The organism is Ralstonia mannitolilytica, assembly GCF_000954135.1.
In the GTDB taxonomy this organism is placed as follows: Bacteria; Pseudomonadota; Gammaproteobacteria; order Burkholderiales; family Burkholderiaceae; genus Ralstonia; species Ralstonia mannitolilytica.
This window is the reverse complement of the sequence record NZ_CP010799.1, coordinates 1,923,142-1,978,539: the sequence shown is the minus strand read 5'-3', so window position 1 is coordinate 1,978,539 and position 55,398 is coordinate 1,923,142. Positions and strand designations below refer to the sequence as shown.

The 55,398-nt window shown below is 66.0% G+C and carries 56 protein-coding genes (1 of these 56 only partly in view); 27 read left to right on the top strand and 29 right to left on the bottom strand.

Translation table 11 applies throughout. The annotated features are described in order from the left end of the window. Nucleotides 1–40: 40 nt before the first annotated feature. The 4 genes from moaA (at nt 41) to TK49_RS09405 (ending at nt 3,561) form a co-directional block, all read left to right on the top strand. On the top strand, nt 41–1,171 hold the full coding sequence (gene moaA, locus TK49_RS09420) for a GTP 3',8-cyclase MoaA (protein WP_045786449.1): 1,131 nt from the start codon (nt 41–43) through the stop codon (nt 1,169–1,171). 19 nt (nt 1,172–1,190) lie between these two features. Beyond that, complete coding sequence (mobA, locus tag TK49_RS09415) at nt 1,191–1,805, top strand: molybdenum cofactor guanylyltransferase MobA (RefSeq protein WP_045786448.1); 615 nt, start codon at nt 1,191–1,193, stop codon at nt 1,803–1,805. Nucleotides 1,806–1,847: 42 nt separating this feature from the next. Further along, nucleotides 1,848–3,128: a molybdopterin molybdotransferase MoeA gene (moeA, locus tag TK49_RS09410; RefSeq protein ID WP_045786447.1), complete on the top strand. Its 1,281-nt coding sequence runs from the start codon at nt 1,848–1,850 to the stop codon at nt 3,126–3,128. Nucleotides 3,129–3,282: 154 nt separating this feature from the next. Further along, complete coding sequence (locus TK49_RS09405; RefSeq protein ID WP_045786446.1) at nt 3,283–3,561, top strand: hypothetical protein; 279 nt, start codon at nt 3,283–3,285, stop codon at nt 3,559–3,561. 65 nt (nt 3,562–3,626) lie between these two features. Here TK49_RS09405 and TK49_RS09400 read toward each other — a convergent pair whose 3' ends face one another. From TK49_RS09400 to pncB, 5 genes are all read right to left on the bottom strand, one after another. After that, entirely contained in the window at nt 3,627–5,099 is a 1,473-nt protein-coding gene (locus tag TK49_RS09400) for a DNA recombination protein RmuC (RefSeq protein WP_045786445.1), read from the bottom strand. A 12-nt stretch (nt 5,100–5,111) separates the two neighbouring features. Beyond that, complete coding sequence (locus tag TK49_RS09395; protein WP_045786444.1) at nt 5,112–6,116, bottom strand: 2-hydroxyacid dehydrogenase; 1,005 nt, start codon at nt 6,114–6,116, stop codon at nt 5,112–5,114. A 19-nt stretch (nt 6,117–6,135) separates the two neighbouring features. Next, nucleotides 6,136–7,545: a sodium:proton antiporter gene (locus TK49_RS09390; protein ID WP_045786443.1), complete on the bottom strand. Its 1,410-nt coding sequence runs from the start codon at nt 7,543–7,545 to the stop codon at nt 6,136–6,138. A gap of 159 nt (nt 7,546–7,704) precedes the next feature. Beyond that, complete coding sequence (locus TK49_RS09385) at nt 7,705–8,424, bottom strand: LutC/YkgG family protein (RefSeq protein WP_045786442.1); 720 nt, start codon at nt 8,422–8,424, stop codon at nt 7,705–7,707. 89 nt (nt 8,425–8,513) lie between these two features. Beyond that, nucleotides 8,514–9,683, bottom strand: a complete 1,170-nt coding sequence (pncB, locus tag TK49_RS09380; RefSeq protein ID WP_045786441.1) for a nicotinate phosphoribosyltransferase — start codon at nt 9,681–9,683, stop codon at nt 8,514–8,516. A gap of 167 nt (nt 9,684–9,850) precedes the next feature. Between pncB and prfB the strand changes: the two genes are divergently transcribed. The 4 genes from prfB to TK49_RS09360 all read left to right on the top strand — a co-directional run bounded on the left by prfB (nt 9,851) and on the right by TK49_RS09360 (nt 14,272). Beyond that, nucleotides 9,851–10,955, top strand: a protein-coding gene (prfB, locus tag TK49_RS09375) for a peptide chain release factor 2 (RefSeq protein ID WP_096745095.1) whose coding sequence is annotated in 2 segments (ribosomal slippage) — nt 9,851–9,931 and nt 9,933–10,955 — 1,104 coding nt in all. Because the reading frame shifts where the segments join, the coding sequence is not laid out codon by codon here. Between the two features lie 17 nt (nt 10,956–10,972). Then, nucleotides 10,973–11,713: an SDR family oxidoreductase gene (locus tag TK49_RS09370; protein ID WP_045786440.1), complete on the top strand. Its 741-nt coding sequence runs from the start codon at nt 10,973–10,975 to the stop codon at nt 11,711–11,713. A 37-nt stretch (nt 11,714–11,750) separates the two neighbouring features. After that, nucleotides 11,751–13,289: a lysine--tRNA ligase gene (lysS, locus tag TK49_RS09365; protein ID WP_045786439.1), complete on the top strand. Its 1,539-nt coding sequence runs from the start codon at nt 11,751–11,753 to the stop codon at nt 13,287–13,289. Between the two features lie 236 nt (nt 13,290–13,525). After that, on the top strand, nt 13,526–14,272 hold the full coding sequence (locus tag TK49_RS09360; RefSeq protein WP_045786438.1) for an outer membrane lipoprotein: 747 nt from the start codon (nt 13,526–13,528) through the stop codon (nt 14,270–14,272). A gap of 78 nt (nt 14,273–14,350) precedes the next feature. On the opposite strand, the gene iscX is transcribed toward TK49_RS09360, so the two are convergent. The 9 genes from iscX to iscR all read right to left on the bottom strand — a co-directional run bounded on the left by iscX (nt 14,351) and on the right by iscR (nt 20,380). Then, a complete protein-coding gene (gene iscX, locus TK49_RS09355; protein WP_045786437.1) occupies nt 14,351–14,548 on the bottom strand; it encodes a Fe-S cluster assembly protein IscX in 198 nt (65 codons plus the stop codon). A 31-nt stretch (nt 14,549–14,579) separates the two neighbouring features. Then, nucleotides 14,580–14,918 (bottom strand): ISC system 2Fe-2S type ferredoxin, encoded by a 339-nt coding sequence (gene fdx, locus TK49_RS09350; protein WP_045786436.1) that lies wholly within the window; start codon nt 14,916–14,918, stop codon nt 14,580–14,582. 46 nt (nt 14,919–14,964) lie between these two features. Then, nucleotides 14,965–16,830: a Fe-S protein assembly chaperone HscA gene (hscA, locus tag TK49_RS09345; protein ID WP_045786435.1), complete on the bottom strand. Its 1,866-nt coding sequence runs from the start codon at nt 16,828–16,830 to the stop codon at nt 14,965–14,967. A 68-nt stretch (nt 16,831–16,898) separates the two neighbouring features. Continuing rightward, a complete protein-coding gene (gene hscB, locus TK49_RS09340) occupies nt 16,899–17,426 on the bottom strand; it encodes a Fe-S protein assembly co-chaperone HscB (protein ID WP_045786434.1) in 528 nt (175 codons plus the stop codon). A gap of 31 nt (nt 17,427–17,457) precedes the next feature. Further along, on the bottom strand, nt 17,458–17,670 hold the full coding sequence (locus TK49_RS09335) for a DUF3565 domain-containing protein (protein WP_045786433.1): 213 nt from the start codon (nt 17,668–17,670) through the stop codon (nt 17,458–17,460). A 4-nt stretch (nt 17,671–17,674) separates the two neighbouring features. Continuing rightward, nucleotides 17,675–17,995: an iron-sulfur cluster assembly protein IscA gene (iscA, locus tag TK49_RS09330; RefSeq protein WP_045786432.1), complete on the bottom strand. Its 321-nt coding sequence runs from the start codon at nt 17,993–17,995 to the stop codon at nt 17,675–17,677. Nucleotides 17,996–18,020: 25 nt separating this feature from the next. Next, nucleotides 18,021–18,425: a Fe-S cluster assembly scaffold IscU gene (gene iscU, locus TK49_RS09325; protein ID WP_045786431.1), complete on the bottom strand. Its 405-nt coding sequence runs from the start codon at nt 18,423–18,425 to the stop codon at nt 18,021–18,023. 67 nt (nt 18,426–18,492) lie between these two features. Then, a complete protein-coding gene (locus TK49_RS09320; protein WP_045786430.1) occupies nt 18,493–19,710 on the bottom strand; it encodes an IscS subfamily cysteine desulfurase in 1,218 nt (405 codons plus the stop codon). 82 nt (nt 19,711–19,792) lie between these two features. Continuing rightward, nucleotides 19,793–20,380, bottom strand: coding sequence for a Fe-S cluster assembly transcriptional regulator IscR (gene iscR, locus TK49_RS09315; protein ID WP_045786429.1), 588 nt, complete (start codon nt 20,378–20,380; stop codon nt 19,793–19,795). 423 nt (nt 20,381–20,803) lie between these two features. Here iscR and TK49_RS09310 point away from each other — a divergent pair, with 423 nt between their 5' ends. From TK49_RS09310 to rbsK, 5 genes are read left to right on the top strand one after another with little or no spacing between them, the layout of a single operon-like run. Then, nucleotides 20,804–21,763 carry a sugar ABC transporter substrate-binding protein gene (locus TK49_RS09310; RefSeq protein WP_045786428.1) on the top strand — a complete coding sequence of 320 codons (960 nt, stop codon included), beginning with the start codon at nt 20,804–20,806 and terminating at the stop codon, nt 21,761–21,763. A 24-nt stretch (nt 21,764–21,787) separates the two neighbouring features. Then, nucleotides 21,788–23,356 carry a sugar ABC transporter ATP-binding protein gene (locus tag TK49_RS09305; RefSeq protein ID WP_045786427.1) on the top strand — a complete coding sequence of 523 codons (1,569 nt, stop codon included), beginning with the start codon at nt 21,788–21,790 and terminating at the stop codon, nt 23,354–23,356. Beyond that, complete coding sequence (locus TK49_RS09300) at nt 23,346–24,350, top strand: ABC transporter permease (protein WP_045786426.1); 1,005 nt, start codon at nt 23,346–23,348, stop codon at nt 24,348–24,350. Before TK49_RS09305 ends, TK49_RS09300 begins: the two co-directional genes overlap by 11 nt. Before the next feature lie 18 nt (nt 24,351–24,368). Beyond that, nucleotides 24,369–25,409 (top strand): LacI family DNA-binding transcriptional regulator, encoded by a 1,041-nt coding sequence (locus tag TK49_RS09295; RefSeq protein WP_045786425.1) that lies wholly within the window; start codon nt 24,369–24,371, stop codon nt 25,407–25,409. 37 nt (nt 25,410–25,446) lie between these two features. After that, nucleotides 25,447–26,409: a ribokinase gene (rbsK, locus tag TK49_RS09290; protein WP_045786424.1), complete on the top strand. Its 963-nt coding sequence runs from the start codon at nt 25,447–25,449 to the stop codon at nt 26,407–26,409. A gap of 207 nt (nt 26,410–26,616) precedes the next feature. Here the strand turns inward: rbsK and TK49_RS09285 are convergent, their stop codons facing one another. Both TK49_RS09285 and uvrB read right to left on the bottom strand, forming a co-directional pair. Continuing rightward, nucleotides 26,617–28,701, bottom strand: coding sequence for a site-specific recombinase (locus tag TK49_RS09285; RefSeq protein ID WP_045786423.1), 2,085 nt, complete (start codon nt 28,699–28,701; stop codon nt 26,617–26,619). A gap of 167 nt (nt 28,702–28,868) precedes the next feature. Beyond that, nucleotides 28,869–30,959 (bottom strand): excinuclease ABC subunit UvrB, encoded by a 2,091-nt coding sequence (gene uvrB, locus TK49_RS09280; protein ID WP_045786422.1) that lies wholly within the window; start codon nt 30,957–30,959, stop codon nt 28,869–28,871. Nucleotides 30,960–31,294: 335 nt separating this feature from the next. Between uvrB and TK49_RS09275 the strand changes: the two genes are divergently transcribed. Continuing rightward, complete coding sequence (locus TK49_RS09275) at nt 31,295–32,491, top strand: amino acid aminotransferase (protein ID WP_045786421.1); 1,197 nt, start codon at nt 31,295–31,297, stop codon at nt 32,489–32,491. Nucleotides 32,492–32,697: 206 nt separating this feature from the next. Continuing rightward, the gene (locus TK49_RS09270; RefSeq protein ID WP_045786420.1) at nt 32,698–33,969 is read left to right on the top strand and encodes a polyhydroxyalkanoate depolymerase; all 1,272 of its coding nucleotides are present in this window, start codon (nt 32,698–32,700) and stop codon (nt 33,967–33,969) included. 57 nt (nt 33,970–34,026) lie between these two features. Here the strand turns inward: TK49_RS09270 and TK49_RS09265 are convergent, their stop codons facing one another. Further along, entirely contained in the window at nt 34,027–34,722 is a 696-nt protein-coding gene (locus TK49_RS09265; RefSeq protein ID WP_045786419.1) for a TetR/AcrR family transcriptional regulator, read from the bottom strand. Nucleotides 34,723–34,846: 124 nt separating this feature from the next. On the opposite strand from TK49_RS09265, the gene rsxB reads away from it, so the two are divergent. Together rsxB and nth are read left to right on the top strand one after the other, a co-directional pair. Further along, on the top strand, nt 34,847–35,680 hold the full coding sequence (gene rsxB, locus TK49_RS09260) for an electron transport complex subunit RsxB (RefSeq protein ID WP_254171184.1): 834 nt from the start codon (nt 34,847–34,849) through the stop codon (nt 35,678–35,680). A gap of 11 nt (nt 35,681–35,691) precedes the next feature. After that, nucleotides 35,692–36,336, top strand: a complete 645-nt coding sequence (nth, locus tag TK49_RS09255) for an endonuclease III (protein WP_045786418.1) — start codon at nt 35,692–35,694, stop codon at nt 36,334–36,336. Nucleotides 36,337–36,386: 50 nt separating this feature from the next. Here nth and TK49_RS09250 read toward each other — a convergent pair whose 3' ends face one another. Further along, nucleotides 36,387–36,974, bottom strand: a complete 588-nt coding sequence (locus tag TK49_RS09250; RefSeq protein ID WP_045786417.1) for a malonic semialdehyde reductase — start codon at nt 36,972–36,974, stop codon at nt 36,387–36,389. A 79-nt stretch (nt 36,975–37,053) separates the two neighbouring features. Further along, nucleotides 37,054–37,989: a DMT family transporter gene (locus TK49_RS09245; protein ID WP_045787826.1), complete on the bottom strand. Its 936-nt coding sequence runs from the start codon at nt 37,987–37,989 to the stop codon at nt 37,054–37,056. 106 nt (nt 37,990–38,095) lie between these two features. Here TK49_RS09245 and TK49_RS09240 point away from each other — a divergent pair, with 106 nt between their 5' ends. Beyond that, nucleotides 38,096–38,530, top strand: a complete 435-nt coding sequence (locus TK49_RS09240; RefSeq protein ID WP_045786416.1) for a DUF1841 family protein — start codon at nt 38,096–38,098, stop codon at nt 38,528–38,530. A 76-nt stretch (nt 38,531–38,606) separates the two neighbouring features. Here the strand turns inward: TK49_RS09240 and TK49_RS09235 are convergent, their stop codons facing one another. Then, nucleotides 38,607–39,005 carry a c-type cytochrome gene (locus TK49_RS09235; protein WP_045786415.1) on the bottom strand — a complete coding sequence of 133 codons (399 nt, stop codon included), beginning with the start codon at nt 39,003–39,005 and terminating at the stop codon, nt 38,607–38,609. An 11-nt stretch (nt 39,006–39,016) separates the two neighbouring features. Further along, the gene (locus TK49_RS09230; protein ID WP_045786414.1) at nt 39,017–39,364 is read right to left on the bottom strand and encodes a c-type cytochrome; all 348 of its coding nucleotides are present in this window, start codon (nt 39,362–39,364) and stop codon (nt 39,017–39,019) included. A gap of 288 nt (nt 39,365–39,652) precedes the next feature. Between TK49_RS09230 and TK49_RS09225 the strand changes: the two genes are divergently transcribed. From TK49_RS09225 to TK49_RS09205, 5 genes are all read left to right on the top strand, one after another. After that, nucleotides 39,653–40,534, top strand: a complete 882-nt coding sequence (locus tag TK49_RS09225; protein WP_045786413.1) for an AAA family ATPase — start codon at nt 39,653–39,655, stop codon at nt 40,532–40,534. Between the two features lie 13 nt (nt 40,535–40,547). Then, complete coding sequence (locus TK49_RS09220) at nt 40,548–41,153, top strand: GNAT family N-acetyltransferase (RefSeq protein WP_045786412.1); 606 nt, start codon at nt 40,548–40,550, stop codon at nt 41,151–41,153. Next, nucleotides 41,150–41,476 (top strand): DMT family transporter, encoded by a 327-nt coding sequence (locus TK49_RS09215; RefSeq protein WP_045786411.1) that lies wholly within the window; start codon nt 41,150–41,152, stop codon nt 41,474–41,476. Before TK49_RS09220 ends, TK49_RS09215 begins: the two co-directional genes overlap by 4 nt. Before the next feature lie 30 nt (nt 41,477–41,506). Further along, nucleotides 41,507–42,682 (top strand): vWA domain-containing protein, encoded by a 1,176-nt coding sequence (locus TK49_RS09210; RefSeq protein WP_045786410.1) that lies wholly within the window; start codon nt 41,507–41,509, stop codon nt 42,680–42,682. 150 nt (nt 42,683–42,832) lie between these two features. After that, entirely contained in the window at nt 42,833–43,231 is a 399-nt protein-coding gene (locus TK49_RS09205; protein ID WP_045786409.1) for a nuclear transport factor 2 family protein, read from the top strand. 71 nt (nt 43,232–43,302) lie between these two features. Here TK49_RS09205 and TK49_RS09200 read toward each other — a convergent pair whose 3' ends face one another. From TK49_RS09200 to TK49_RS09185, 4 genes are all read right to left on the bottom strand, one after another. Next, entirely contained in the window at nt 43,303–44,178 is an 876-nt protein-coding gene (locus tag TK49_RS09200) for a spermine/spermidine synthase domain-containing protein (protein ID WP_045786408.1), read from the bottom strand. An 8-nt stretch (nt 44,179–44,186) separates the two neighbouring features. Then, on the bottom strand, nt 44,187–44,945 hold the full coding sequence (locus tag TK49_RS09195) for a tetratricopeptide repeat protein (protein ID WP_045786407.1): 759 nt from the start codon (nt 44,943–44,945) through the stop codon (nt 44,187–44,189). A 129-nt stretch (nt 44,946–45,074) separates the two neighbouring features. Further along, nucleotides 45,075–45,584 carry a DUF1993 domain-containing protein gene (locus TK49_RS09190; RefSeq protein ID WP_045786406.1) on the bottom strand — a complete coding sequence of 170 codons (510 nt, stop codon included), beginning with the start codon at nt 45,582–45,584 and terminating at the stop codon, nt 45,075–45,077. A gap of 46 nt (nt 45,585–45,630) precedes the next feature. Beyond that, nucleotides 45,631–46,101, bottom strand: coding sequence for an Lrp/AsnC family transcriptional regulator (locus tag TK49_RS09185; protein ID WP_045786405.1), 471 nt, complete (start codon nt 46,099–46,101; stop codon nt 45,631–45,633). A 141-nt stretch (nt 46,102–46,242) separates the two neighbouring features. On the opposite strand from TK49_RS09185, the gene TK49_RS09180 reads away from it, so the two are divergent. Then, nucleotides 46,243–47,724, top strand: coding sequence for an aminotransferase class V-fold PLP-dependent enzyme (locus tag TK49_RS09180; RefSeq protein WP_045786404.1), 1,482 nt, complete (start codon nt 46,243–46,245; stop codon nt 47,722–47,724). 44 nt (nt 47,725–47,768) lie between these two features. On the opposite strand, the gene TK49_RS09175 is transcribed toward TK49_RS09180, so the two are convergent. The 4 genes from TK49_RS09175 to TK49_RS09160 all read right to left on the bottom strand — a co-directional run bounded on the left by TK49_RS09175 (nt 47,769) and on the right by TK49_RS09160 (nt 53,211). Continuing rightward, nucleotides 47,769–48,212, bottom strand: coding sequence for a thioesterase family protein (locus TK49_RS09175; RefSeq protein ID WP_045786403.1), 444 nt, complete (start codon nt 48,210–48,212; stop codon nt 47,769–47,771). Between the two features lie 871 nt (nt 48,213–49,083). Next, entirely contained in the window at nt 49,084–49,587 is a 504-nt protein-coding gene (locus tag TK49_RS09170) for a DNA-deoxyinosine glycosylase (protein WP_045786402.1), read from the bottom strand. A gap of 16 nt (nt 49,588–49,603) precedes the next feature. Further along, entirely contained in the window at nt 49,604–51,526 is a 1,923-nt protein-coding gene (gene htpG, locus TK49_RS09165) for a molecular chaperone HtpG (RefSeq protein WP_045786401.1), read from the bottom strand. Nucleotides 51,527–51,738: 212 nt separating this feature from the next. After that, nucleotides 51,739–53,211 (bottom strand): aminotransferase-like domain-containing protein, encoded by a 1,473-nt coding sequence (locus tag TK49_RS09160; protein WP_045786400.1) that lies wholly within the window; start codon nt 53,209–53,211, stop codon nt 51,739–51,741. A gap of 116 nt (nt 53,212–53,327) precedes the next feature. Here TK49_RS09160 and TK49_RS09155 point away from each other — a divergent pair, with 116 nt between their 5' ends. The 3 genes in view from TK49_RS09155 to TK49_RS09145 are tightly spaced (at most 46 nt apart) and all read left to right on the top strand, a layout consistent with a single transcriptional unit that may run on beyond the window. Then, a complete protein-coding gene (locus TK49_RS09155) occupies nt 53,328–54,047 on the top strand; it encodes an alanyl-tRNA editing protein (RefSeq protein ID WP_045786399.1) in 720 nt (239 codons plus the stop codon). 10 nt (nt 54,048–54,057) lie between these two features. Beyond that, on the top strand, nt 54,058–54,999 hold the full coding sequence (locus tag TK49_RS09150; RefSeq protein WP_045786398.1) for a DMT family transporter: 942 nt from the start codon (nt 54,058–54,060) through the stop codon (nt 54,997–54,999). Between the two features lie 46 nt (nt 55,000–55,045). Continuing rightward, a protein-coding gene (locus TK49_RS09145; RefSeq protein WP_045786397.1) for a RidA family protein crosses the window boundary here: on the top strand, nt 55,046–55,398 show its 5' portion. It continues 118 nt past the right edge of the window; only the first 353 of its 471 coding nucleotides appear in the window; its start codon is at nt 55,046–55,048; the stop codon falls past the right edge of the window.

The following is a 55,398-nucleotide window of genomic DNA, read 5'->3' as shown; positions in this document are numbered from 1 at the left end:
GCGCAATCCGCTTCGGTGGATTGACGCACTGCACCGCACCATGACCGAAACCGTCATTCCCCTCTACGATCTGCGCGATATCCGTGATGGCCAGCACCACCGGGCCACGGTGCCTTCGGTGCCGGACGTGCTCGTCCCGGCGCAGGGCTGGCTGGCGGATACGCGCGGCCGCCGCTTGCACGACCTGCGCATTTCGGTGACAGACCGCTGCAATTTCCGCTGCGTGTACTGCATGCCGAAAGACGTGTTCGACAAGGACTACCGCTTCTTGCGGCATTCCGAGCTGCTGTCGTTCGAAGAGATCGAGCGCATGGCGCGGCTGTTCATCGAGCACGGCGTCGAAAAGATTCGCCTTACCGGCGGCGAGCCGCTGCTGCGCAAGAACATCGAGCGCCTGGTCGAGATGCTGGCCCGCCTGACCACCGCGGAAGGCAAGCCGCTCGACCTGACGCTCACCACCAACGGCGCCCTGCTCGCGCGCAAGGCGCAGTCCCTCAAAGACGCGGGCCTCACGCGCGTGACGGTCAGCCTCGACGGCATCGATGACGCGACGTTCCGCCGCATGAACGACGTGGACTTTGCCGTCGGCGAGGTGCTGCACGGCATCGAAGTCGCGCAGCGGGTCGGCCTGGCGCCGATCAAGGTCAACATGGTCGTCAAGAAAGGCGACAACGATGACCAGATCGTGCCGATGGCGCGCCACTTCCGCGCAAGCGGCGTCGTCCTGCGTTTTATCGAGTACATGGATGTGGGCACGACCAACCACTGGGACATGCGCTACGTCGTGCCGTCGGCCGAGGTGATCCAGCGCCTGTCAGCGGAGTTTGCCCTGGAACCGCTGTCGGCCAACTACAGCGGCGAGACAGCCGAGCGGTGGCGCTACGCCGATGGCGCGGGCGAGATCGGCGTGATCTCCAGCGTGACGCAGGCGTTCTGCCACGATTGCACACGCGCGCGCCTGTCCACCGAGGGCAAGCTGTACCTGTGCCTGTTCGCGACCGAAGGCTTCGACTTGCGTGCGCTGCTGCGGGGCGGGGCCAGCGACCTCGAACTCTCCAACGCCATTCGCGGCATCTGGCAAGGCCGCGCCGACCGCTATTCCGAACTGCGCGCGAGTGGCCAAGCCCAGCCGGCCGGGCGACGCATCGAAATGTCCTATATCGGCGGCTGAGCCCGCCCGCATCCAACACATGATTCCGACTTCCGACATCACCGGCCTGGTCCTCGCCGGCGGCCGGGGCAGCCGCATGGGCGGCGTCGACAAGGGGCTGCAGACGTTTCGTGGCGCCCCGATGGCGATGCACACGCTGCTGCGCCTGTCGCCGCAAGTGGACCACGTGCTCATCAATGCTAACCGCAACCTGGCTGCGTACGAGTCGTTCGGTGTCCCGGTGGTGGTGGATTCGGTGCCGGACTTTGCCGGCCCGCTGGCGGGCATCCTGGCCGGGCTGGAGCAGTGTCAGACGCGCTACCTGCTCACCGCGCCGTGCGATTCGCCGTTCGTGCCGACCGATCTGGCGGCGAGGCTGTCGGAGGCCATCGAAGCCAACGACGCGCGCATCGCCATGCCGGTCACGACGGAGCCCGACGCGCAAGGCGAGCCGCGCCGCCAGGTCCAGCCCGTCTTCTGCCTCATCGATACGCTGCTCGCCGACGACCTGATCGCCTATCTGCAAGGCGGCGGCCGCAAGATCGAAAGCTGGGCGGCGCGGCACGCGACGGTGGAAGTGCCGTTCGACGACGCGTCCGCCTTCGCCAACATCAATACGCTGGAAGAACTGCATCACCTGGCCGGGCGCCGGTAGCACGCCCCTACCGCCTGACGGCCATCGATCTTCACCGACGTCATGACCACTCTTGCCTCCGTCGTTTCCTGCCTCTCCGACTACGACCCGAACGCGCTGCCCGTGGCGCAGGCGCAAGCCATCATGCGCGACTTCGTGCAGCCCGTGGGCGGCGTGGCGCGCGTGCCGATCCGCAGCGCCCTCGATCGTGTGCTTGCCCAAGACGTGCTGTCGACCATCGACGTGCCCGCGCACGACAACTCCGCCATGGACGGTTTCGCCTTTGCCGGCGCCGAACTGGCGCGCGGCGACGGCGACGTTGCGTTGCGCGTGATCGGCACCGCGTACGCAGGCATTGCGTTCGACGGAACGCCCGGCGCCGGTGAAGCGGTGCGCGTCATGACCGGCGCCGTCATGCCCAGCGGCTGCGACACGGTCATCCCGCAGGAATTCACGCAAGGCGATGCCGACACCGTCCGCTTTGCGCGCGACGCCGTGCGCGTGGGCGACAACCGCCGCCTGCGCGGCGAAGACCTCGCCAAGGGAAGCGCGGCATTGTCCGCGGGCCGGATCCTCCGCCCGGCCGACCTCGGCCTGCTCGCCTCGCTCGGCATTGCGGAGGTGCCAGTCCGCCGGAAGCTGCGCGTGGCGTTCTTCTCGACCGGCGACGAGCTGCGTTCCATTGGTGAACCGCTCGATGCTGGCTGCGTGTACGACTCGAACCGGTACACGCTGCACGGCATGCTCTCGCGCCTGGGCGTGGAGCTCCTTGACATGGGCGTCGTGCGCGACGACCCGGCCGCCCTGGAAGCCGCGTTTCGCACGGCCGCGGAAAACGCCGACGCGATCATCACCTCCGGCGGCGTCTCGGTCGGCGAGGCCGACTTCACCAAGCAGATGATGGCCAAGCTCGGCGACGTGACGTTCTGGAAGATCGCCATGCGCCCCGGCCGGCCGATGGCATTCGGCCGGATCACGTCAAATGGCCACAGCGCCTTTCTGTTCGGCCTGCCCGGCAATCCGGTGGCGGTGATGGTGACGTTCTATCACTTCGTGCGCGGCGCCCTGCTGCGCATGATGGGCGCCAACGAACCCGGCGCGCCGCTGGTACCGGCGATCAGCGCGGCGCCCATCCGCAAGCGCCCCGGCCGCACGGAATATCAGCGCGCGATCGCCGCCCTGAACGATCGAGGCCAGCTCGAAGTTCGCCTGACCGGGCAGCAAGGTTCTGGCGTGCTGCGCTCCATGAGCGAAGCCAACTGCTTTGTCGTGCTTGGTCATGATCAGGGCCAGGTCAACGCCGGCGACGCCGTGCAGGTGCTGCTCTTCGACGGCCTGGTCTGAGCGGCGTGGCCGCAACGACCCTTGCGCCGCAGGCAATGCGGCATGCTGTCGGTTTTTTGCGTCACCCACAGGGCGCGGGTATCGGCGCATCGGTCGATTCGCTACACTTTGCGCCAGTTTGATTGTTCGGATTTGCCTGAGCTTGAGTAATGCCATGATGACCAAGGAGATTGCCTACCTTCACCCGGCCCACACCGCGCGCGCGCTGGTGCTGGTGTATCTGTGTTTTTCGCTGCCGGTCGTGGGGCTGTTCTTCTTCGTCGGCTTCGTGCGCTACGGTGAACTGCCGACGGTCGTTGTGCTCAGCGGCCTGATCCTGAATGCGCTCGTCGGCTTCGGTGCCCTGTGGCTCGCCTGCCGCGCCTACAACTGGGTGGCGGCGCGTTTCGGCGGTATCGAAATCGTGCTGCGCGACGTGCCCGAAGAAGCCTGATCCCAGGTGTCTGGCCAGACAAGAAGGGGCGGAAATTTCCGCCCCTTTGCTTTTGCTGACGCGCGTTACTCCGCTTCGGTTTCGTCGTCGACCGGCGACGCGGTTCCCAGGCCCAGTACGTTCTGCGCCGAGTCGCTCGGCAACGCTTCCACTGCCTTGAGCTTGCGGTTCATCTGGCGCGTACGCACTTCGGCTTGCTCGATGTTGCTGACGGCGCGCTCGAGCGTTTTCTTGGTCGCGGCCAGCACGTCACCGAACTTGCCGAATTCGCTCTTGACCGCGCCGAGGACCTGCCACACCTCGCTGGAGCGCTTTTCCAGCGCCAGCGTACGGAACCCCATCTGCAGGCTGTTCAGGATGGCGGTCAGCGTGGTCGGCCCTGCCACCGTCACGCGGAATGTGCGCTGCAATGCGTCCGTCAGGCCCGGGCGGCGCAACACCTCGGCATACAGGCCCTCAGTCGGCAGGAAGAGGATCGCAAAGTCGGTGGTGGCGGGCGGCGCGATGTACTTCTCGTGGATGGTTTGCGCTTCCTTGCGGACCGCCACCTCGAGTTCGCGGCTGGCAGCCGCGGCGGCTTCCGCGTCGGCGCGTTCCTGTGCGTCGACCAGGCGCTCGTACTGCTCCTTCGGAAACTTGGCGTCGATGGGCAGCCAGACGGTGGCGTCGCGGTCGGCATCGGTCTTGCCAGGCAGGCGGATCGCAAATTCGACGCGGGCGCCGGTACCACGCACGGTCTCGACGTTCTTGTCGTACTGCTCGGGCGTGAGCATCTGCTCGAGCAGCATCTCGAGCTGGACTTCGCCCCACGTGCCGCGCGTCTTCACGTTGGTCAGCACCTTCTTCAGGTCGCCCACGCCCTGGGCCAGTGCCTGCATTTCGCCCAGGCCGCGGTGCACCTGTTCGAGCCGGTCCGACACCAGCTTGAACGATTCGCCCAGGCGCTGTTCGAGCGTGGCATGCAGCTTCTCGTCCACGGTGCGGCGCATCTCGTCGAGCTTGATCGCGTTGTTGGCCTCGATGTCCTTGAGCTTCTGCTCGAGCGTGGCCCGCACCTCCGACAGGCGGCGCTCGTTGCCTTCGGCCAGCTGGGCGAGCTGCTGCTGCATCGTGTCGCCAAACCGGCGCAGCGCGTTGCCCTGCTCTTCGCGGGCCTGCTGGGCCTGCTGCTGCAGGCTCTGGCGCACGGCTTCGAGCTGCTGAGTATTCGTCTCGGTCAGCTTCGTGAGCTGCTGGGCGAACGTGTCGATCTGGTTGTTCTGCAGCGTGGCGACGCTGGTCAGCTGCGTGGCCAGCACCTGCTGGAACTGCCCGAGCTGCTGGGTCACGTCGCTGCGTCCGATGCGCGCGGTTTCGCCGATCTCGCCGCGCAATTCGCGTTCAATGCGCTCGTTGCCACGCGCCAGCTCTTCGCGCAGCGCATTGAACATCGGCGACACATCATGCGTTGCCGGGCGTGACACGCCGCGCCAGATCAGCACACACAGCACGGCCACCACGGCCACGCCAAGCAAGGTCAGAAGAGCCATCCAATCCATACGGGCGTTCGATCAGGCAGAGGTGCGCCGCACGGCCAGCGCATCCGGGTTCAAAAGGTTGGGCGGCTGCCCGGCGTGCGGCCCAAAGCCGAGCGCCGCGATCAGGTTGTCCGCCGCGAGGTTCGCCATGCCCAGGCGCGTGCCATGCGTGGCACTGGCGATATGCGGCGTGAGCGCGACATGCTCGGCCTCCAGCAGCGCCGGATGCACCTTCGGCTCTCCCTCGTATACGTCGAGGCCCGCTGCGAAGATGCGCTTCTCGGCCAGTGCCTGCGCCAGCGCCGCATCATCGACGATGCCGCCACGCGCGAGGTTCACCAGCGTCGCGCTCGGCTTCATCTGCGCCAGCTCGGCCGCGCCGATCGCGTGGTGGCTTTCCGGCGAATACGGCAGCACGAGCACGAGATGGTCGGCCTGCCGGAGCAGCGCTTCCTTGCTGACGTAGGTCGCGCGCGTCTGCTGTTCGATCTCGGGCGCGAGGCGGCTGCGGTTGTGGTAGAGCACGCGCATCGAAAAGCCGCTCGCCCGACGCGCCAGCGCCTGGCCGATGCGGCCCATGCCCAGGATGCCCAGCGTGGTGCCATGCACTTCGGCGCCGAGGAACATGTCGTACGTCCAGCGCTTCCAGTGCCCCGCACGCAGCCAGCGCTCGGACTCCGACACACGGCGTGCAGCGGCCATCAGCAGAGCCCAGCCGAAATCGGCCGTCGTCTCGGTCAGGATGTCCGGCGTGTTCGTGGCAAGGATGCCCGCACGCGTCATCGCCGGCAGGTCCAGGTTGTTGTAGCCGACCGCCATGTTGGCGACGGCGCGCAGTGTCGGCACGCGGGTGATGAGATCGGCGTCGATGGTGTCGGCCGCGTTGGCGAGCAGCCCGACCCGGCCCTGCAGGCGCTCGGCCAGCGCTTCGGGCGGAAACACCGCATCGGCCTGGTTGTCGACCACGTCGAAAACTTCGCGCAGCCGCTCCAGCACTTCCGGAAACAGCGCACGCGTCACGAGGATTCCAGGTTTCATTGGTTGCAACCCCGTTCGGTTAGCGGAAGAAGAGGAAGGTCATCAAGACGAAGATCGGTACCAGGATGCCCACCGACCACAGCATGTAGCCAAAGAAGCTCGGCATCTGCAGCCCCCGGCTTTCGGCAATCGCCTTGACCATCAGGTTGGGGGCATTCCCGATGTAGGTGTTGGCCCCCATGAACACGGCGGCCGCTGAAATGGCCGCCAAGGTGGCCGCGCCCTCGCTCATCAGCATCTGCGCATCTCCGCCGGCAGTGTTGAAGAACACGAGATACGTCGGCGCATTGTCCAGGAACGACGACAGCAGGCCCGTGGCCCAGAAGTACATCGCATTGTTGGGCTGCCCCGCACCATCGTTGACCATGCGCACAATGCCCGCGAACGGGCCGTCCACACCTGCCTTGAGCATGGCAATGACGGGCCCGATGGTGATGAAGATGCCGGCGAACAGCTTGCCGACCTCCAGAATGGGCTCCCAGTTGAACTCGTTGCCGGCGCGTGCCCCGGCGGGCGTGAGTCCCAGCGACAGCAGCGCGACCACCACCAGGCCGATGTCGCGCACCGCGTTCTGCAGCAGCACCTCGGTGCCCATGACGTGGAAGGCGATGCCGGGCTTCCACAGGCCGCTCATCAGCACGAGTGCCAGGATGCCGGCCAACAGGACGAAATTGACCTTGCCCTCGAAGCGCAGGGGGCCCGCGTCGTCGGGTGTCGGGTCGGTGATGCCGGGCAGCTCCTCCTTGCCGGCACGGTAGAAGTAGCTGTCGAGCACAAAGAAGATGGCCAGCAACAGCAGCCACATCATCAAGGTCTGGCGCCAGAGATGCTGGGTCGTCCAGAAGAAGTCGACGCCCTGCAGGAAGCCGAGGAAAAGCGGCGGGTCGCCCAGCGGCGTCAGCGCCCCGCCGGCGTTGGCCACCAGGAAGATGAAGAACACGACGACATGGGTGCGATGGCGGCGCGCATCGTTTGCGCGCAGCAGCGGACGGATCAGCAGCATGGCTGCGCCCGTCGTTCCCATGATGCTGGCAAGCCCCGTGCCGAGCGCGAGCAGCCCCGTGTTGAGCTTGGGCGTACCGTGCAGGTTGCCCCGAATGCAGATGCCTCCTGCCACCACGTACAGCGCGGCAATCAACGCGATGAACGGGATGTACTCGGCCAGCGCGGCATGCACGACAGATGCGACAGCGGCTTCCCCGCCAAACGCCATCCCGAACGGCACAAGAAACAGCACGGCCCAGGCGGCTGCGATCTTGCCGTAGTGGTCGTGCCACAGCCTGGGCGCCAGCAGCGGGGCGATGGCGATCGACAGCAGAATGCCGGCGAACGGCATGGCCCATGCCAGGGACAGCTGCGCACCGTTGACATCGGCTGCACGCGCCAGGCCACATACAAACAGGAAGACAAGGGGCCAGAGGCGTTTCACGTAGGCGTTCTCCTAAGCACTGGCGCGCTGCGAGGCCACGCGCCGAACAAGCAAAGACGCCAGTGTAAACGCCTGGGGCCTGCCGCCCCGCAAACGTCCATCCAGGTTTGAGGAAACGGCAGGCCCCCGCGAACAAGGCCCAGCAGGCCGACGCGAATGTCAGGCGCCCGACACAACGATCACATGCACGCGATACGGGCCATGTGCGCCCAGCACGATCGTCTGCTCGATATCACCCGTGCGCGACGGCCCGCTGATGACGTTGGTGGCGCGCGGCAGCTCGCCCCGCTCTGCGCGCATCAGCGCATAGGCGTCTTCCAGCGTGGCGACGATGCGCGACTGCGGAACCACGGCGATATGCGTCTCGGGCAGCAGCGCCGTGGAGGCGACGTTCTCCGGCCCCGATAGCAGCATCAGCGAGCCCGTCTCGGCAATCGCGCAGAAGCAGCCCGTGATGCCGACAAGGTCGCCGTGCGCCTGATCGGCTTGCGGCTCGCGGATGGGCGGACGGAACTCGACCGCAATGCCTGCCGCGGCCCAGTCGAGCGACTGCAGCGTCGTCCAGGCCACGGCGCGCGGCGCCAGCCCCAGACCGGACAGATAGCGCGCCGCCGCAGCCGGCACATCGGCCAGCGTGGCAACTGTGTCCAGCGTGGAGGCCATCTTCGTCGCCTGCCCGGCAAAGTGGCCGGCAAGGTTGTCGGGCATCGGCGGGCGCGGACCGGCCGGATGGCGCGCCAGATAATCCGCCACGGCGTCGCGCTCGCCCTGCGTCGGCTGCTCGGGACGATGCTGCGCATTGCGGATGCGCGCGAAGATGGCGTCGCGGGCGCGACTCGTGTCGAGCGGGTCGGCTGGGGTGTCCGGTCGTGTATCCATGGCGGCTCCGAAAGATCGGTCGATTATACGAGCCGTGCGCGCGCCCACCCGGCCGCTCCATTGAAACTTATTCGGCGCCCGCGTGAGCCTTATTGCACGCCGAAGACCTGTTTCAGATAGGTCAGATAGGCCGGGTCGTCGCACATCGTCTTCTCGGGTGCGTCCGACAGCTTGGCCACGGGCTGGCCATTGCAGCGGACCATCTTGATGACGATCTGCAGCGGCGTGTACCCGAGGTCGTTGGTGAGGTTCGTCCCCACGCCGAACGCGAGCTTGCAGCGGCCCCGGAAGCGCTCGTACAGGCCGATGACCTTCGGCATGTCAAGGCTGTCGGAAAAGATCAGCGCCTTGGATTTCGGGTCGGTGCGCATGCCTTCGTAGTGCTGGAGCATGCGTTCGCCCCATTCGAACGGGTCGCCCGAGTCATGCCGCACGCCGTCGAAGAGCTTGCAGAAGAACATGTCGAAATCGCGCAGGAAGGCGTCAAAGCCGTAGGTGTCCGACAGGGCGATACCGAGATCGCCGCGGTATTCCTTGGCCCACGTTTCCAGAGCGAACGTCTGGGAATCGCGCAGCCGCGGGCCGAGCGCCTGGCAGGCCTGCAGGTATTCGTGCGCCATCGTGCCCAGCGGCGTCATGCCGTGCTTCATGGCGAAATAGACGTTGCTGGTGCCCGCATACTGGCCGCCGAGCTGCGCGCGCGTCTCGAGCAGCACGTGCTCGTGCCAGGTATGCGAGAAGCGGCGGCGCGTGCCGTAATCGGCAATGCGGCAGTCTTCCAGGCCGGGACGCTGGAGCGTGGCGAGCTTGTCGGTCAGGCGGCGCTTGCCCTCCTCCCACTGCGGATGCGTCTGCGTGCGGCTGAAATAGACCTCGTTGACGATCGCCAGCACCGGCACCTCGAACATGATCGTGTGCAGCCACGGCCCGGCGATGACGATCTCGATCTGCCCGTCGTTGCCGGGCGCAGGGCGCACGTCGATGTATTTTTCGTTGAGGTGGAAGAGGCCGAGAAAATCGACGAAATCGCTCTTGATGAAGCGCAAGCCGCGCAGGTAGTCGAGCTCCGCCTCGGTAAAGCGCAGCGTGCAGAGATGGCGGATTTCCGCACGAATCTCTTCGATGAAGGGCACCAGGTCCACGCCGGTATTGCGACACTTGAAACGGTATTCAACGTGCGCGCCGGGAAAGTGGTGCAGCACCACCTGCATCATCGTGAATTTGTACAGATCGGTGTCGAGCAGCGAGCGGATGATCATCGGATGGCTAAAAAACCCAGGGACTGGGCGTCATGCTAACCGAAGCCCGCCGCAGCGCCAGGTGGGGCGCACAAATCTCCTCCAAAACGCGACCTTTAGCCGGCGGCGCGGGCGGGGAACCCCTTGATTCCGCTATAATTTCCGGTTTCCGACCGGATTTTTGCACCATGGAAGCAGAACGCCTCAATGCCATCCAGAACACGTTGGCCGACCTGAAGTCGCGCGCCGACGAACTTCGGAGGTATCTTTGACTACGACGTCAAGTCTGAACGTCTAGCCGAAGTCGACAAAGAGCTCGAAGACCCCGAGGTCTGGAACGACCCGAAACGCGCCCAGGAACTGGGCCGCGAGAAGAAATCGCTTGAGAACGTCGTGCTGGCGCTGACCAAGCTGGACGCAGACCTCACCGGCGCCGCCGAGCTGTTCGAGCTGGCCCGCGAGGAAGGCGACGACGACACCATCGAAGCCATCGAGGCCGACACCGCCGGCATGCGCGCCATCGTCGAAGACATGGAATTCCGCCGCATGTTCTCTGGCCCGATGGACGCCGCCAATTGCTTCATCGACATCCAGGCCGGCGCCGGCGGCACCGAGGCGTGCGACTGGGCGTCGATGCTGCTGCGCCAGTACCTGAAGTACTGCGAACGCAAGGGCTTCAAGACCGAAGTGCTGGAAGAGTCCGAAGGCGACGTGGCCGGCATCAAGAGCGCATCGATCAAGGTCGAAGGCGAATACGCGTTCGGCTTCCTGCGCACCGAGACCGGCGTGCACCGCCTGGTGCGCAAGTCGCCGTTCGACTCCGCGGGGGGCCGGCACACGTCGTTCTCGTCGATCTTCGTGTATCCGGAAGTCGACGACTCGATCGAGATCGAGATCAACCCGGCGGACCTGCGCGTCGATACGTACCGCGCATCCGGCGCCGGCGGCCAGCACATCAACAAGACAGATTCTGCCGTGCGGATCACGCACATCCCGACCGGTATCGTCGTGCAGTGCCAGAACGACCGCTCGCAGCACCGCAACCGCGCCGAGGCGATGACGATGCTGAAGTCTCGCCTGTACGAGCACGAGCTGCGCAAGCGCCAGGCCGAGGCCGACAAGCTCGAAGCCTCCAAGACCGACGTGGGCTGGGGCCACCAGATCCGCTCCTACGTGCTGGACCAGAGCCGCATCAAGGACCTGCGCACGAACGTGGAAATCTCCAACACGCAGAAGGTGCTGGACGGCGATCTCGATGCCTTCATCGAGGCGAGCCTGAAGCAAGGCGTCTGACCTCCAAGGCGAGCACCATGGCTGACACGTCCCTGTTCATCGTGACCGGCGCCTCCCGCGGCCTCGGCGCCGCGCTGGTCCAGGCGCTGATGCAGCCCGGCAATCGCCTCGTCTGCGCGGCGCGCGGCGACAACGCCGAACTTCGCGCGCAGGCGTCGGCAGCCGGCGTGGCGCTCGACTGGCATCAGGTCGACCTCTCCGACGCGCATGCCGCGGAGGCGTGGATGACCAAGACGCTGGCCGCCCTGCCCGCCCATCAGAACGTGACGCTGGTGCTCAATGCCGGCGCCGTCGAGCCGATCGGCGCGATCGACATGCTGCGCGCCGACACGCTGCTGCCGCACCTGCAACTGAACCTGGCCGGCCCCATGGCGCTGACGGCCGCCCTGCTGCGCGGCACCGCCGGCTGGAATGCGCAGCGCCGCGTGCTGGCGATCTCGTCGGGCGCCGCGCGCCGCCCGATCGCCGGCTGGGCTGCGTATTGCACCGGCAAGGCGGGGCTCGACATGTTCGTGCGCGCCATCAACGCGGATGGCGATGCCAGCGTACGGGCCGTGGCACTGGCCCCCGGCGTCATCGACACCGACATGCAGCGCACGATCCGGGGCGCAAGCTTTGCCGGCGTGCAGCGCTTCCGCGACCTGCATGCGCACGGAGAACTGGTTTCGCCACAGGACGCGGCCGCGCGCATCGCCGCTTACCTTGCCCGCCCTGACTTTGGTGCGACCGAACTCGACGACCTGCGTCACTACGCGTAACCCGCACGCCTGACCCGACTTTCCTCTCTTCCCCATCATGACCGAACAGAACAACGCGGCCGAATCGAACGCCGCCGTGCCCGCGCAGGACGACAACAAGATCATCGCCGAGCGCCGCGAGAAGCTGGCCGAGATCCGGCAGCAAGGCGTCGCCTTTCCCAACGATTTCCGCCCGACGCATCGCGCTGCCGAGCTGCACGCCCAGTACGGCGCGCTCGAGCAAGCCGCGCTGGAAGCCGAGCCAGTCCAGGTTGCCGTGGCCGGCCGCATGATGCTCAAGCGCGTGATGGGCAAGGCCAGCTTTGCCACCGTGCAGGACAGCACCGACCGCATCCAGTTCTACATCAGCCGCGACGCGGTGGGCGAAGACGTCTACGCCAGCTTCAAGAAGTGGGATCTCGGCGACATCGTAGCCGCGCGCGGCACGCTGATGAAGACGAAGACCGGCGAACTGTCGGTGGCGGTGACGGAGCTGCGCCTGCTCTCCAAGAGCCTGCGCCCGCTGCCCGGCGACTACTACGGCCTGGCCGACCAGGAGCAGAAGTACCGCCAGCGCTACGTGGACCTGATCGTCTCGAAAGAAACGCGCGAGACGTTCCGCGCCCGCACAAAGGCCATCGCCTCGCTGCGCAACTTCATGGCCGGCAACGGCTTCATGGAAGTCGAGACGCCGATGCTGCACCCGATTCCAGGCGGCGCGGCAGCCAAGCCGTTCATCACGCATCACAACGCGCTGGACATGCAGATGTTCCTGCGCATCGCGCCCGAGCTGTACCTCAAGCGCCTGATCGTCGGCGGCTTCGAGCGCGTGTACGAGATCAACCGCAACTTCCGCAACGAGGGGGTCAGCCCGCGCCACAACCCCGAGTTCACCATGATGGAGTTCTACGCGGCCTACACGGACTACCGCTGGCTGATGGACTTCACCGAACAGCTGATCCGGCAGGCCGCCATCGACGCCTCGGGCACCGCCACGCTGACTTACCAGGGCCGCGAGCTGGACCTGTCCAAGCCGTTCCATCGCCTGACGATCACGCAGGCCATCCAGAAGTACGCCCCGCAGTACAACGATGCGCAACTGGCCGATGCCGACTTCCTGCGTGCCGAACTCAAGAAGTTCAAGATCGACACCAACGCCCCGCAGTTCCTGAATGCCGGCCTAGGCACGCTGCAGCTCGTGCTGTTTGAAGAGACGGCCGAATCGCAACTGTGGGAGCCGACGTTCATCATCGACTACCCGGTCGAAGTGTCGCCGCTGGCACGCGGCTCCGACACGCTGCCCGGCATCACCGAGCGCTTCGAGCTGTTCATCACCGGCCGCGAAATCGCCAACGGCTTCTCCGAGCTGAATGACCCGGAAGACCAGGCCGAGCGCTTCCGCAAGCAGGTCGAACAGAAGGACGCGGGCGATGAAGAAGCCATGTTCTATGACGCCGACTACATCCGCGCGCTGGAATACGGCATGCCCCCGACCGGCGGCTGCGGCATCGGCATCGACCGCCTCGTGATGCTGTTGACCGACAGCCCGAACATCCGCGACGTGATCCTCTTCCCGCACCTGCGCCGCGAAGATTGATCGCCGCGACGACGCACCGCCAACGCCCCTTCAGGGGCGTTTTTGCTGTGCTTTCACCCCGCCATTTGTAACATCCGCACCGGTTCACACTGTGAGATGAAGCGCGACATCCCCTTGATTTTTCAAAGGAAAATGGTGCTACAGATGCTTACAAATTAAAACGGCATCCGTTCGGGCGATCGACCAAACTGTGATCATCGAAGGGCCGCACCGATCGCGGCCGCAGGAGAACGATGATGAACAACAACATCCAGCCCAACGCAGGTCAAACATACGGTGGCACGTCCCCGGGGCAGGTGCCTCCGTCGCCGCGCCGCATGCACCCGCTGATGACGACGGCCGCCGTGGCCGTGATCATCGCCAGCCTGACGGCGGTGGCCGCCATCACCGGTGTGCTGCCCACGTCGAAGGCGACCCAGGGCAGTACCGATCCGAACGTCGCTGCGCAGTCGACGACGGCGGCCCCCGGCGCTTCCACGACGCCGATGGCGCTCGCAGCACCGGGCCAGACCACGCAGCCGAACCAGGCTGCGCCGTACCCCCCTCAGACCGTGGCCACGCCGCCGTCGCCGACACACCAGCCGGCCTATGCCGAACGCGCTCCATCGGCGGCACCCCGCTACGCACAGACGCCACCGCGTCCGGCCGCCAGCCCGTATACCGGTCACGTGACGTCGGTGACGCCGATCACCACGCAGGGCAAGGAGACCGGCCTGGGCATGATCGGCGGTGCGGTGGTGGGCGGCCTGCTGGGCAACCAGATCGGCCGCGGCAATGGCCGTACGCTGGCCACGGTGGCCGGCGCGGTGGGCGGCGGCTATGCCGGCCACGTGGCGGAAAACCACTACAGCCGCGATACGCAATACCGTGTGAACGTGCGCATGGACAACGGTACGAGCCGCAGCTTTACCTACAAGGCCGCCCCGGGCTTCCAGCCTGGCGACCGTGTGCATATCGAGAACGGCACGCTGGTGGCAGGCTGATCCGCGCTCCGCTTCATCCCAAAGAAAAACCGGCCTTCGGGCCGGTTTTTTCATGTCCGCAAAAAGCGAGGCGAGCGTTCATTCCGCCGCTTCGTCAATCCACGCCTGCTGGATCGCTTCAAGAAACTTTTCGCCGCCGCGCTTGTGGTCGTCGTCAAAGCCTTGCAGGCCGACGACCTTGTTGTGCAGGTCCACGAAGTTCAGGCGCGTCGGATCGACGTCGGGGTACTTGTCGTACAGCGCTTCGGCAATCTGCTGAATGTCGTTCCATTTCATGATGAGCTCCCTCTCCACGGCGCCGTACGGCTTAGTGGTTTTCTTTGGCGTGGTTGATCGTGTATTTCGGGATCTCGATGGTGAGATCCTCGTCTGCCACCCTGGCCTGGCACGACAGGCGCGAATTGGGCTCCAGGCCCCAGGCCTTGTCGAGCAGGTCCTCTTCCTTTTCCGAAGCCTCCTCCAGCGAGTCGAAACCTTCGCGCACGACCACGTGGCACGTGGTGCAGGCACATGACTTTTCGCAAGCGTGCTCGATCTCGATGTCGGCGCCCAGCAGCGCATCACAGATGCTCGTGCCGGTCTTGGCTTCGATCACGGCGCCCTCGGGGCAGTATTCGACGTGGGGCAGGACGACGATTTGTGGCATGAAAAACTCGGTCGATGAATGGGGTTGGGGAGCCGGCTGCCAGCGATCAGCCGAGCTCTTCGATACGTTTGCCGGAAAGCGCCGCGCGGATGCTGCGATCCATGCGGCGCGCGGCGAATTCGTCGGTGCCGTGCGAGAGCGCGTCGACGGCGTCCTTGATGGCGCGGTGGTCTTCGCCCTGCATGGTGGTGCGCAGCGCGGCCATCTGGGCATCGACCGCGGCGCGCTCCTCTGCCGAGAGCAGATCGCCGTCGGCCTCCAGCGCATGCGACAGCGCCTCGAGCAGGCGCTCGCCTTCGACACGCTCTTCCGCCAGCGCACGCCGGCGCATGTCGTCTTCGGCAGACTGGAAGCCCTCCTGCAGCATGCGGGCGATGTCGTCATCGGCCAGACCATACGACGGCTTCACGGTGATCGATGCCTCCACGCCGGAGACCGTCTCGCGCGCCGACACCGACAGCAGGCCGTCCGCATCGACCTGATACGTCACGCGGATGCGCGCGGCGCCGGCCACCATCGGCGGAATGCCGCGCAGCTCGAAGCGCGCAAGCGACCGGCAGTCGCTGGCCAGTTCGCGCTCGCCCTGCAGCACGTGGATCGCCATCGCCGTCTGGCCGTCCTTGAAGGTGGTGAACTCCTGCGCGCGCGCCACGGGAATCGTGCTGTTGCGCGGGATGATCTTCTCGACCAGGCCGCCCATCGTCTCGACGCCGAGCGACAGCGGGATCACGTCGAGCAACAGCCAGTCTTCGCCCGGTGCGCGATTGCCCGCCAGCAAGTTGGCCTGCATGGCCGCGCCGATGGCGACGACCTGATCCGGGTCGAGGTTCGTGAGCGGCGTACGGCCGAACAACTGCGCCACCGCCCGCCGGATGATCGGCATGCGCGTCGCCCCGCCCACCAGCACCACGCCCTTCACGTCGTCCACCGTGACACCGGCATCGCGCAGCGCGCGGCGCACCGGTGCGATGGTTTTCTGCACGAGGTTGGCGGTCAGTTCAGCGAAGGTCTCGGCGGTCAGCACGAGGTGCACGGTCTCGCCAGTGGAGAGCATCGCGTCGATCTCCGTGCTGTCGGCGGTGGAAAGCCACTCCTTGGCCGCACGCGCCTTGTTCAGCAGCAGGCGGGTGTCTTCGGCAGACAGTGGCTGCAGACCGGCCTGCTCGACGATCCAGCACACGATGCGCTGGTCGAAATCGTCGCCGCCGAGCGCCGAGTCACCACCCGTGGACATCACCTCGAAGACGCCCTTGGTCAGCTTGAGCACGGAGATGTCGAACGTGCCGCCACCGAGGTCGTAGACGGCATAGACGCCCTCGGCCGCGTTGTCCAGGCCATAGGCGATGGCGGCGGCGGTCGGCTCATTGAGCAGGCGCAGCACGTTCAGGCCGGCCAGTCGGGCGGCATCCTTGGTGGCCTGGCGCTGCGCATCGTCAAAGTAGGCCGGCACGGTGATGACGGCGCCGACGAGTTCATCGCCGAGCGTGTCTTCCGCGCGCTGGCGCAGCGTCGCCAGGATTTCCGCCGACACCTCCACGGGGCTCTTCACGCCCGCCACGGTCTTGAGCTGCACCATGCCCGGCGCATCGACGAAGTCGTACGGCGTGTTCTCGATGTGGGACACGTCCTTCAGGCCGCGGCCCATGAAGCGCTTGACCGAGACGATGGTGTTCTTCGGATCGCGCACGGCTTCGGCCTGCGCCTTGTAGCCGATGTGCGCGGTGCCGTCAGCCAGATAGCGCACCACCGACGGCAGCAACGGGCGGCCCTGATCGTCGGGCAGCACCTCCGGCACGCTGCTGCGCACGGAAGCCACCAGCGAGTTGGTCGTGCCCAGGTCGATGCCCACCGCCAGACGGCGCTGGTGCGGTGCGGGCGATTCGCCAGGTTCGGAAATCTGCAGTAAAGCCATGGGAGTGTCTCGATTGCGCGGGGCGGATGCCGGGCAGGCAAACCCGGCATTGTCGCAAATTCTGGGTTCTAGTCTTCCAGCCGGTCGATCGCCTCGGCGGTGTCGTGTTCGATCTTTTCGATGAACATCAACTGGCGCACCGCATCGGCCGCCGCAGCGTCATTGCCACCGCCGTTGAGCAGACCGGCCAGCGCCGCATAGCGGCCGCGTTTTTCCTTGCGCAGCATGCCGAGCAGCGCGTCGAGCGCATCCACGTCACGGCCAGCCTTGGCGTCGTCCAGCGATTCGCGCCACTCCATCTGCTGCATCAGGAAGCCAGGCGGCATGGCGGTGTTGTTCTCCGCCTGCACGTCGATGCCGCGAAGGTGCAGCAGATACGTCGCGCGCTTGAGCGGATCACGCAGTGTCTGATACGCCTCGTTGGCACGCGTGGCCCACTGCATCGCGACACGGCGCTCGGCGTCGCCCGCGTGTGCATAGCGGTCCGGATGCGCCTGCGATTGCACAGTGCGGTACGCAGCGTTCAGCGCGTCGTCGTCGACCTCGAAATGCTCGGGCAGGCCGAAGAGGGAGAAATGCGTATCGCTCGGATTCATGAATAAAAAAAGCGGCCGCGCCGCCTCGTTGCTACTCGATCGGTTGACCTGGCGGTTCACCCCGATCGCACTTCAGGCATTCCACCACCACGCCGATCCTGCCCGTGCGCCCCGCCTCGGTCTGAGTCCAGGGCCGCTGCTGCCAGGGCGGGTCGTGGCGCATGTGCTGCCCGTGCCCGCAGGCGAGACGAGCGACCCAGTGGCCTTCCTCGTCGCGCTCGAACCCGACAATCGCCTGCTTCAATGCCTCACACGCGGAAGGACTCGCCGCAACCGCACTCGTCCTTCACGTTCGGGTTGTTGAAGCGGAAGCCCTCGTTCAGCCCTTCGCGTGCGTAGTCCAGTTCGGTGCCATCGATGTACGGCAGGCTCTTCGGATCGACGATCACCTTGATGCCGTTGGATTCGAAGACCTGATCTTCAGCGGCGATCTCATCCGCATATTCGAGCTTGTATGCCAGGCCCGAGCAACCGGTGGTCTTCACGCCCAGGCGCAGGCCCACGCCCTTGCCGCGGCGGGCGAGGTAGCGGGACACGTGCTGTGCAGCTTTATCGGTCAGGGTGATCATGCGACTTCCTTCCAATCAGTGGGACTCAGGCAACCTTCTGCTCGGCGGCGGCGCCGTGCTTTTCCCTGTAGTCGGCCACGGCCGCCTTGATGGCGTCTTCGGCCAGGATCGAGCAGTGAATCTTCACCGGCGGCAGCGCGAGTTCTTCGGCGATCTGCGTGTTGCGGATCTCCAGTGCCTGGTCCAGCGTCTTGCCCTTGACCCACTCCGTCACCAGCGAGGACGAGGCGATGGCCGAGCCGCAGCCGTACGTCTTGAACTTCGCGTCTTCGATCACGCCCTGCTCGTTCACCTTGATCTGCAGCTTCATCACGTCGCCGCAGGCCGGTGCGCCGACCATGCCCGTGCCGACCGTCTCGTCGCCCTTCTCGAACGAACCGACGTTGCGCGGGTTTTCGTAGTGATCCAGAACCTTGTTGCTGTAAGACATCTCACACCTCTTTCAATCGTTGGCTGGCGCGCAAGCGCCGTGATCCGTTGTCCGTCAAACGCCGCGCTCAGTGCGCCGCCCATTGAATGCTGTTCAGGTCCACGCCGTCCTTGTACATCTCCCACAGCGGGGACAGGTCGCGCAGCTTGCCGATCTTGCTCTTGAGCAGCTCGACCACGTAGTCGATTTCCTCTTCCGTGGTGAAACGGCCGACCGTGAAGCGGATCGAGCTGTGCGCCAGCTCGTCGTTGCGGCCCAGCGCACGCAGCACGTAGGAGGGCTCGAGCGATGCCGATGTGCAGGCCGAACCCGATGACACGGCCACATCCTTGATCGCCATGATCAGCGACTCCCCTTCCACGAAGTTGAAGCTGATGTTCAGGTTGTGCGGCACACGGTGCTCCATGTCGCCGTTCACGTACACCTCCTCCATCGTGTTCAGGCCGCGATACAGGCGATCGCGCAGCATGCGGATGCGCTCGTTCTCGGTCGCCATTTCTTCCTTGGCGATGCGGAAGGCTTCACCCATGCCGACGATCTGGTGCGTCGCCAGCGTGCCCGAACGCATGCCGCGCTCGTGGCCGCCGCCGTGCATCTGTGCCTCGATGCGGATGCGCGGCTTGCGACGCACGTACAGTGCACCGATACCCTTCGGGCCATACGTCTTGTGTGCCGAGAACGACATCAGGTCCACCTTCAGCTTCTGCAGGTCGATCTCCACCTTGCCGGTGGCCTGCGCAGCATCGACGTGGAAGATCACGCCCTTCTCGCGGCAGATCTCGCCCAGCGTCTCGATGTCCTGGATGACGCCGATCTCGTTGTTCACCATCATCACCGAGGCGAGGATGGTGTCGGGGCGGATGGCTTGCTTGAAGACTTCGATGTCGAGCAGGCCGTTGTCCTTCACGTCGAGGTAGGTCACCTCGAAGCCCTGGCGCTCCAGTTCGCGCATCGTGTCGAGCACGGCCTTGTGCTCGGTCTTGACCGTGATGAGGTGCTTGCCCTTGGTGCTATAGAAATTTGCGGCGCCCTTGATCGCCAGGTTGTCGGATTCCGTGGCACCGGACGTCCACACGATCTCGCGCGGATCGGCATTCACTAGCGCGGCGACCTGCTCGCGCGCCGTTTCGACGGCCTTTTCAGCTTCCCAGCCAAACGGGTGGCTGCGCGAGGCGGGGTTGCCAAAGCTCTCACGCAGGTACGGGATCATCTTGTCGACCACGCGCGGGTCCACCGGCGTCGTCGCGGAATAGTCCATGTAGATGGGAAGTTGCAAGGTGCTCATATCTTGTCTGCCTTATGTGGGGGCGATGTTCTATGTGCGGGACCGGCTTCGTGGCCAGCCTCACGCCTGCGCAATCAGGCAATCACGATTGCGCCAGGCTGAAGACGGAGTTGACCAGCGGCGCGCGCTTGACCGGCTCGGCCGGCACGGCAGCAGCCGGCGCCTCGGCCGACCGTGCGCGGGCCGGTGTGCGCTCGCGGCGCGCCGGACGCGCATCACGCATATCCTGGATCACTTCGGGCTGACGTTCGCGTTGCTGGTCGACGAGGTTCTGCAGCGATACCGAATCGAGGTACTCGACCATCTTCTGGTTCAGCGTGGCCCACAGGTCATGCGTCATGCAGCGGCCCGCGTGGCCGTTGTGTTCCTCGCCGCCGCAGTTGCCCTTGCCGCCGCACTGGGTGGCGTCGAGCGGTTCATCGACCGCAATGATGATGTCGGCCACGGTGACGTCGTCCGCGCGGCGCGCCAGGCTGTAACCGCCACCCGGACCGCGCACGCTCTCAACGATCTCGTGGCGGCGCAGCTTGCCGAACAGCTGTTCCAGATACGACAGCGAAATCTTCTGCCGCTGGCTGATGCCGGCCAGCGTGACCGGACCCTGCTCTTGGCGCAGCGCCAAGTCAATCATGGCGGTGACCGCAAAGCGGCCTTTGGTGGTCAATCTCATGGGCGTCGGGGAAATACCTGATCGTTTTGCTCAAGTATAAAGGAACCCGACAAAATCGGTCAACTAAGGTGTCGGGGGAATGCCGCGTCGCAGCAAGGGGATTTGCCGGACCCGCAAACGGGGCGACCGCGCGGCAGGCCGTATTGTGGACCAAAACAATCAACTACGTCGGATAGGGCTATCCCGCCACATCGTGCACCGCAGCTTGCGATTGCCATGCGCCAGCGCCGTGCACCTCGGGTTTTTCCTTAGGTGGGCACAACACAAATTCATTGACTTTTGTTACGCGGCGCCCGAGACTCTCTGATGCGCAAACGTTTGCGAACGCCGCGGCGCGATTGCCCTTTAGAACGCCTTACGGCGCACGGGCGGTCGACGACCGCACCCACCGCCCAAGACAGGCCTCTTCCTGGAGGAGACACCATGGATATCCGCCGTCGCCGCGCCTTGCAACTTGGCGCGGGCTCTGCCGTAGCTCTTGCCCTGCCGCTGCCGTTTTCGCTGGCCCGCGCTGCCAACCAGCCGCCCAAGGTCGCGCTGGTGATGAAGTCGCTGGCCAACGAATTCTTCGTCACGATGGAGAACGGGGCGCGCAAGCACCGGCAGGAACACGCATCGGAGTACAGCCTGCTGTGCACCGGCATCCGCGACGAGACCGATACCGGCGGCCAGATTCGCCTGGTCGAGCAGATGATCGTTTCGCGCGTGGATGCGCTGGTGCTGGCACCCGCCGATTCCAAGGCGCTGGTGCCAGTCATCAAGAAGGCCGTGGACGCCGGCATCCTGGTGATCAACATCGATAACCGGCTGGACCCTGAAGCGCTCAAGGAGAAGGGGCTGAATGTGCCGTTCGTGGGGCCTGACAACCGCAAGGGCGCACGGCTGGTCGGCGACTTCGTCGCCAAGTCGCTCAAGCCGGGCGATGCGGTGGGCATCATGGAGGGCATTCCGACCACCACCAACGCACAGCAGCGCACCGCCGGCTTCAAGGACGCCGCACAGGCCGCCAAGCTGAAGATCGTCAGCGTGCAGTCGGGCGAGTGGGAGATCGACAAGGGCAACCGGGTCGCCGCCGCCATGCTGCGCTCGCAGCCGGACCTGAAGGCACTGCTGTGCGGCAACGACAACATGGCGATTGGGGCTGTGTCTGCGGTGCGGGCGGCCGGCAAGACCGGCAAGGTGTCGATCGGCGGGTATGACAACATCGCGGCCATCAAGGCGATGCTGGCCGACGGGCGCGTGGCCGCCACCGCTGACCAGCACGCCGATCAGCAGGCCGTCTACGGCATCCAGACCGCGTTGAAGGCGCTGGCCGCGAAGACGCCGCAAGCGCAGCTTGGCGGCGTGATCGAGACGCCGGTGGACCTCGTGACCCGCAGCTAAGAGACAGGCCAGCCGCCGCCAGCCATGCTCTCCGTGAACGAAGCCCATCCGCCGCTGCTGCGCGTTTCCGCTGTCAGCAAGCACTACGCCGGTCCTGTGCTGCGCGACATCGATCTGGACGTGCGCGCGGGCGAGGTGCTCGCGCTCACCGGTGAAAACGGCGCGGGCAAGAGCACGTTGTCCAAGATCCTGTGCGGCCTCGAGAAGGCGACCACGGGCTCGATGACGCTGGGCGGCATTGAATACGCGCCGTCCTCGCGCAGCGCCGCCGAAGCGCTGGGCGTGCGCATGGTTCTGCAGGAACTCAGCATGGTCCCCACGCTCACGGTGGCGGAAAACCTGTTCCTCGGCGCATTGCCGCGTCGGCTCGGCTTCGTCGACCGCGCAGCGCTGCACCGCCAGGCCCGGGACGCGCTGGCACGCGTCGGCCTGAACCTCGACCCCGCGACCCCCGTGCACACGCTCGGCATCGGCCATCGGCAGATGATCGAGATTGCGCGCGCGCTGGCCGGCGCCTGCCGCGTGCTGATCCTCGATGAACCGACCGCGATGCTGAGCGCCCACGAAAGCGCGACCCTGTTCGAGCGCATCGACGCGCTGCGCCGCGAAGGCGTGGCCATCGTGTATATCTCGCACCGGCTGGACGAACTGGCGCGCGTTGCCGACCGCATCGTCGTGCTGCGCGACGGCAAGCTGATCACCGATGCGCCCGCCGCGAGCGTCACGCAGGACGCGCTGATCCAGGCGATGGTGGGGCGAGACGTCCCGGCTGCATCGGACGCCAACCGCGCCGCACGCGGCCCGCGGCCGGGCAACGGTGCGCCGGCGCTGCGCGTGAACGGCCTGACGCGTGCGCCGGCCGTGCGCGACGTGAGCTTCGACGTGGCGCCCGGCGAGATCTTCGGCATTGCCGGCCTCGTGGGCGCCGGCCGCACGGAGCTGCTCCGGCTGATTTTCGGCGCGGACCGCGCGGACGCCGGCACCATCGAAGTGGGCTCGCCGCCCACGCCCGTGCGCATCCACTCCCCCCGCGATGCGGTACGCCACGGCATCAGCCTGCTCACCGAAGACCGCAAGGATGAGGGCCTGCTGCTGCCTCTGCCGATCACCGCCAACATTGCGCTGGGCAACATGCCCGCCGTGACGCAGCGCGGGCGTCTGCAGCCCGTGCGCGAACGCGCGCTGGCGCAGCGGCACATCCAGGCACTGCGCATCCGCTGCGCGGGGGCCGATCAGCCCGTCGGCGAACTTTCCGGCGGCAATCAGCAGAAAGTCGCGATCGCCCGCTGGCTGGAGCGCGACACGCCCGTCATGCTCTTCGACGAACCCACGCGCGGCGTGGACGTCGGCGCCAAGTTCGACATCTACGCCCTGCTCGAGGCGCTCGCCGTGCGCGGCAAGGCGCTCGTGGTGGTGTCCAGCGACCTGCGTGAGCTCATGCAGCTGTGCGACCGCATTGGCGTCATGCGCGGCGGCCGTCTCACACACATCTTCCAACGCGGCCAGTGGAGCCAGGACGCTCTGCTCGCCGCCGCTTTCGGTGAAGCCGATGCATCGATCACCCCTTCCCCGGAGACCGCCGATGCGCTCTGATTCCACCGTGCCCAACGCGCCCGAACCGACGTCCGGCACACGCGCCGCATTCGGCATGTCGCTGGGCACCATCGGCGGGCTTCTGCTCGCGCTGGCGGCCATGCTGGTGCTGTTCAGCACGCTGTCGCCGACATTCTTTTCGCTACCGACCTTCACCACCATCGCCAACGAGATTCCCGACCTGCTCGTGATGGCCGTCGGCATGACGTTCATCCTGATGATCGGCGGCATCGATCTGTCGGTCGGCTCGGTGCTGGCGCTGGCGGCATCGGTGCTGTCGGTCGCCATGACCCAGCTCGGCTGGGGCGTGTTGCCGGCGGCGCTCGCCGGTGTGTTGCTCGCCACCGCGGCCGGCTCGCTGACCGGCGCGGTGACGGTGCACTGGGGCATCCCTTCGTTCATCGTGTCGCTGGGCGTGCTCGAGATGGCGCGCGGCCTCGCCTACAGCCTCACCGATTCGCGCACGGTGTACATCGGCAGCGCGGTCGACTGGCTGGCGAGCCCCGTGGCACTGGGCGTGGCGCCGTCGTTCCTGATTGCGATTGCGGTGACGGTCGTCGGCCAGATCGTGCTGACGCGCACGGTGTTCGGGCGCTACCTCGTTGCCATCGGTACCAATGAAGAAGCCGTGCGGCTGGCCGGCGTGAACCCGCGGCCCTACAAGGTCGCCGTGTTCGCGCTGATGGGTCTGCTCGCGGGCCTGGCCGCGCTGTTCCAGGTGTCGCGCCTGGAAGCGGCGGACCCGAACGCCGGCGTCGGCATGGAGCTGCAGGTGATTGCCGCGGTGGTCATCGGCGGCACGAGCCTGATGGGCGGCCGCGGGTCGGTCTTGCGTACGCTGTTCGGCGTACTGATCATCTCGGTGCTCGAATCCGGCCTGGCGCAGATCGGCGCGACGGAACCCACCAAGCGCGTCATCACGGGCGCCGTCATCGTCGCGGCCGTGGTCATGGACACCTATCGCAGCCGGAGCAACCGGACCAAGCCACACTGAGAGACAGAGGAGCACGACATGGCAACCATCAAGGACGTAGCCGCACTGGCCGGGGTTTCGTTCACCACCGTCTCGCACGTCATCAACAACACCAGACCGGTAAACGCCGAAACCCGCAAGCGCGTGGAAGACGCCATCCGTGCGACGCGCTACGTGCCCAGCGCCGTGGCGCGCTCGCTCAAGCACCGCACCACGCGCACCATCGGCGTGCTCGTGCCCACCGCCACCAACCCGTACTTTGCGGAACTGGCGCGCGGCATTGAAGACGTGTGCGCGGCCGCCGGCTACAGCGTCATCCTGTGCAACTCCGACGACGACCCCCGCAAGCAGCGCGACTACCTGCGCGTGCTCATGGAAAAGCGCGTCGACGGCATCATCGTGAGCAGCGCCGGCCCCGACAATGCGCTGACCGATGCGCTGGGCGAATCGTCCCTGCCCGTGGTGATGGTCGACCGCCCGACCGAAGGCATCCAGGCTGACCAGGTGCAGATCGATCACGAGGAAGGCGCGTACCTGGCGACCCGACACCTGCTGGAACTCGGACACCGGCGCATTGCGTGCATCAGCGGGCCATCGGAGCTGAGCGTGACGGCGGGCCGACTGGCCGGCTTTCACCGTGCGCTGCGCGAAGCGGGCGTGCCGGAAGCCTCGGCCCGCATTGCCGAGGGCGATTTCACCAGCCCCGGCGGCTATCGCGCCGCGCGCCAGCTGCTGACCGAGGGCGAGATGCCCACCGCCATCTTCGCCAGCAACGACCTGATGGGCATCGGCGCGCTGCGCGCCGCGGCGGAGCTCGGGATTCCGGTGCCAAAGGCGCTCTCCGTGATCGGCTTTGACGACATCGAGCTCAGCCGCTACGTCTACCCGGCGCTGTCTACCGTCGGCCAGTCGATCCGCCAGCTTGGCGAGACCACCGCCCAGACGCTGCTCGAGCACCTGGGGGACAACGCCCTGCGCCATCCGCTGGATGAGCGGCACGCGCGCCGCATCGTGCTGCCGCCGCGCCTGTCGCTGCGCGAGTCGACCGCCGAGCCCGAGCGCCCGGCCCGCGCCGCCTGACGCCGCATCCCTTTCACGCCTTCAGCGTAGTACAGCCATGGTGGCCAAGCGCCCTTCCGCCTCTTCCGCTCACCCTGCGGCCGACGTGCTGATCGTCGGCAGCATCAACATGGATCTGGTGATCCGCACGCCGCGCCTGCCGTGCCCCGGCCAAACGGTGGCAGCGCCCGCGCTGGAGACGATCCCGGGCGGCAAGGGCGCCAACCAGGCTGTAGCGGCCGCGCGCCTGGGGGCCCGTGTCGCCATGCTCGGCTGCGTGGGCAGCGACGCCTACGGCGCCGCCCTGTGCGAGGGCTTGCGCCGCGAAGGCGTGGACACGTCCATGGTGTCGGCGCATGCCGATGCCGCCACCGGCATCGCGTGCGTGACGGTGGCCAACAGCGGGCAGAACACCATCGTCATCGTGGCCGGCGCCAACGAGCTGCTCACACCCGCCATGATCGAGGCGCAGCGCGCGGCGTTCGAACGCGCGCGCGTGATTGTCTGCCAGCTGGAATCCCCGCCCGATGCGGTGGAGTGCGCGCTGAAGCTCGGGCGGCAGCTCGGCAAGACGGTCATCCTGAATCCCGCCCCCGCCGTCGGCCCACTGCCCACGCCATGGCTGGCGGCGTGCGATTACCTGATCCCCAACGAAACCGAGGCGGCGCTGCTGACAGCCCGCCCCGTCGACTCGCCCGACGCGGCCCTGGACGCCGCCGCCGACCTGCACGCACAGGGGGCGCGGCACGTGATCGTCACGCTGGGCGCGCGCGGCGTCGCGTATGCGGATGCCGACACGCGCCGGCTGATGCCCGCGCGCATCGCCCAGGCCGTCGACACGACGGCGGCCGGCGACACGTTTGTCGGGGCATTGGCGTCGTCTCTGGCGGAGGGGGCGCGCCCGGAAGCGGCGATCGAATTCGGCCAGGCCGCGGCGGCATTGTCGGTCACGCGACTGGGCGCGCAGCCGTCGATCCCGTTTCGCAGCGAGATCGCGGCGCCTGTTCCGCACGGCCTGTAGCGCGCCTTTGCGCAGCACGCCGGCGTTTCTTACTGGGGCGTCGGACTTCAGCACTCCGGCTTTCGACCGCAAACCCTCGCGCGCCGACCTCGAATGTGCAGCCCCCGGAGCACGACAGGTCCGCTGCCGGACCTTTCTGCTCCGCTGTCGAAGCCTAGACCTGCGGCGCCGGAGTCGCGAGCCCGGCCATCGTCGCCTGACGCCGCGCTAGGCCGCTGTGCTGGTGCCCGGCGGAGTCGTCACGGTCGGCGCGCGCGGCACCAGCAGGCACAGCGGATCGCGCAGGATGCGGCGCCAGACCGCGCCCGTCACGCGCTTGCGATCGACGCCTCGCAGATTGCGCGAGCGCATCGCCATGTTGAACGCCAGCGCGAACGACACCAGCACGTTGAGCACACCCATCAGTCCAATGCCCGCCACGGCCAGCCAGAACGGCGACGTCTTCATGACGCCGGGCCCCAGCACGCCCACCGCCGTGGCCACCGCGCCGGTCGACAGCGTGACGTGGCGCACCTCGATGTGCGGCCCGAAGAACGACACGATCTCCGGCCCTAGCCCGAGCATGAAGCCCAGCGACACGTTGGCCACGATGCCGGACAGATTGCGCTTCCAGAAGCTGGCAATGCGCTGCGCGCCGCGCGTACCGACCATGAAGCGCAGGCGGCGGTGGTAGGCGATCACATCGTGCACGCGGTGCAGCGCAAACCAGTTGTCGGCCCAGCCCGCCGCCAGGCTCGAAGCCCACAGCAGCACGCCGGTGAAGACCGCGTACAGCGGCGTCGGCCCCAGGATCGAGAACGAATCGATCGTCGCCACCGCCTTGGCCGGCGAGATCAAATCGGCGTGCAGGAACCGCCCCGCGAGCCATTGCACCACGAACGCCACGGGCGCGACCGCCAGCAGGTTGCCGGCAATGGCGGCCGCGTTGGAGCGGATCATCGCGACCGTATCGTCGACGAAGCGGTCCAGGCCTTCGGGCCGGCCGACCTGATCAAGCCGGTGCGCCAGCGCGGGCGCCGTCATCGCCGGCTGCTTGGTCGCCAGCGTGAAGTGCGCGAAATGGATGCCGAGGAAGCTGACGGCGTAATTGAGCGACGCAAGCAGCCCTTCGGTAAACCGCGACAGGTGCGCCGCGGTGATGAAGAACTTGACGTACACCGTGACCGCCGTGATGACGCCGCCGCCGGCCGCGGCCTTGACCATCGCAGCGTATTCCTTGCCGTCGCGGGTGATGTAGTGCTCGCCGGTTTCGGCGGAGCGTTCGACCACCTTGCGTGCCAGGTCGGCAAACGTGGAGCGGATCAGATACCCGACGCTGCGACGGTGCTGGCTGGCTGACACCAGTTCCGCGGTCATGTGCACGAAGCGGCGCGAACCGCGCGTGTCGGCCCAGGCGGTCAGCAGCAGGTCAATGCGGCCGAGCCACGCCTTCATGCGCTCGACCTGGAACACGATCTCCACGGAGACGCCGTTCTCGTCCAGATGCTGGTACACGCCTTCCGTGGCCGCGCGGCACTGGTCCAGCACGGCGCGGAAATAATTGAGCTCCTGCACGAACCGCTCGGGGCTCGCCGGCTCGGTATTCGGGCGTTCGAGAAAGATGGCGTTGGCCGCATCGGCCAGCAGGTAGAACGGTGAATCGGTCAACTCCGCATAGGCCATGCGGCTGCGGATGCCGCGCGACAAACCCGCCGCCCGCACCTGGCTGATGAGGATCTGGATGCTGATGCCGAGGCTGCGCTCCAGCCGCGTCTGTCCGGCCGATGCCTCGGCGTCGGTCATGCCGGCCCGGAACAGCGCGTGCAGCCGCGCGACGAGCTCGTCGTCGAGCCCGTCGACCCATGCCGCATCGTTCGGGCCGACAAACAGCAGTGCAAACAGCGACGCCAATTGCGGCGCATTGGGCGCGGGCGGCAGCAGGCGCGCCTGCCAGCGGTCGATCAGCTCGCTCCAGAAACCCGCGCGTGAGGACAATCCCGTATCGCACAGCAGCGACACGGGATCGTTGTCCTGCACGATGGCGCGCAGGGTCTGCCCCACCCGCTCGGCCAACGACGGGTTGTTCTCGAGCACCTGCAGCAGATAACGCAGGCGCGCATAGCGCCACGATTCCGACACGGCACCCTCGGGCCGGTCGGCACGGCGCAGCCAGTAGGCCAGCTCGATCAGCCATTCGTTGCGTTCGGCCAGACTGCGCGTGGGCTCGAACTGCGCCAGGATGGCGTCGAGTTGATGGCTGGCGTGCCGGGAGGCGCGCCACTTGCGCCACGGATTCAGCAGAAAATTGAACATCGAACTCCCTTGATGACGGCCACGTATGCCGACTGCATGACAACGTGCCGGTTCCCCGCTCAGACGACGCGCAGCGCCCGAGAATGATCTGAAATTGTGTCAACAGCCCACCACCCCGCGGGCAGCCACGCGGGGTCGCATGGCCCAGGCGGCAGCGGCCGCGCAGCTCAGGCGGTCGGGACGATGTGGTCTTCGCCGCTCGCGCCGAACAGTTGCGACTTCAGCTTGGCCAGCTGATCGCGCACCTGCGCCGCCTTCTCGAATTCGAGGTTCTTGGCATGGTCGAGCATCTGCTTCTCGAGGCGCTTGATTTCCTTGGACGCCTGCTTCTCGCTCATGTCCTCGTACTTGGCGGCCTCTTGCGCGGCCCGGAGTTCGGCGCGCGCCTCGTCGACGTTGTACACGCCGTCAATGATGTCCTTGATGCGCTTGACCACGCCGCGCGGCGTAATGCCATGCGCCTCGTTGTAGGCGATCTGCTTGGCGCGGCGGCGCTCGGTCTCGTCGATCGCCTTGCGCATCGAATCGGTGATGCGGTCCGCATACAGGATGGCGGTGCCGTTCACGTTCCGGGCCGCGCGCCCGATGGTCTGGATGAGCGAGCGCTCGGCACGCAGGAAGCCTTCCTTGTCGGCGTCCAGGATCGCCACGAGCGACACCTCCGGAATATCCAGCCCCTCGCGCAGCAGGTTGATCCCGACCAGCACGTCGAACGTACCGAGGCGCAGGTCGCGGATGATCTCCACGCGCTCGACGGTGTCGATGTCCGAGTGCAGGTAGCGCACCTTGATGCCGTTTTCCGACAGGAATTCCGTCAGCTGCTCAGCCATGCGCTTGGTCAGCGTGGTCACCAGCACGCGCTCGCCGGCCTCGACGCGCAGATGGATTTCCGACAGCAGATCGTCGACCTGCGTCGTGGCCGGGCGCACCTGGATGACCGGGTCGACCAGCCCCGTGGGGCGCACGACCTGCTCGACGACCTCGGTGCCGGCCTTCGCCTTCTCGTAATCGCCGGGGGTGGCCGAGACGAACGTCACCTGCCGCATCTTGGTCTCGAACTCGGCGAACTTGAGCGGCCGGTTGTCCAGCGCGGAAGGCAGGCGGAAGCCGTATTCGGCCAGCGTTTCCTTGCGTGCGCGGTCGCCGTTGTACATGCCGTTGAGCTGGCCGATCAGCACGTGCGATTCATCCAGGAACATCAGCGCATCGGGCGGCAGATAGTCGACGAGCGTCGGCGGCGGCTCGCCCGGCGCCGAGCCCGACAGGTGCCGCGAGTAGTTCTCGATGCCCTTGCAGAAGCCCAGCTCCTGCAGCATCTCGAGATCGAAGCGCGTGCGCTGCTCCAGCCGCTGCGCCTCCACGAGCTTGTTCTCCTTGTAAAAGAAATCGAGCCGCTCGCGCAGTTCGGCCTTGATGGTCTCGATGGCGCGCAGCACGGTCTCGCGCGGCGTCACGTAGTGGCTCGACGGGTAGACGGTGAAGCGCGGAATCTTCTGCCGCACGCGGCCCGTCAGCGGATCGAACAGCTGCAGCGATTCGACTTCGTCGTCGAACAGCTCCAGGCGCACAGCCATCTCCGCATGCTCAGCGGGAAAGATGTCCACCGTATCGCCGCGCACGCGGAAGGTGCCGCGCTGGAAATCCGTCTCGTTGCGCGTGTACTGCATGGCGATCAGGCGTGCGATCACGTCGCGCTGGCTCACCTTGTCGCCCGCGCGCAGCGTCAGGATCATCTGGTGGTATTCGCTCGGGTTGCCGATACCGTAGATGGCCGAGACGGTCGCCACGATCACCACGTCGCGGCGCTCCAGCAGGCTCTTGGTGGCCGAGAGCCGCATCTGCTCGATGTGCTCGTTGATCGACGAATCCTTCTCGATGAAGAGATCGCGCTGCGGCACATAGGCTTCAGGCTGGTAGTAGTCGTAGTACGAGACGAAGTACTCGACCGCGTTGCGCGGGAAGAACTCGCGGAACTCCGAATACAGCTGCGCCGCCAGCGTCTTGTTGGGCGCAAACACGATCGCCGGGCGCCCCACGCGCGCGATCACATTGGCCATGGTGTACGTCTTGCCCGAGCCCGTGACGCCCAGCAGCGTCTGGTACGACAGGCCGTCCTCGATGTTCTCGACAAGCTTGCGGATGGCCTCGGGCTGGTCGCCGGCCGGTGGATACGGCTGGTACAGCTGGAACGGCGAGCCCTCGAACGTCACAAATTTCGATTCGTCGTACGGGCTGGGGACTTGGCTCAGGTCGGTCATGGCGGCGGAGTGGGATGGCAGCGCAAACAGTCAGCAAAGTGACGCACACGCCCGCAACAGATCGGGGCGGCGCGGCCAATTGCAACCAATCACGTAGTGTAGCGCGCCGCCCCGGCGATCGTTTGCGCGCCCGGACTCCGAAATCTGTACCGCCCGCCCAACCGCTTTAGGCGCCTGTTCTACAAGGATTTTTCGGGCGATTAGAGCCTGTATTCGGTACAATCCGGCTTTGTGCCCGCTGGATCCAACTGCCGCCGACAGCCCTGCCGGCCGCTTGCGGCGCACCGCCTGCAGCATCCCACCGCATTCTGAAACCAACCGAACGCAGAGACATCATGTCGCTTTTTTCCGCCGTCGAACTGGCCCCGCGCGACCCCATCCTGGGCCTGAATGAAGCCTTCAACGCCGATACCCGCAGCACCAAGGTGAATCTGGGCGTGGGCGTGTACTTCACCGACGAAGGGAAAATCCCGGTGCTGCGCGCGGTTCAGGAAGCCGAAAAGGCCCGCCTGGCGACCGTCGCCCCGCGCGGCTACCTGCCGATCGAAGGCATTGCCGCCTACGACCAGGCCGTGCAGAAGCTGCTGTTCGGTGCCGACTCCCCGCTGATCGCCGAAGGCCGCGTCGTCACGGCGCAGGCTCTGGGCGGCACCGGCGCGCTGAAGATCGGCGCGGACTTCCTCAAGCGCCTGGCCCCGAACGCCAAGGTCGCCATTTCCGATCCGAGCTGGGAAAACCACCGCGCGCTGTTTGAAGGCGCCGGCTTTGAAGTCGTCAACTACACGTACTACGACGCCGCGTCGCACGGCCTGAACTTTGGCGGCCTGCTCGATTCGCTCAACAGCTACGCACCGAACACCGTCATCGTGCTGCACGCCTGCTGCCACAACCCGACGGGGGTCGACATGACGGCCGACCAGTGGAAGCAGGTCGTGGAAGTCATCAAGGCCAAGAACCTGATCCCGTTCCTCGACATGGCCTACCAGGGCTTTGCCGACGGCATCCAGGAAGACGGCCTGGCCGTGCGGCTGTTTGCGGAGTCCGGCCTCTCGTTCTTCGTGTCGAGCTCGTTCTCGAAGTCGTTCTCGCTGTACGGCGAGCGCGTCGGCGCGCTGTCGATCGTGACGGCCAGCAAGGACGAAGCGGCCCGCGTGCTGTCGCAGGTCAAGCGCGTGATCCGCACGAACTACTCCAACCCGCCCACGCACGGCGGCACGGTGGTTGCCACGGTGCTGAACAGCCCCGAACTGCGTGCCATGTGGGAGCAGGAACTCGGTGAAATGCGCGACCGCATCAAGTCGATGCGCAACGCGCTGGTCGACAAGCTGGCCGCCAAGGGCGTGAAGACGGACTTCTCGTTCGTGAAGGCGCAGCGCGGCATGTTCTCGTACTCGGGGCTGACCTCGGCACAGGTCGATCGTCTGCGTACGGAGCACGGCATCTACGCCGTGTCGACGGGCCGCATCTGTGTGGCGGCGCTGAACACCCACAACATTGACGCCGTGGTCAACGCCATCGCCGACGTGCTGTAAGGTGACGCGTGTGCCACCCACCGTGGCGCAATTGCAAAAAGAAAAGCGGCTTCGGCCGCTTTTTTGCTGCATGGTCCTAGACTGACACGGGCGCATCATATGAGGCGCGCAACACTCGGGTATCAGGGTTTGTGCTGCATCGCAGTAATATGTGCGTCGGTGCATAATCGTTTGCGTCGCCCCCGCCACCACAGAACGGTCCAGCCATGCTTTACCAGCTCCACGAATTCCAGCGCGCCCTGCTCAGCCCCATGACGGCCTGGGCGCAGGCCACCGCCAAGACCTTCACCAACCCGCTGAGCCCGCTGTCGCTGCTGCCCGGCGCACAACGCTACGCCGCGGGCTACGAGCTGCTGTATCGCCTCGGCAAGGAATACGAAAAGCCGGAGTTCGGCATCCGCTCGGTCAAATCCAACGGGCGCGACATCCCGATCGTCGAACAGACCATCATCGAGAAGCCGTTCTGCCGCCTGATCCGCTTCAAGCGCTACGCCGACGACGCCGAGACCATCAAGCTGCTCAAGGACGAGCCGACCGTGCTCGTGTGCGCGCCGCTGTCGGGCCACCACTCCACGCTGCTGCGCGACACGGTCCGCACGCTGCTGCAGGACCACAAGGTGTACGTGACGGATTGGATCGACGCCCGCATGGTGCCGGTCGAGCAAGGGGCCTTCCACCTCTCCGACTACATCAACTACATCCGCGAGTTCATCAACCACATCGGGGCCGAGAAGCTGCACGTGATCTCGGTGTGCCAGCCGACGGTGCCGGTGCTGGCTGCCATCTCGCTGATGGCGTCGGACGGCGAGCAGACGCCGCGCACCATGACCATGATGGGCGGCCCGATCGATGCGCGCAAGAGCCCGACGGCGGTCAACTCGCTGGCGACCAACAAGTCGTACAGCTGGTTCGAGAACAACGTGATCTACACGGTGCCGGCCAACTATCCGGGCCACGGTCGCAAGGTCTATCCGGGCTTCCTGCAGCACGCCGGCTTCGTGGCGATGAACCCGGACCGCCACCTGTCGTCTCATTACGACTACTACCTGAGCCTGATCGAAGGCGACACCGAAGACGCCGAAGCCCACGTGCGCTTCTACGACGAGTACAACGCCGTGCTCGACATGGCCGCCGAGTACTACCTCGAGACCATCCGCGACGTGTTCCAGGAATTCCACCTCGCCAACGGCACGTGGGTGGTGGAAGGCAAGCCCGTGCGCCCGCAGGACATCCGCAACACGGCGCTCTTCACCATCGAAGGCGAGCTGGACGACATCTCCGGCAGCGGCCAGACCGAAGCGGCGCACGGCCTCTGCACCGGCATCCCGAAAACGCGCAAGCAACACCTCACGGCGCCGAAGTGCGGCCACTACGGCATCTTCTCGGGCCGGCGCTGGCGCGAGCAGGTGTATCCGCAACTGCGCGATTTCATCCGCCGCTACGACCAGAACGCACCGCGCATCAAGGCCGTGGCCTGAACGCCGCGCAATGAAAAAGCCTCGCAACTGCGAGGCTTTTTTGTTAGGCGGTGCGCGTCAGCCCTTCGGTTTCTCGAGGTACGCCAGAAGCATCTTGATGTGGAGCTGCGCGAACGCTTCGTGCTCATCGGCCGAGGCAATGTCACGCCCGACCACTGCGCTGATCGTGTAACGGTTGGACAGCACGTAATAGCCCAGCGCCGAAATCGTCAGGTACAGCCGCGGCACGTCGACATCGTCGCGGAAGACGCCCGCCCGCTGGCCGCGCTCCACCACGCCGCGCAGCACGTCAATGACCGGATTGACGAGCTCGCCGAGGTGCGCAGACGTCTTCAGATGCCGCGCCTCGTGCAGGTTCTCGCTGTTGAGCAGGCGGATGAACTCGGGGTTCTCGTAATAGAAATCCCAGACGAAACGCGCAAGCTGGATCACCGCCTCGCGCGGGTCGGACGACTCGATCTGCACCTGCTCTTCCGCCTCCTTGAAGCGGAAGTACATGTGCTCGAGCACGGTCAGGAAGAGCTTTTCCTTGCTGCCGTAGTAGTAGTACAGCATGCGCTCGTTGGTTTCCGCCCGGCGCGCAATGGCATCGACGCGGGCGCCCGCAAAGCCGCCTCGCGCAAACTCTTCGATGGCCGCGGCAAGAATGCGTCGACGCGTGCCGGCAGGGTCGCGACGGGCACGAGGGGCGGCGGATCCGCCCTGGGCATCGACGTCCAGGTCGGGGAGCGGCGCGGCGGGGTAAGACGGCATGGCACGTCGGTCCGTTGGAACGCAGGGATTATGTCATAGGGATAAGACATGCCCGCCGCACACGATGTCAGGGCATGCACGCCTTGCGCGACGGACAAATCGGCGATAATGCCGGGCTATTCAAATGACAGATCCCATCGTGGTTTCCTTGCCCCCCACATTGGCCGCATCCCTGGCCGACCGGCTCGAAAACCTCCTGCCGCAAACGCAGTGCACGAAGTGCGGCTACAACGGCTGCCGCCCGTACGCCGAAGCCATGGCCAGCGGCGAAGCCCTGCCCAACCGCTGCCCGCCGGGCGGCGCGGAAGGCATCCGCCGGCTCTCCGAAGCCCTCGGCCGCCCGGGCGAGCTGCTGCCGCTGGACCCGGCCAACGGCGTCGAGCAACCCCGGGCGGTGGCCGTCATCGATCCGGAGCGCTGCATCGGCTGCACGCTGTGCATCCAGGCGTGCCCGGTCGACGCCATCGTGGGCGCCCCAAAGGCGATGCACATGGTGCTCGAAGACTGGTGCACCGGCTGCGATCTCTGCGTGGCGCCCTGCCCGGTCGATTGCATCGACATGGTCACCGTTACCGGCCAGCGCACGGGCTGGGATGCCTGGAGCCAGCAGCAAGCCGACGTCGCCCGGGACCGCTACGTCTTCCGCAACGCGCGCCTCAAGCGCGAACAGGCCGAGAACGAAGCACGCCTCGCCGCCAAAGCCGCGGCCAAGCTCGCCGCCGTGAACGCCGAGCAGCCCGCAGATGAGGCTGAGCTGGCAGCGCAGGCGCGCAAGAAGGCGATCATCCAGGCCGCCATCGAGCGTGCCCGGCAGAAGCAGGCCGAAATGGCGGCGCGCGGGCAAGGTCCGCGCAATGTCACCAACGTGCCGGCCGATGTACAAGCTCAGATCGACGAAGCCGAAGCCCGCCGCAAGCGCATCGCCGCGCTCTCCAAACCCGACGCCGACAACACCTGACACCGCCGCCGATGAATGCCGCCCGCCGCCGCGCCATCTTCGAGACCCTGCGCGAGAACAACCCGACGCCGACCACCGAGCTGGAATACACCACGCCGTTCGAGCTGCTGATTGCCGTGCTGCTCTCGGCACAGGCGACCGACGTGGGGGTGAACAAGGCGACGCGCAAGCTGTTTCCTGTGGCCAATACGCCGGCCAAGATCCTGGCGCTGGGCGAGGACGGGCTGACCGAGTACATCAAGACCATCGGCCTGTACCGCACCAAGTGCAAGCACATCCTGCAGACGTGCCGCATCCTGCTCGACCAGTACGGCGGCGAGGTACCGCGCGATCGCGCCGCGCTTGAAGCGCTGCCGGGCGTGGGCCGCAAGACGGCCAACGTGGTGATGAACACCGCATTCGGTGAGCCGACGATCGCCGTGGACACGCATATCTTCCGCGTGGCCAACCGCACGGGGCTGGCGCCGGGCAAGAACGTGCTGGAAGTCGAGCTGAAACTGCTGAAGGTGGTGCCGGAGGAATTTCGCCAGGACGCGCACCACTGGCTGATCCTGCATGGGCGCTACGTCTGCAAGGCCCGCAAGCCGGAATGCTGGCACTGCGCCATCGAGCCGCTGTGCGAGTTCAAGCCGAAAACACCGGCGCCGAAGGAATGAAAAACGGGGACATCGCGTCCCCGTTCTTCTTTGCGTCGGTCGCCCTCCGATCAGACGATCTTGCAGGCTTCCTCAAACGTCAGGCGCGGGTTGCGCGGATGCAGCTTTTCCACGTCGCCGTAGCCGATGTTCATGATGAAGTTGACCTTCCACTGCCCGTCCGGGAAGAACGTTGCGTTGACCTTGTCGGCGTCGAAGCCGGCCATCGGGCCGCAATCCAGGCCCAGCGCACGCGCGGCGATCACGAGGTAGCCGCCCTGCAGCGAGCTGTTCATCAGGGCTGCGGCGTTGATCTTGGCCTGGTCCCCGGCGTACCACGAACGCGCATCCGTGTGCGGAAACAGCTTGGGCAATTGCTCGTGGAACTGCGTGTCGTACGCAACGATGACCGTCACGGGCGCCTGGCGCGTCTTCTCCTGGTTGCCCGCCGACATGCACGGCACGAGGCGCTCCTTGGCCGCCGCGCTCTTGACGAACACGAAGCGCGCCGGGGTGCTGTTGGCGGCGGTCGGGCCGTACTTCACGGTGTCGTACAGCGTGTGCAGCAGTTCGTCGTCGACTGGCTTGTCGAGCCACACGTTGTGGGTACGGGCTGCGTGGAACAGTTGGTCCAGCACGGACGGTTCAAGCATGGGCATTGCAAAGCGCTCCAGAAAAGAGTCAAGGATCGCATTGTAATGGCGGCGCCCGCCTTGCGTCAGGCCACCAGGCGGCGGATCACGCCATGTCGTCGGCGCGGTGTCCGGTGGGCTTGGCGTCGGCGCGGGTGAGCCACAGCACGCCGGCCAGAATGAGCACGCCGCCGGCCATCTGCATGGGAGCGATCGACTCGCCGAGCAGCCCGGCCGCCAGCAAGACCGTCACCACCGGTTCCAGCGTCGACAGCATCGAGGCCTGCGCCGCCCCAAGCTTCTGCAGCCCGGCAAAGAAGCTCAGGATGGCGACCACCGTCGACAGGCCGGCAATCGCCAGGGCGGCGGCCCAACCCGCAAACGTGCCGGGCAGTTGCGCCGGCGCGCCCAACAGTGCCATCCCGGTGTAGACGACCGCCGCGGCAGTGCAGATGACGGTCGTGCAGGCGAGCGGATCGAGCCCGCGCGTCACGCGTGCACCGACCGTGATGTAGACGGAGTAGATCGCCGCCGACGCCACGCCCAGCGCAATACCGAGCGTGCTGCCGCCCGAGAGGCCCGCGCCGCCCACGGTGAGCCCGGCGCCCACCGAGCACAGCACCAGCGCAATGATGGCCGTCGTCGTCAGTCGCTCGCGCAGGAAGATCGCCGCCAGCACCGTCACGAACATCGGATACAGGTACAGCAGCAGCGCCACCAGGCTGGCCGGGGCGTAGTTCAACGCCGTAAAGAACGTGAACGACTGGCCCGCATAGCCGATGCCGCCCATCGCGGCCAGCCCGGCCACGCGCGACCACGGCGGGATGCCGATGCCGCGCACGCGCATCACCACCATCAACGTGGCCGCCGCGATGACAAAGCGCACCATCAGCAGGCCGACCACGTTGGCGCCGCTCGCATAGGCGTAGTGCGTGAAGATGGCCATCGCGCCGAAGGACGCTGCCGATATGGCAATCAGGAAGACGCCGAGGAGCTTGTCGCCCGCGCGTGCGGCCAGGGTGGAATCGGTGCGTTGTCTCATGGTGTGCGGCGTTGGTTGCGGGATCGCCGTCTGCGGTGTGGCGCGCCATTGTAGCGTTGGCGCCGCACCGGCACGTGCCGCAGCGCGCCGGTACAATGGCGGCATCATGTTCAATCCCTCCCGCGACGAAGTTCGCCAATTCTTTTGCGGCGCCTGGCGCAAGCATTGCCAGGCGGAAATCCTCACGCCGCTCGAAGCCATGGCGGTCGACTGGATGCTGCAGCATCCCGAATACCACGACACGCTCGAAGCCGGCGATGAGGCCCTGGCCCGCGACTACACGCCCGAGAGCGGCCAGAGCAACCCGTTCCTGCACCTGTCGATGCACCTGTCGATCAGCGAACAGGTGTCGGTGGACCAGCCGCGCGGCATCCGGGCCGCCTATGAAGCGCTGGCCCAGCGGCTCGACTCGCCGCACGAGGCGCAGCATCAGGTGATGGAATGCCTGGGGCAGATGCTGTGGACCGCCCAGCGCACCGGCCTGCCGCCCGACGGCGACGCCTACATCGAATGCGTGCGCAAGCGCGCCACCGCCCGGTAAGCGCCTTCGCGTCAGCCCAACAAAAAACCGCTCCGGAGAGCGGTTTTTTGTTGGTGGCTTTTGCCGATGCCGCAGCTTACTTCTTCAGCACCAGCGAGCCCGGCAGCGATTCGATATAGGCGGCGATATCCTTCAGCTCGGCCTGCGTGAACGGGCGTGGTTTGCCGTCTGCGCCGATGGTCGCCGGGTTGCTGTTGACCTGACCCGCCATGATGGCGTTGCTGCGGCCGACCAGCGGGTTGTTGCTGGTCTGATAGGCCAGCAGCGCATGATAGATGTAGTCGCCATGCTGGCCGGCGAGCTTCGGGTAATCCGGCGAGATGGGCGCGTTCAGGCCAGCGCCGTGGCAGGCCGCGCAGGCGCCCTTCTCCACCAACTGCTTGCCCTTTTCCAGGTCCGCAGCCTGCGCCGACACGGCGACACCCAGCATCCATGCGCCCAGACCGGACGCGATTGCGAGCGAGATCTTGTTCATGTTCTTCCTCGTCACTTCTGCGGGTTGTTGGGCGTGGCGGGCGTCTGCTGCGAGTAGTACGCGGCCAGGTTGGCGATGTCCTGGTCCGTCAGCGAGCCGGCGATGGCGCGCATGGTCGGGTGCTTGCGGTCACCCTTCTGGTATGCATGCAGTGCGGCCTCGATGTACTTCGCGTTCTGGCCGCCCAGGTAGGGCACGCGATACACCTCGGGGAATGACGTCTTGTAATCGGGGATGGCATGGCAGCCGATGCACATGGCGACCTTGCTCTCGGCGGCGGCCGCGTTGCCTTGGACGTCGGCTGCGGAGGCTGACGCGGCCAGCGCGGTCAATGCCACCATGGTGAGGATCTTTTTCATCTCGTTCTTAAGCGTGGAGTTTCAGAATCCTGCTCGCCCTGCCTGCTGGACCTGTCAGCCGGCCGTCTCTCTGGGCGCCTTCACCGACTACTGGCAAGAGGCCACCAGGCGGTCATTTGAGGTGCGTCAAACCGGCGCATTGTAACGCACGGCATTTTTTCCAGTCCAGTTAGGGGTCCCGTGACTTGACAGCGTGCAATGGCGCGCCCGCCAACGCCCGGCGGCAAACGGCCAAATGCTCTTATACTGGCCGTTTCCCAATCTTTTACCGCTCAGTAGGCTTGCACGATGAACACCACCACCTCGCCTGCCGCACCCGACCAGCGCGCGCGTTTCGAAGGCTCCGCCCAGTACGTCGCCACCGATGATCTCAAGCTCGCGGTCAATGCCTCGATGACACTGCAGCGCCCGCTGCTGATCAAGGGCGAGCCCGGCACGGGCAAGACCATGCTCGCAGAGGAAGTGGCCGCCGCGCTGGGCATGCCGCTGCTGCAGTGGCACGTGAAGTCGACCACCAAGGCCCAGCAGGGGCTGTACGAGTACGACGCCGTCTCGCGCCTGCGCGACTCGCAGCTCGGCGACGACAAGGTCCACGACATCCGCAACTACATCGTCAAGGGCGTGCTGTGGCAGGCGTTTGAAGCCGACCAGCCGGTCGTGCTGCTGATCGACGAGATCGACAAGGCCGACATCGAATTCCCGAACGATCTGCTGCGCGAGCTGGATCGCATGGAGTTCTACGTGTACGAGACGCGCGAGACCATCCGCGCCAAGCACCGCCCGCTGGTCATCATCACGTCAAACAACGAGAAGGAACTGCCCGACGCGTTCCTGCGTCGCTGCTTCTTCCACTACATCAAGTTCCCGGATGCAGAGACGATGCAGGCCATCGTCGATGTGCACTACCCCGGCATCAAGCCCGCGCTGGTCAAGGCCGCGCTGGACGCGTTCTACGAGATGCGCAACCTGCCGGGGCTGAAGAAGAAGCCGTCGACGTCCGAGCTGATCGACTGGCTCAAGCTGCTGCTGGCCGAAGACATTCCGCCGGAATCGCTGCGCAGCCAGGACAAGAACGCTGCGATTCCGCCGCTGCACGGGGCGCTGCTCAAGAACGAACAGGACGTGCACCTGTTCGAGCGCCTCGTGTTCATGAACCGCGCCAACCGCTGAGCGGAGCCGCAAGATGTCGCGCCTGATCGAGCCCGTCACCCTGTCCGGCCAGCACGCCTGGCTCGAGCCGCTCGGCCCGGAACATGCGGATGAAGTCCGCGCCGCAGTCGCCGACGGCGAGCTGTGGAAGCTGTGGTACACGTCCGTGCCCTCGCCCGAGAAAGTCGGCGACTGGCTGGCGATCGCGATGGACATGCGCGAGCGTCTCGGCGCCATGCCGTTCGTCGTGCGGGAGATGCGCGACGGGAAGCCGGGCAAGGTCGTTGGCGCCACGCGGTTCTTCAACGTCGACGAGGCCCATCGCCGGCTGGAGATCGGCCACACGTGGTATGCCAAATCGGTGCAGCGCACCGCCGTCAACACCGAATGCAAATTGCTGCTGCTGACGCACGCGTTTGAAGCGCTGCGCTGCATCGCGGTGGAGTTCCGCACGCACTGGATGAACCACCAGAGCCGCTCCGCCATCGCCCGCCTGGGCGCCAAGCAGGACGGCGTGCTGCGCAATCATCAGCGCATGCCCGACGGCAGCTTCCGCGACACGGTGGTCTTCTCGATCATCGAATCGGAATGGCTGACCGTGAAGCGGCATCTGCAGTACAAGCTGGAGCAGCATCCATGAACCCGTGGCTGCTGCTGGCCGGCACCATCGTCACTGAGGTGATCGGCACGTTGTGCCTGCGCCTGTCGGAAGGGTTTTCCAAGCCGGCGTGGATCATCGGCACGGCCGTCTGCTATGGGCTCGCGTTCTGGGGCCTGGCGATCGTCATGAAGCGCATCGACATGAGCATCACCTATGCGGTGTGGTCAGGCGTGGGCACGGTGCTGACGGCCATCGTCGGCATTCTGCTGTTCAAGGAAGGCGTGTCGATGGCCAAGCTCTCGGGCATCGGCATGGTGGTGGGCGGCGTGGTGCTGCTGAACATGAGCGGCGCCTCCCATTGAAGGCACCGGGCGCACGGAGCGGAGACGGACATGCTCATCGATTTCTTCTTCACCCTGCGGCAGGCCAAGCTGCCGGTCTCGGTCAAGGAATACCTGACGCTGCTCGAAGGGCTCAAGCAGCAGGTCATCGCGCCCTCGCTCGACGAGTTCTACTTCCTGGCGCGCATGACGCTGGTGAAGGACGAGAAGCACTTCGACAAGTTCGACCAGGCCTTCGGCGCATATTTCAAGGGCGTGGAAGGCGCCGTCGACTGGCGCGCGGACATTCCGCTCGACTGGCTCATCAAGAAGCTCGAACGCGAGCTGTCGCCCGAAGAGAAAGCCAGGATCGAGGCCATGGGCGGCCTCGACAAGCTGATGGAGCGGCTCAAGGAGCTGCTGAACGAACAGCACGAGCGGCACGAAGGCGGCAATAAATGGATCGGCACCGGCGGCACGTCGCCGTTCGGGCACGGCGGCTACAACCCGGAAGGCATCCGCATCGGCGGCCCATCCAAGGGCAACCGCACGGCCGTGAAGGTGTGGGAAGCCCGCGCCTACAGAGACTACGACGACACCGTCGAACTGGGCACACGCAACATCAAGGTCGCGCTGCGCCGCCTGCGCAAGTTCGCGCGTGACGGTGCCGACATCGAACTCGACCTCGACGACACCATCCACTCGACCGCGGCCAACGCCGGCCTGCTCGACATCAAGATGCGCCCCGAGCGGCACAACAACGTCAAGGTGCTGATGCTGATGGACGTGGGCGGCTCGATGGACGACCACATCAAGCGCGTGGAAGAACTGTTCTCAGCCGCCAAGACCGAGTTCAAGCACCTCGAGTACTACTACTTCCACAACTGCGTGTACGAATGGCTGTGGAAGAACAACCGGCGCCGCCATGCGGAGCGCTTCTCCACGTGGGACGTTATCCGCAAGTACCCGCCCGACTACAAGCTGATCTTCGTGGGCGATGCGACGATGAGCCCATACGAGATCCTGCAGCCCGGCGGCTCGGTGGAATACAACAACGCCGAGGCGGGTGCCGTGTGGCTGAACCGCTTGATCGAGCAGTTTCCGAAGTTCGTCTGGCTGAATCCGGAGCCGGAAGCGCTTTGGCAGTACCGGCAGTCCATCTCGGTCATCAACCAGATCGTGAAGACGCGCATGTATCCGGTGACCATTGCCGGGCTGGAATCGGCGATGCGGCTGCTGTCGAAGTAACGCGCCTTCCCGCATTCCTCCGGGCCTGGATGCGGTCATTACCTGCCGCGTAATCGACACCGTCCACGCCAGCATCGAAGATGAAGCCATGCAGCACGGAACGCGGATCACCGTGCCATGCAGCTTCCTCGACTCCCACGGAGAAATGCCATGACCATCACGCAACTCGCCGTCAACGAAAACCTCGCCGATACGCTGGTCGAGCGTTACATCGCCGCCTGGAACGCGACCGACGCCGCACAGCGCCGCACCCTCGTCGCGCAAACCTGGACGGAAAGCGCCACCTATGTCGACCCGCTGATGCAGGGCACGGGCCATGACGGCATCGACGGGCTCATCGCCGGCGTGCAGGCGAAATTTCCGGGGTTCCGCTTTGCGCGCGACGGCGGTGTAGACGTGGTGCAGGAGACGCTCCGCTTCCGCTGGACACTGGGCCCCGACGGGCAGGCGCTGGTCAAGGGCACGGATTTCGTCCGCATCGCAGACGGCCGCATGCAGGCGGTCACCGGCTTCATCGACCAGATGCCCGGCATGGGCGATGCGGCCTGAGCACGTGCCTTCGCCACAAGCAAACGCCCCGGCATGCCGGGGCGTTCTGCATTGACGCGGGACCGTGGCGCTCAGATCGTCAGCATGGCTTCCTGGCCGGCGTTGGCATTGCGCAGCCCCTGCGCCCACCCCTTGGTCGGTAACTTGAGCGATGCCTGCAGCACCGCCGCCCGCGCCTGCACGGCTTCCCAGCTCACCTGCAGCGGCGGGCCGTTGAACGCCAGCGCAATCACGTTGCCATCGTGCACTTCGGGGAAGACGAGCACGCGGTTGTCGAACGCATCGCAGATGCGCTCGATGTTGCGCGGGAAGCTGGTGTGGTCGCCGAACAGGTTGATCGTCATCACGCCCGGGGCGCGCAACACCTGTCGGCAAGCCTTGTAGAACGCCGGCGTATCGAGGACCGGACCACGCGCGGTGGCGTCGTACAGGTCCACCTGCAGTGCGTCCACGGTGCCATGGTGGTTCGCATCCGTGACCCAGTCATAGGCGTCCTGCTCGAGCACGCTCAGGCGCGCGTCGTCGAATGGCATGTGGAACATGCTGCGCGCGGCGACGATGACCGACGGGTTCAGCTCCACCGCCGTGACACGCGCCGGCGCGAGCTGGCGATGGCAGAACTTGGTCAGCGCCGCAGCGCCCAGCCCAAGCTGCACGACATGGAAATCCGGGCGGGAAGCCGGATCCAGAAACAGCAGCCACGCCATCATCTGCTGCGCATATTCCAGCTCGATCGCGTCAGGCTTGGACAGCCGCATGGCACCCTGTACCCACTCGGTGCCGAAGTGCAGATAGCGCACCCCCGACAGCTCCGAGAACGTGACCGGCGCAAAGCGCGGCGCCATGCGCTTCGGTGCATCGCCGTGGTCGGCACGCTCTTCGCGCTTGGCGCGAGCCGGACGGCGCGAGGCCACGGCCTCGATGGATTTGCGTTTCAACAGCGTCATGAATGGGATCAACGGGAAGAGGACTGGGCGGCGGCCGCACGCTGCAGCCATTCGCGATTGTGGTCTTTGGCGTAGCGTGTCCAGTGTTTGGCGTCGCGCAGGATGTCATCGAACAAGGCTTGCGCGCGCTGCTTGTCGGCATCGTTGTCCTGCGCGCGCAGCCATTCGCCGAAGAGACAGCGGGCGGCCGCGTCGTTGCCACACGTGAGCGCCTGCTCGAACGCTTCGCGGGTATTCGGCGCGCCGGTGGCGGCCAAGGCACGTGCGTACAGCAACGTGGGATCGGGCTGCTGGCGTGCAATGCGATGGACCTCGAACAGCTTCTCCAGCGTGTCCTTGGCGAGTGCCGCGTCGCCGGTGGCGGACTGGGCGCGCGCCAGGCCGAGCAACAGAGCCGGGTCCGAGGCAAACGGGCCCGTGGCGGCCTGCTCGAAATGCTCGCGCGCCTCCTTGGCGTTGCCGGCTTGCAGCAACGCCTCGCCCAGACGCAGGCGGTGCTGCACGGTCGGCGCGCGATCGAAATCAATGCGCGCTTCGCGCACGGCGCGGTTCGGGTCGATCAACTGGGTGACGGCGCGGCCGGCCACGCGGGCGCCGCGCGAATGGCGAATCTCCGGCAGGTAAATGGCGAAGAAATACACCACACTGCCCAGCAGCGGAAACACAAACAGAATGAACAGCCAATACATGTTCTGGTTGCTGCGCACACAGTGCACGGCAAAGAACAGCGCAACGATGACGTGAAACCCGATTCCGAAGAACGACATATCAGGAGCCCGATGACAGAACACGCCGACGCACCGCCGGCCACGGGCGCGATTGTGACAGATGAGCCGATGAAGCAGAAAAACGCTGCCCGGGCTTGCGCTGCCGGCGTACTGCCACCGCCGGGTGATTCAATCGCGGCCGAGATAGTCGAACTTGCCGATCTCCACGCCGTTATGACGCAGCAGCGCATACGCCGTGGTCACGTGGAAGTACAGATTCGGCAGCACAAAGCCGCGCAGGTAGTCCAGGCCGTTGAAATGCAGCTCGCGCGTCGGGCTCTTGAGCGTGATGGCGCGGTCTTCGCTGCCCTCAAAGGCTGCGCGGTCGATGCTGTTGACGAAGGCCAGCGTCTTGGCGATGCGTGCCTTCAGTTCGGGAATCGTCGCCTCGTCATCCGGATACGAAGGCACCTCGGTGCCGGACAGGCGCGCCGCCCCACCCTTGGCCATATCGCACGCAATCTGTACCTGGCGCGTGAGCGGGTGCATGTCGGGCGCCAGGCGCGCGTTCAGCAGGTTGGCCGGGTCGAAGTTCCGGGCCTCGGCATGAGCCGCGGCCTTGTCGAGCAGGGCCGACAGGTTGCCCAGCATGCGATTGGCGGTTGGCACCAGAAACGCATACATCGACGGGGTCGTCATCAGGTTCTCCTCGGGTAGCAAAAACGGGGACAGCGGCGGACGCGCTTCAGCCCGCGTTGGCGTCGTCGCGCACCGGCAGTGCGGTCGAATACTTGATCTGCTCCATCGCGAACGAGGCGCTGACGTCCGACAGCGGCACGGCCTTGATGAGCTGCTTGTACACGCGGTCATAGTCTTCGATGCCGGTGACCGCCACGCGGAGCAGGTAGTCGATATCGCCACTCATCCGGTAGACCTCGACCACCTCCGGCATGTCGCAGACCACCTGTGTGAAACGCTGCGCCCATTTCTCCGTGTGCTGGTCGGTGCGCACGGCAACGAACACGGTGGTGCCGACGCCGAGCTTGCGCGCGTCGCACAGCGCCACCTGCGCGCGGATGACGCCGGTCTCCTTGAGCCGCTGCACCCGCTTCCAGCAAGGCGTCTGCGAAAGATTCACGCGCTGCGCCAGTTCGGCAATGGGCAGCGTCACGTCGGCCTGCAACAACCTCAGCAGCTCGCGGTCAATGGCGTCCATGGCTCTCAAAAATGGTTTCTTCAGATGGCACATTCTAAGGAATTATTTTCCTGACAAGCCGAATTCTGCAGGCCATTTTGAATTATTTTTCCTGCGTGCCCGCCGTATCATTTCCTCGACCGAATGCCTCCAGAGAACGAAATGACCGATCGCAACACGCCGCACTACCTCGACTACGCCGCCACCACGCCGGCTGACCCGCGCGTGATCGCCGCCATGATGGCGTGCCTCGGCATCGATGGCGCCTTCGGCAACCCGGCATCGAGCTCGCATGCAACCGGCCGGCTGGCGCGCGACAAGGTCGAGCGCGCCCGCGAACAGGTGGCCGCGCTCATCGGCGCGGATGCGGACGAGATCATCTGGACGTCCGGAGCCACCGAATCCAACAACCTCGCACTGAAGGGCTACGCAGACACCGCGACCGCGAAGCGCCATCTCGTCACCAGCCGGATCGAGCACAAGGCCATCCTCGACACGATGGCGAACCTGTCGACGCGCGGCTGTTCCGTCACGTACGTGGCGCCGACTTGTTCCGGGGAAATCACGGCCGAGGCCGTCGCCGCGGCCATCGGCCCGGACACAGGGCTCGTCTCGCTCATGCTGGTGAACAACGAGCTCGGCACCCTGACGGACATCGGCGCCATCGCGCAGATCGTGCACGCCGGGGGCGCGCTGCTCCATGTCGACGCGGCGCAGGCGCTCGGCAAGACGCCCATCGACGTACGTGCGCTCGGCATCGACATGATGTCGATGTCCGCCCACAAGGTGTACGGGCCCAAGGGCATCGGCGCGCTGTATGTCCGGCGCGACATCGCAGAGCGCATCGCACCGCAGATGCACGGCGGCGGACACGAGCGCGGGCTGCGCTCCGGCACGCTGGCCACGCATCAGATTGTCGGCATGGGCGTCGCGTGCCAGCTGGCGGCAGAAGACCTTGCGAGTGAGACGGCTCGCATTGCCGCGCTCAGCGAGCGGCTGAAAACGTCGGTGCTGGCGCTCGGTGACGTGGTGCATAACGCTGGCACGACGCAGCGCATTCCGCACACCTTGAGCCTGACGGTCAATGCGCCGGGCTTCTTCCCGTTCATGCTGGGTGACACGCTCGCGGTGTCGTCCACCTCGGCGTGCAATTCCGCAGCCGGTACGCCATCGCATGTGTTGTCGGCCATTGGCCTGGACGCAGCGGCCGCGGGCCGCACGGTGCGCATCAGCCTCGGCCGCTTTACGACCGGGCACGACATTGACGCGGCCATTGCCTGCTTCCGCCAGGCCATCGAGCAATGCCGGGCCACGGCATCGAGCGGGTTGGCCGCCTCGCGGCAGATCGTGCCGGCAGACCTGAAAGCCATCCGCGATGCGGGGTTCCGCTCGGTCATCTGCAACCGCCCCGACGGCGAAGGCGACGACCAGCCGGCCTTCGCGGAAATCGCCGCGGCTGCCCGCGAACTGGGGCTGGAAGCGCGCTACCTGCCCGTGGAGCCGAACCGCATCGGCGATGCGGAAGTCGATGCGTTCGGCGCCTTGGTCGATGCATTGCCGAAACCGATCCTGGCGTACTGCAGGAGCGGCAACCGCGCGAGCGTGCTGTGGAACCGGCTGGCGGATCAGCGCCAAGCCCGGTAGGCGCAGCGGTTCACACTCGATGCGCGCTGTCCGCCCGGCGCCGTTTACTCCACCCAGTTGACTTTCGGGAAACGGCCGGCGAACGCCTGTGGCATCGGCACGACCTTCTTTGCCACGTAGTCGAAGAACACGAAGCCGGACTTGGCCATGGCGATCAGCGTGTCGTCGGCCGGACGCGTGATGCGGAAGATGATGTCGCCGCCGTACTTGTTGAAGTCCATCACGCCAACCTCGAACAACAGCTGGTCGCGCGCATGCGCTTCGTTGCGGTACATGGTGGCGAGATCGGTCACGATGATGCCGGCGCCCTCATGGTTCACGTCCTCGCTGGCAAACTCGTAAAGGAACCGCGCCCGCGCCTCGGAGATCATCGAGATCATCGAGTCATTGGCAAGATGGTTGGCCGCGTTGATATCGGTCACGCGCACGGTGAGGTGGGTGCCATAGCAGAATTGGTCGGCGGGCAGATCGAGCTTGAGACGGGCCATCGTGGAATCGGCAGGAAGGAAATGAGCGCCGCCCTGACGGGGCGGGCGGCAAGGCGCTCATCATACGCGCCGGCCTGCGCGTTGCACGATGCGCTGCCGACGCAACCGTGCGAAGCCCCAGCCGCGATCCCTGCATGCGCTCGAACGTGTCCGCGTTCGTCATCACAGCGGGCGACCAGGCCCGACGACGTGCCACACCGTCTGCATCTTGCGTTGGCGCAGTCCCCCCGTGAACGCGCATACCATGTCGCCCTTGGGATGCGTGCAAAAAAAAATCGGGCCTGTTTTGCAAATGCTTCCCGGCCCGTCGATGAACAGTTGTGCAAAGGTCGGTGTCGCTTAGCGCGGGCTCGTGCTCGTGGCGCCCGTGCCTGCTCCGCTCGCGCTGCCGCTTGAGCTCGTGCCGGTGCCATATCCCGGTTGAGACATCGAGCCCGTCCCTGGCGTCACGCTCCCGGAGCCTGCAGCCGAGCCCGTTCCGCTACCGGCGGCAGTACAGCCGGCGAGAACGCCTGCGATGACGAATGCGAGCGCACTGATTGAAGTTGTCTTGCTCATGTGGTCCTCCATCTTTCGGGTGATCAGCCTTCCCCAGAGCACGCACGTGCAACGCCTGGAGGGCTGTGACGACCGACGAGCAAACGACGTTCCAACGCACCCGCACGGTACGTAAAGACGACCTCGCCCCGTTGGAGGAGTGAGGACGAACATCGAGGGTTGGACATGCTGATGGAACATGCACTGCACCCGCGCACGAGGTGGATCGGCATGACAGGGCAACACGGGCGGCCCGTTGCGATGGCGACTGCGCTCGTTGCCTTGGCTGTACTAGCCCAGACGCCGCTGCATCGATGACAGCGTGCCTGGATCGTCAGCCCGGCATATCGAGCCATCGCCGCAGCGTCCGCCAGACGTGCAGCTTCTCGGCGTACGGAACGGTATAGGCGGGGCTACTGGAAGGCAGCCGCAGGATGTGATGCCGATCACCATGCCGCCCGAGCGCCTTCACACCCATGCGCTCGGCCGTCCCGCCATTGAAGGCAATCGCAACCAGGTTCGGTAGCGATTCGATCAAGCCCACCAGATCATTGCCGGCGTGGTCGCGGATCTTGCTGTCCAGGCTGCCCTCGCGCTTGGCTTGCGCCACCACGTCCCACAGGCCGATGCGATGTGCCAGGAGCGTTTGCAGGCGCGCGGCGTAGTCCATGCCCGGCAGATCTTCGCCGATGACGTCACCGACGAGCCGCCAGAACTGGTTGTGCTTGTAGGCGTAGTACTGCGATTGCGCAAGCGATGCCTCGCCGGGCAGGCTGCCCAGGATCAGCACGCGCGTGTGCGCGTCGACCACGGGCGGAAAGCATCGCTTGAGCGTCACTGCGACAGTACGTCGATCAGGCCAGCAGGCGGTTCACGCGCTGCACATAGGCAGCCGGATCGGCCAGCGCGCCGCCTTCGGCCAGCAACGCCTGGTCGAACAGCACATGCAGGCGATCCTCGAACGCGGCGCGGTCCTGCTCATTGCCGGTCACGGTTTCCAGCAGCGCCAGCTTGCGCACCAGCGGATGCGTCGGGTTCAGCTCCAGCACCGGCTTGGTCTCGGGCGCCTTCTGCCCGGCCTGCTTGAGCAGGCGCGCGAGCGTGCCGCTGATGTCGCCTTCATCGGCTACGAGGCACGACGGCGAGTCGGTCAGGCGGTGCGTCACGCGCACGTCCTTGGCCTTGTCGGCAAGCACTGCCTTGGCGCGCTCGACCAGCGCCTTGAACTCGCCCTCCACCTTGGCGTGCTCGGCCTTCTCGGCTTCGTCTTCCATGGCGCCGAGGTCCAGATCGCCGCGCGCCACCGACACAAGTTCCTTTCCTTCAAACTCGTGCAGGAACGAGAGCATCCACTCGTCCACGCGATCGGTCAGCAGCAGGACTTCGACGCCCTTCTTGCGGAAGATCTCGAGGTGGGGGCTCGATTTGGCGGCCGTCCAGCTCTCGGCGGTCACGTAGTAGATCTTGTCCTGGCCTTCCTTCATGCGGCTGACATAGTCGGCCAGCGAGACGGTCTGGACGCTGTCTTCGTTGTGCGTGGAAGCAAAGCGCAGCAGCTTGGCAATGCGGTCCTTGTTGGCGTGGTCTTCGCCGATGCCCTCCTTGAGCACCTGGCCGAAGTTCTGCCAGAACGTGGCGTACTTTTCCTTCTCGGCGGCGTCATCCGACTCGGCCATCGATTCGAGCATGCCCAGCACGCGCTTGGTCGAGCCCTCGCGGATGGCCTTCACGTCGCGGCTTTCCTGCAGGATTTCGCGCGAGACGTTCAGCGGCAGGTCGGCCGAATCGATCACGCCCTTCACGAAGCGCAGGTAGCCCGGCAGCAGCTGCTCGGCGTCGTCCATGATGAAGACGCGCTTGACGTACAGCTTCAGGCCGCTGCGGCGCTCGCGGTCCCACAGGTCGAACGGCGCGTTGGTCGGGATGTACAGCAGCTGCGTGTATTCGCTGCGGCCTTCCACGCGGTTGTGCGTCCAGGCGAGCGGCTTGCCGTTTTCGTGCGCGATGTGCTGGTAGAACGCGACGTACTGATCGTCGGTCACGTCGGCGCGCGGGCGCGCCCACAGCGCGCTGCCCTGGTTGATGGTTTCCCATTCGTCCTGGGCAACCATCGCCTTCTTCTCTTCGTCCCACGTTTCCTTGCGCATCTGGATCGGCAGGGAGATGTGGTCCGAGTACTTCTGCACGACCGACTTGATGCGCCAGGCATTGAGGAAATCGTCCTCGCCCTCGCGCAGGTGCAGCGTAATGGTGGTGCCGCGCTCGGCGCGCTCGATCGTGTCGACGGTGAATTCGCCGTCGCCGGCGCTTTCCCAGCGCACGCCTTCATTGGCAGGCACGCCCGCGCGGCGCGATTCCACCGTCACCCGATCGGCCACGATGAAGGCCGAATAGAAGCCCACGCCAAACTGGCCGATGAGGGCAGCGTCCTTCTGCTGGTCGCCCGAGAGCTGGCTGAAGAACTCGCGCGTGCCGGAACGGGCGATGGTGCCGAGGTTGCGGATGGCCTCGTCGCGGCTCATGCCGATGCCGTTGTCGGCAATGGTGAGGGTGCGCGCGGCCGCATCGAAGCCGATGCGGATGCCGAGCTCACCGCCGCCCTCCAACAGCTGGGGGTTGGCGATGCCCTCGAAGCGCAGCTTGTCCACGGCATCCGAAGCGTTGGAAACCAGCTCGCGCAGGAAGATCTCCTTGTTGCTGTACAGCGAGTGGATCATCAGGTGCAGAAGCTGCTTCACCTCTGCCTGGAAAGCCATCGTCTCGTGCGGTGCGCTCATGTGTGTGATGTGCAAAAAGTCAGTGAAAACGAAAGCGAAGCGGGCTCCACGTCGCGTATGCCCGCGTGAATTTGTGTCGCTAGATAGGGCGTCCGGCCTCAATTTCAAGAGCGGCGTTCGGTTTGCTGCCGTCCTTCTGCCTGGTCTGTCTGGTCATGTTCGTGGCACTTGCTGCCTGGAACGGGCGAAAGCACCGGCGTACATATGCAACTTCAGCCCTTTTCCAGCTGCTCGGCCAGGAAGCGCAGCATGTCGGGGTCCCCGCTGGTGGCGATGTTGAAGCGCATCCACGTGGACGGCATCTGCGACGGCGAAAACAGGCTCCCGGGCGCAAACACGTAGCCTTGTTCGTGCCCGGCGCGGGCGATGGCGTTGGTGTCCTGCCCTGTGTCGGCCCACAGGAACATGCCGGCGCCCTGCTGCGCAAAGAGTTTCAGACCCATGCGCTCCAGATTGCGCTGCACGCCGTCGCGGGCCCGATCCAGTCGGCCGCGCACCCGTTCGACATGCTTGCGGTACTGCCCTTCGGTCAGGATCTTGTACAGCACGCGCTCGTTGATCTCGGGCGTGGCAAACCCGGTGAGCAGCTTGGCATCGGTCAGGTTCTTGGCCAGTTCCGGATGGCAGGCGATGAAGCCCACGCGCAGGTTCACCGCCAGCGTCTTGGAAAAGCTGTTCAGGTAGATCACGCGGCGCAACTGGTCGAGGCTCGCCAGCCGCGTGGCCTGATAGCCGGGCGGGGCAAGGTCACCGTAGATGTCGTCTTCCACGATCAAGAAGCCGTATTGCTCGGCCAGCCGCAGCAACTGGAAGGCCTTGGCCGCCGACAGCGACGTGCCTGTCGGGTTGTGCAGGATCGAGTTGATCACCAGGAGCTTGGGGCGGCGCGCCTGCACCAGCCCTTCCAGCGCGACGAGGTCCGGCCCCTCGGTGGTGTAAGGCACGCCGATCACCTGCGCGCCCTGCGCAGCGAAGCGGCCGAACATCAGGAACCACGCCGGATCGCCCACGAGCACCGTGTCGCCCGGCTGCACGTACTGGCGAGCGATGAGGTCGAGCGACGCGGTGATCCCCGAGGTCACGACGATCTGTTCGGGCCGCGCCCCGATCTCGAGTTCCGCCAGCCGGGTCTGCAACTGCTGGCGCAGCGGCAGAAAGCCCTGCGGCGTGCCGAGCGACAGAAACTGGTTGCCGTTCAGCCGTCCGAGCGAACGCAGTGCATTGGCGATGAGTTCGCCGTCCAGCCAACCGTTGGGCAGGAAGCCGACGCCCGGGGCCTTGCGCGGCTCGGCCGAGTGGAACATGTTGCGCAGCAGCCAGGTCACGTCGATCTTGCGCGCCGTCGCCGGCGGTGGGGGCGGCTCCTCCGGCAGCGGCGTGTGGCGCTCCTTGACGTAGAAGCCGGACCCGCGACGCGACTCCAGATACCCCTGCGCCACCAGCCGCTCATAGGCCTCGACCACGGTGAAGCGCGAGATGCTCTTCTCCTGCGCCAGCTGCCGGATCGACGGCATGCGCATGCCGGCCCGAAACACACGCTCGTCGATGCGCATGCGGGCCCATTCGGTCAGCTGGTCCACCAGCGTCATCTGCGCCGAAGGAATCGGGTCGGGCAACTGCTCCGCGGCCGGACGTGCCGCCGGACGGCGGGCGTCCAGGCTGATGATGTGAGAGGAACCGGTCATGATGGAAGGGCCGAAAACTGTACCGAGAGCGCCACGATAAAGTGTACAGGTACTGTACAGACGCACTTCGTTACCATCAAGGTCGGACTTTCGCCCCCACGCTACGGAGCACCGCCATGCCGACGCTGAAGCGCTTTGACGAAGACGCCTACCGCACCACCTGCGACGCCACCGTCGTCGCCGTGCATGCCGATGGCATCGAGCTGGACCAGACCGTGTTCTACGCCCGCAGCGGCGGCCAGGCCGGCGACACCGGCGTGCTGGTGCTGAGCGACGGCCAGACCGTGGCGATTGCCGACACGGTCTACAGCCCCGATCGCCAGACCGTGCTGCACGTGCCGGCCGAAGGAACAGACCTCGCCCGGATGGCGCCCGGCACGGCCGTCACCGCCACCATCGACTGGGAGCGCCGCCACCGCCTGATGCGGCTGCACACGTGCCTGCACCTGCTGGGCTCGCTGATTCCGGTGCCGGTCACGGGCTGCGGTATCTCGCCGGATTCCGGCCGCATCGATTTCGACCTGCCCGAATCGACGCTCGACCGCGACACGCTGACCGCGCAACTGAACGAGCTCATCGGCCGCAACACACCGGTGCGCATCGACCTCATCACACCCGAGGAACTGGCCGAGCAGCCGGAGCTCGTGCGCACCATCGGCGCGGCGCCCCCGGCGGGCGCGTCGGCCATCCGCATCATCCACATCGACGGCATCGACCGCCAGCCGTGCGGCGGCACCCACGTGCGCGCCACCGGGGAAATCGGCCGCGTGGTCGTCACGAAGATCGAGAAGAAGAGCCGGCAGAACCGCCGGGTGGCCGTGGCGTTTGCCGATTGAACAGCACGCCATGACCAGGCCCGCCTCCCTGCCCCTCGCGCGTGCCCCGGACCACGCTGAACGCCGCGGCATGCTGCTCGGCTTCATCGGCGTGGCCATCTTCAGCCAGACGCTGCCGTTCACGCGCATGGCCGTCGCCGAGCTGGACGCCACCTTCGTGGCGCTGGCGCGCGCGGTGCTGGCGAGCGCGCTGGCGCTGGCGCTGCTGGCCGCAACGGGCGCCTTCTCCGTCGCCAGACGCCCGCGGGGCCGCCAATGGTGGCAGCTGGCCGTGACGGCGATGGGCGTGGTGGTGGGCTTCCCGCTGTTCTCGTCGCTGGCGATGCAGGACGTGCCGGCCGCGCACGGCGCCATCATCACGGGCCTGCTGCCCCTGGCCACCGCCGTGTTTGCGGTGTGGTTCGGGCGCGAGCGGCCGTCCGTCGCGTTCTGGCTGTGCGCGGTGATGGGCAGCGCGCTCGTCGTTTCCTTTGCGCTGCTGCAAGGTGGGGGAGCCCTGCACCGGGCGGACTGGCTGCTGTTTGCCGCCATGGTGATGGGCGCGCTCGGCTATGCGACGGGCGGCAGGCTCTCGCGCGAGCTGGGCGGCATGCAGACCATTGCCTGGGCGCTGGTCATCTCGCTGCCCGTGCTGTTGCCGATGGTGGGCGCGCTGGCGTGGCTGCCGTCCACGCACCAGGCCGAGGCGCTGGCGCACGCATCGGCCCGCGCATGGATGGGGCTGGCATACGTGTCTGCGTTCTCCATGTTCGTCGGCTTCCTGTTCTGGTATTCGGGCCTGGCCGCGGGCGGTGTGGCCCGGGTCGGCCAGATACAATTGCTGCAACCCTTCATGACGCTCATTGGCGGCTGGCTGCTGCTCGGCGAGTCGCTGGATGCGCCCACGGCGCTGTTTGCGCTGGCAGTGATTGCCGTGGTCGGCATCGGCCGGCGGACGTCCGTGCGCCGCTAGCGTCATCCGTCCGATTTTGCTCACTGCTTCAACACAAGGAGTCTTCATGTCCGCCACGCACGACGCCCAGGCCAAGCTCAAGCAACTGGGTATCGAACTGCCCGCCGCCGGCGCCCCCGCCGCCGCCTACGTCATGGCCGCGCAGACCGGCAACCAGGTGTTCCTGTCGGGCCACATCGCCAAGAAGGACGGCAAGCCGTGGGTCGGCAAGCTCGGCGCCGACATGACCACCGAAGAAGGCAAGGCCGCCGCGCGCGCGATCGCCATCGACCTGATGGCCACGCTGTCGGCCCACCTGGGCGGCGACCTTTCCCGCGTCAAGCGCATCGTCAAGGTGATGAGCCTGGTCAACTCCACGCCCGACTTCACCGAGCAGCACCTGGTCACCAACGGCGCGTC

What these genes read in the sequence shown, in the direction of transcription:
- TK49_RS09385 (WP_045786442.1), bottom strand. Translation starts at nt 8,424, where the DNA reads ATGGATACACGACCGGACACCCCAGCCGACCCGCTCGACACGAGTCGC.
- TK49_RS09270 (WP_045786420.1), top strand. Translation starts at nt 32,698, where the DNA reads ATGCTTTACCAGCTCCACGAATTCCAGCGCGCCCTGCTCAGCCCCATG.
- iscR (WP_045786429.1), bottom strand. Translation starts at nt 20,380, where the DNA reads ATGAGATTGACCACCAAAGGCCGCTTTGCGGTCACCGCCATGATTGAC.
- TK49_RS09395 (WP_045786444.1), bottom strand. Translation starts at nt 6,116, where the DNA reads ATGAAACCTGGAATCCTCGTGACGCGTGCGCTGTTTCCGGAAGTGCTG.
- nth (WP_045786418.1), top strand. Translation starts at nt 35,692, where the DNA reads ATGAATGCCGCCCGCCGCCGCGCCATCTTCGAGACCCTGCGCGAGAAC.
- uvrB (WP_045786422.1), bottom strand. Translation starts at nt 30,959, where the DNA reads ATGACCGACCTGAGCCAAGTCCCCAGCCCGTACGACGAATCGAAATTT.
- lysS (WP_045786439.1), top strand. Translation starts at nt 11,751, where the DNA reads ATGACCGAACAGAACAACGCGGCCGAATCGAACGCCGCCGTGCCCGCG.
- hscB (WP_045786434.1), bottom strand. Translation starts at nt 17,426, where the DNA reads ATGAATCCGAGCGATACGCATTTCTCCCTCTTCGGCCTGCCCGAGCAT.
- TK49_RS09235 (WP_045786415.1), bottom strand. Translation starts at nt 39,005, where the DNA reads ATGAACAAGATCTCGCTCGCAATCGCGTCCGGTCTGGGCGCATGGATG.
- TK49_RS09215 (WP_045786411.1), top strand. Translation starts at nt 41,150, where the DNA reads ATGAACCCGTGGCTGCTGCTGGCCGGCACCATCGTCACTGAGGTGATC.
- TK49_RS09180 (WP_045786404.1), top strand. Translation starts at nt 46,243, where the DNA reads ATGACCGATCGCAACACGCCGCACTACCTCGACTACGCCGCCACCACG.
- rsxB (WP_254171184.1), top strand. Translation starts at nt 34,847, where the DNA reads ATGACAGATCCCATCGTGGTTTCCTTGCCCCCCACATTGGCCGCATCC.
- TK49_RS09220 (WP_045786412.1), top strand. Translation starts at nt 40,548, where the DNA reads ATGTCGCGCCTGATCGAGCCCGTCACCCTGTCCGGCCAGCACGCCTGG.
- iscA (WP_045786432.1), bottom strand. Translation starts at nt 17,995, where the DNA reads ATGATCACCCTGACCGATAAAGCTGCACAGCACGTGTCCCGCTACCTC.
- TK49_RS09250 (WP_045786417.1), bottom strand. Translation starts at nt 36,974, where the DNA reads ATGCCCATGCTTGAACCGTCCGTGCTGGACCAACTGTTCCACGCAGCC.
- TK49_RS09370 (WP_045786440.1), top strand. Translation starts at nt 10,973, where the DNA reads ATGGCTGACACGTCCCTGTTCATCGTGACCGGCGCCTCCCGCGGCCTC.
- TK49_RS09200 (WP_045786408.1), bottom strand. Translation starts at nt 44,178, where the DNA reads ATGACGCTGTTGAAACGCAAATCCATCGAGGCCGTGGCCTCGCGCCGT.
- TK49_RS09160 (WP_045786400.1), bottom strand. Translation starts at nt 53,211, where the DNA reads ATGACCGGTTCCTCTCACATCATCAGCCTGGACGCCCGCCGTCCGGCG.
- hscA (WP_045786435.1), bottom strand. Translation starts at nt 16,830, where the DNA reads ATGGCTTTACTGCAGATTTCCGAACCTGGCGAATCGCCCGCACCGCAC.
- moaA (WP_045786449.1), top strand. Translation starts at nt 41, where the DNA reads ATGACCGAAACCGTCATTCCCCTCTACGATCTGCGCGATATCCGTGAT.
- TK49_RS09225 (WP_045786413.1), top strand. Translation starts at nt 39,653, where the DNA reads ATGAACACCACCACCTCGCCTGCCGCACCCGACCAGCGCGCGCGTTTC.
- moeA (WP_045786447.1), top strand. Translation starts at nt 1,848, where the DNA reads ATGACCACTCTTGCCTCCGTCGTTTCCTGCCTCTCCGACTACGACCCG.
- iscX (WP_045786437.1), bottom strand. Translation starts at nt 14,548, where the DNA reads ATGAAATGGAACGACATTCAGCAGATTGCCGAAGCGCTGTACGACAAG.
- TK49_RS09295 (WP_045786425.1), top strand. Translation starts at nt 24,369, where the DNA reads ATGGCAACCATCAAGGACGTAGCCGCACTGGCCGGGGTTTCGTTCACC.
- TK49_RS09190 (WP_045786406.1), bottom strand. Translation starts at nt 45,584, where the DNA reads ATGACGACCCCGTCGATGTATGCGTTTCTGGTGCCAACCGCCAATCGC.
- TK49_RS09300 (WP_045786426.1), top strand. Translation starts at nt 23,346, where the DNA reads ATGCGCTCTGATTCCACCGTGCCCAACGCGCCCGAACCGACGTCCGGC.
- TK49_RS09210 (WP_045786410.1), top strand. Translation starts at nt 41,507, where the DNA reads ATGCTCATCGATTTCTTCTTCACCCTGCGGCAGGCCAAGCTGCCGGTC.
- TK49_RS09185 (WP_045786405.1), bottom strand. Translation starts at nt 46,101, where the DNA reads ATGGACGCCATTGACCGCGAGCTGCTGAGGTTGTTGCAGGCCGACGTG.
- iscU (WP_045786431.1), bottom strand. Translation starts at nt 18,425, where the DNA reads ATGTCTTACAGCAACAAGGTTCTGGATCACTACGAAAACCCGCGCAAC.
- fdx (WP_045786436.1), bottom strand. Translation starts at nt 14,918, where the DNA reads ATGCCACAAATCGTCGTCCTGCCCCACGTCGAATACTGCCCCGAGGGC.
- TK49_RS09405 (WP_045786446.1), top strand. Translation starts at nt 3,283, where the DNA reads ATGATGACCAAGGAGATTGCCTACCTTCACCCGGCCCACACCGCGCGC.
- htpG (WP_045786401.1), bottom strand. Translation starts at nt 51,526, where the DNA reads ATGAGCGCACCGCACGAGACGATGGCTTTCCAGGCAGAGGTGAAGCAG.
- TK49_RS09360 (WP_045786438.1), top strand. Translation starts at nt 13,526, where the DNA reads ATGAACAACAACATCCAGCCCAACGCAGGTCAAACATACGGTGGCACG.
- TK49_RS09285 (WP_045786423.1), bottom strand. Translation starts at nt 28,701, where the DNA reads ATGTTCAATTTTCTGCTGAATCCGTGGCGCAAGTGGCGCGCCTCCCGG.
- TK49_RS09245 (WP_045787826.1), bottom strand. Translation starts at nt 37,989, where the DNA reads ATGAGACAACGCACCGATTCCACCCTGGCCGCACGCGCGGGCGACAAG.
- TK49_RS09205 (WP_045786409.1), top strand. Translation starts at nt 42,833, where the DNA reads ATGACCATCACGCAACTCGCCGTCAACGAAAACCTCGCCGATACGCTG.
- pncB (WP_045786441.1), bottom strand. Translation starts at nt 9,683, where the DNA reads ATGATCATCCGCTCGCTGCTCGACACCGATCTGTACAAATTCACGATG.
- TK49_RS09240 (WP_045786416.1), top strand. Translation starts at nt 38,096, where the DNA reads ATGTTCAATCCCTCCCGCGACGAAGTTCGCCAATTCTTTTGCGGCGCC.
- TK49_RS09400 (WP_045786445.1), bottom strand. Translation starts at nt 5,099, where the DNA reads ATGGATTGGATGGCTCTTCTGACCTTGCTTGGCGTGGCCGTGGTGGCC.
- TK49_RS09230 (WP_045786414.1), bottom strand. Translation starts at nt 39,364, where the DNA reads ATGAAAAAGATCCTCACCATGGTGGCATTGACCGCGCTGGCCGCGTCA.
- TK49_RS09155 (WP_045786399.1), top strand. Translation starts at nt 53,328, where the DNA reads ATGCCGACGCTGAAGCGCTTTGACGAAGACGCCTACCGCACCACCTGC.
- mobA (WP_045786448.1), top strand. Translation starts at nt 1,191, where the DNA reads ATGATTCCGACTTCCGACATCACCGGCCTGGTCCTCGCCGGCGGCCGG.
- TK49_RS09265 (WP_045786419.1), bottom strand. Translation starts at nt 34,722, where the DNA reads ATGCCGTCTTACCCCGCCGCGCCGCTCCCCGACCTGGACGTCGATGCC.
- TK49_RS09175 (WP_045786403.1), bottom strand. Translation starts at nt 48,212, where the DNA reads ATGGCCCGTCTCAAGCTCGATCTGCCCGCCGACCAATTCTGCTATGGC.
- TK49_RS09150 (WP_045786398.1), top strand. Translation starts at nt 54,058, where the DNA reads ATGACCAGGCCCGCCTCCCTGCCCCTCGCGCGTGCCCCGGACCACGCT.
- TK49_RS09305 (WP_045786427.1), top strand. Translation starts at nt 21,788, where the DNA reads ATGCTCTCCGTGAACGAAGCCCATCCGCCGCTGCTGCGCGTTTCCGCT.
- TK49_RS09195 (WP_045786407.1), bottom strand. Translation starts at nt 44,945, where the DNA reads ATGTCGTTCTTCGGAATCGGGTTTCACGTCATCGTTGCGCTGTTCTTT.
- TK49_RS09320 (WP_045786430.1), bottom strand. Translation starts at nt 19,710, where the DNA reads ATGAGCACCTTGCAACTTCCCATCTACATGGACTATTCCGCGACGACG.
- rbsK (WP_045786424.1), top strand. Translation starts at nt 25,447, where the DNA reads ATGGTGGCCAAGCGCCCTTCCGCCTCTTCCGCTCACCCTGCGGCCGAC.
- TK49_RS09275 (WP_045786421.1), top strand. Translation starts at nt 31,295, where the DNA reads ATGTCGCTTTTTTCCGCCGTCGAACTGGCCCCGCGCGACCCCATCCTG.
- TK49_RS09310 (WP_045786428.1), top strand. Translation starts at nt 20,804, where the DNA reads ATGGATATCCGCCGTCGCCGCGCCTTGCAACTTGGCGCGGGCTCTGCC.